A 55,830-nucleotide genomic window follows, 5' to 3' on the forward strand; every position below is an offset into this window, starting at 1 on the left:
CCGCGACGACGGGCAGCTCCACCGCCAACTTCGCCGCCGGCCAGACCGTCGCCAACCTCCTCGTCGGCCGCCTCACCACCTCCGGCACGCTGACGATCGTCAACCACTCCGCCGGCACCGTGCAGGTCATCGCCGACGTCACCGGCTACGTCACGACCGCGAGCACCGCGAACCAGTGGGCCACGACCGCTCCGACGCGCGTACTCGACACCCGCGTCGGCACGACATCCAACCCCGTGCGCACCGCGATCGCCGCCGGCACCTCGCTCACCATCAAGGTCGCCGGCGTCACCGGGTCACCCGTCCCAGCCGGGGCCACCGCCGCCGCGATCAACCTCACCGCCACCTCACCCCGGGCGGCCGGCTTCCTCAGCGCCGACTCSACCGCSACSACSGGCAGCTCCACSGCCAACTTCGCCGCCGGCCAGACCGTCGCCAACCTCCTCGTCGGCCGCCTCACCACCTCCGGCACGCTGACSATCGTCAACCACTCCGCCGGCGCCGTGCAGGTCATCGCCGACGTCAACGGCTACCTGCGCTGACGCTGCGAGTCCGGCCGAGCGGGCCGAGCCGAGCGAGCTGAGCCGAGCGGGCTGAGCGAGCCGGGCAGGCCGATCGGGTACGTCACGGGTCGGCTCGAGCAGCCAGGTCTACGCTCGGGCTGCCCCCTCGCGACCCGACTGGAGCCCGCATGTCCGAGCACGACGCCCACCGCCCCGGACTCGGGTCGATGCCCCACGAGGGCGGGACCGCCTTCCGTGTCTGGGCCCCGAACGCCGACGCCGTCGCGGTGACGGGCAGCTTCACCGACTGGTCGGGTGACGGCCACGCGATGGCCTCCGAGGACAACGGTCACTGGTACGCCGACGTCGAGGGCGCCGGGCCCGGCGACGAGTACCAGTTCGTCATCACGAACGGCGACCAGCGCCTCATGCGGATCGACCCGCGCGCTCGCGTCGTCACGAACTCGTCCGGCAACGCCGTCGTCTACGACCGCGACGCCTTCGACTGGGGCGGTGACACGTTCGGCTGCCCGCCGCACGACGAGCTCGTCATCTACGAGACCCACATCGGCTCCTTCGAAGCCACCGAGGGTGACGTCGGTGACCTCGGTGGCCTGGCGGGCAAGCTCGGCTACCTCGCCGAGCTCGGCATCAACGCCATCGAGCTGATGCCGGTCGCCGAGTTCGCCGGTGACTACTCCTGGGGCTACAACCCCTCCAACCCCTTCGCCGTCGAGAGCGGCTACGGCGGCGCCGACGCGCTCAAGGCCTTCGTCAAGGAGTCCCACCGGCACGGCATCGCCGTCATCCTCGACGTCGTCATCAACCACTACGGCCCGAGCGACCTGTCCCTCTGGCAGTTCGACGGCTGGAGCGAGGACGGCAAGGGCGGCATCTACTTCTACAACGACGAGCGCTCGTCGACCCCGTGGGGTGACACCCGACCCGACTACGGCCGCGAGGAGGTGCGCGCCTACCTCCTCGACAACGCCCTCATGTGGCTCGAGGAGTTCCACCTCGACGGGCTCCGGTTCGACGCGACCCTCTACGTGCGCACCATCGACGGTCTCGGCAGCGGCGACCTCCCCGAGGGCTGGGACCTCATGCGCTCGATCACGACGGCGATCCGTGAGCGGCACCCCGACAAGATCCTCATCGCCGAGGACCTCCAGTCCGACCCGGCGATCACCTCTTCCGACGAAGGCGGCGCGGGCTTCCACGCCCAGTGGGACACGAGCTTCGTCCACCCGGTGAGGGGGCTGCTGACCGCCGTCGACGACGCGGAGCGCTCGATGACCGAGCTCGCGGACGCCCTGCGTGGCAACGACGAGCCGTTCCGGCGGATCGTCTACACCGAGAGCCACGACGAGGTGGCCAACGGCAAGCTCCGGGTCCCCCACGAGGTCGACGGGGGTGACCCGAGCGGCTGGGCGGCGCAGAAGCGCGCGACCCTCGGCTTCGCCATCGCGCTGACGACGCCCGGCATCCCGATGCTCTTCCAGGGCCAGGAGTTCCTCGAGGACGAGTGGTTCCGCGACGACGTGCCGCTCGACTGGGAGCGGGCCGAGCAGTTCCGCGACATCGTGCGGCTCGGCCGTGACCTCATCCACCTGCGCCGCGACGTCGACGGCGTCTCACGTGGCCTGCGCGGGGAGGGCTTCGAGGTGCTCCACCTCGACGACGAGGCCAAGGCCCTCGCCTGGGCACGGCGCTCCGGCGACGACGTCGCCGTGGTCGTCGTCAACGCGAGCGCCGAGGCGCGCGACATCACGACGGGTATGCCGTCCGCCGGGCCGTGGGTGGTCCGCTTCAACTCCGACGCGGCGACCTACAGCGCCCTCTTCGCGGGCCACGAGACCCACGACGTGGACGCGGTGGACGAGCCCCTCGACGACCAGCCCGCCAGCGGCACCGTCTCGGTGGGCGCGTACACCCTCGTCGTGCTCACCCCCGCCTGACGCACGCGTCGCGGGGCGTGGCCCGTGGGGACGTCAGCACCTCGTAAGGCTCTCGTCATGGTCGGGACATCCCGGACCCGGTGGACTGGAGCCATGACACGACGTCCCTGGATCGCCGCCACCGTCGTGCTCGGGCTCGTCGCGCTGGCCGTCGGTCTCGTGCTCTTCCAGCCCTGGCGCCTGCTCACCCGCAGCGTCGTCGACGAGCCGATCCCGGTCGCCACCGCGGTCGCCGACACGGGCCCCGCCCCGACCGGCACCGGCACGGGAAGCGCAGCCTCGACCACCCGGCATACGCCCCCGGTCGCGCCAGCGGCTCCGCGCGTCGTCGGGCAGGGGCGCTTCGTCGACGGGGAGCACGCCACCTCCGGCACGGCCCGGGTGCTCGAGCTGGCCGACGGCACGACGGTCCTGCGGCTCGAGGGCTTCTCGACGAGCGACGGGCCGGACGTCGTCGTGTGGCTGACCGACCAGCCTGCTGGAGGGGACGACTGGCATCGCTACGACGACGGCCGGTTCGTCCTGCTCGGCGACCTCAAGGCCACGGACGGCAACCAGAACTACGCCGTCCCGGTGGGTACGGACCTCTCGGGTCTGACCTCGGTCGTCATCTGGTGCGACCGGTTCGACGTCGCCTTCGGATCGGCACCAATCCGGTCCGCATGACGGCTCCGAACCACGGTTGACGGCTGCCGCCGCACTGAGGGGTCCGGCGGCAGCCGCCTCCGGCGCGCGCTGACGCGCCGCCGATGCGCGGGGGGACGCGCACGGAGGCCCACCTGACGAGTGTCGTCAGGTGGGCCTTGTCCGTGTCTCCCGGCGCTGCCGGGGGCGCTCAGCGGAGCGGGTTGAAGGGCGCGAGCTGCTCGGGCGCGCGGCCCGTGACCATCTGCTCGGCGAGCAGGCGGCCGGTGACCGGGCCGAGGGTGATGCCCCACATGCCGTGGCCGCCGGCGACGAAGACCTTGGAGTTCTTCGAGGCGCCGATGAGCGGGAGCCCGTCGATGGTGCAGGGACGCGAACCCACCCACTCGTCCTGGCGGTGGTCGAGGTCGGCTCCCTGGAGCAGCGGGCGCGCCGACTCGACGATGGCCTTGATGCGGCGCGGGTCGAGCGCGGCCTCCGGCTGGCGGAACTCCATCATGCCGGCGACGCGGAGGCGGTCACCGACGGGCGTGCAGGCGACGCGCGCAGCCGGGAAGTAGACGGGGCCGTTGGGCAGGTCGTCGACGGCGACGCTGAAGGAGTAGCCGCGGCCGGCCTGGACCACACGCTTGACGCCGAACTCCCGCGCGAGCTTGCCGAGCCACGCGCCGGTCGCGACGACGACCGCGTCGTAGTGCTCGGCCTGGCCGAAGTCGTTCGTCACGAGCACGCCGGTCGGGGTGTCCGTGATGCGCGAGACGGCACTGCCGGTGACGATCTTGCCGCCGCGGGCGGTGACCGAGTCGGCGAGCGCGGCGACGTAGGCGCCCGGGTTGATGAAGCGCTGACCGTGCAGCACGATCGCGGCGCCGATCTCGTCGGACAGGGCCGGCTCGATGGCGCGGGCCTCGTCGCCGCTCAGGACGTCGAAGGTGATGTCGCCGCCGGAGGCGTGGATGTGCTCGATCTCCTCGAGGAGGGTCTGGCGCTCCTCGGCCGTGCGGTAGGCGGCGGTGAAGGACTTCGCCTCGTAGGTGTCGGCGTCGACCCCGCCGGCCTTGAGGAGGTCGAAGCTCTGGAGCGACAGGTCGTTGACGGGCACGAGGGCCCCCATGGCCTTCTTCCACGCCGTCATGGTGCTGTGGCGCGTGAAGCCGGTGACGAAGCGGAGGAAGTCCGGGCGCGCGCTCGGCGGCACGTAGACGGGCGAGCTCGGGCTGAGGACGGCGCGCAGGCCGTACTTGAGCACGGCGGGCTCGGGCAGCGGCGTCGCGATGCCGGGCGTCAGCCAGCCCGCGTTGCCCCAGGACGCGCCGGCGGCCACGCCGTCGCGGTCGATGACGGTGACCTCGACGCCACGCTCCTGGAGGAACCAGGCGGTGGCGAGACCGACCATGCCGGCGCCGACGACGGCGACGCGCTCGGGGACGGGGGTACCGGCGGGGGTCACAGCGGCCATGCGATCGACTCCTGGGTCTGGTGCTCGGGTGGTGCCTTGCCTCCATGGTGGGGCCGCGCGTGAAGGGGCCCATGGTGCTGCGCTGCCAGTGTTTGCGAACCTTGTTGTGCTGGGAGCACCACACCGGGCCACAATGGTCGTATGCCGTCCGCCCCGTCCCGCGCGACCCGACGGTCCGCGACCCGCACCTCGTCGACGACCCCGGTCGGCCTGCCCATCGCTCAGCTCGTCGGCACCCTCGGCGGCGGCCTGCTCACGGTGGTCGTCGACGTCGGAGGTCCGACGGTCGACGACGTCACGCTCGCCGAGCCCGGCTCGGGCGTCTTCGGCCAGGCCGGCGACCTGCTCCTCGGCGTCGGGGTCGAGCGGCCGGCCGAGGCGGCCGCCCTGCTCGAGGGCGCGGCGGCCGTCGACTGCGGCGCCGTCGTGCTGCGGCGGGCCGCGGCCCGCAACCAGCAGGTGCGCGCCGCGGCGGCCCGCTTCCGCGTCAGCCTCGTGGAGCTCGCCGACCACGCGTCGTGGGCGCACGTCGTGTGGCTGCTGCGCGGCGTCCTCGACCGCGCAGCGAGCGGACCAGCGGTGCGCGCGGAGGGCCCGGTGCTCGACGAGCTCTTCGCCCTTGCCGACGCGTGCGCGGCCCTCGTCGCAGCTCCCATCACCATCGAGGACACCCAGTCGCGGGTGCTCGCCTACTCCTCGACCCAGGACGTCGCCGACCCGGCGCGCGTCTCGACCATCGTCGGCCGGCGGGTGCCCGACGAGGTCATCGCCAACCTCCGCGGGCGCGGGGTGTTCCGCCGGCTCGCGCGCTCCGACGAGCCCTTCTTCGTCCCGGCCGGGCGCGGCCTGCGGGCCCGCGTCGTCGTGCCGGTGCGGGCCGGCACCGAGTGGCTGGGCTCGATCTGGGCCGTCGTCGACGAGGAGCCACCCGAGCAGGTCATGGGCTCGCTCGCCCAGACGGCGTCGGTCGTGGCCCTGCACCTGCTGCGCCTGCGGTCGCAGGCCGACCTCGCCCGACGGGTCTCGGCCGACCGGCTCCGGGCCGTGCTGAGCGGCGACACGCTCGAGGCCGAGGGCTGGCTGCCGGCGGCACCGTGGCGGGTCGTCGTGCTCGCCGGTGCGCACCGGCCGCGCACCGACCCGACCGGTGAGGGCGCGCCCCGTGACACCGAGCATGAGCTCGACGTGTGGGAGTCCGCTGCTCGGCGCCGCTCGTGGCGCCAGCCGCTCCTCGCGATCTTCGACGGCGTCGCCCTGACCCTCGTGCGAGACGTGCCCGGCGACGCGTCCCCCGGCACGTGGGAGTGGCTGCTCGGCGTCGTCGAGGAGGTCGCGGGTGTCACGCCGACGGCCACGGCGAGCGCCGGCGGCCGGGTCTCGCGCACCGTCGACCTCGACCGCTCGCGACGCGAGGCCACCGAGGTGCAGCGCCTGCGCGACGTCGGCCGCGTCTCGGGCACGACGACGACGGTCGAGGACGCCTGGGCGGCCGTCACCAACGCCCGCGCCCTCGGAGGCATCTGGACCGAGGAGCTGCTCGGTCCGGTCGCCGCCCTGCGCGAGCACGACGAGGCCCACCACACGGCCTACCTCGAGACGGTCGCGGCGTGGCTCGACCACCCGGGCGACCCGCGGGCGGCCGCGGCGCGGGTCCACGTGCACCCCAACACGCTCCGCTACCGGATGCAGCGCCTGTCCGGCGTCGTCGAGCTCGACCTGCACGACCCCGAGACGCGTCTCGCCCTGCGCCTCCAGTTGCGCGCACTCGGCCACTGAGGCGAGCCGCCGGCGCTAGCGTGGCGTCGTGGGCGAGCAGGAGGCGGACGAGCAGGACGAGGTGACGACCGGCGGGCAGCAGTGGCTCGCACCGGACGAGTTCCAGCGGATCTACGGTCCGCAGCACCCGTGGACCCCCGCCGAGGTCCGGGACCTCCTCGCCGGGCTCGACGTGCCCTGGTGGGTGGCCGGCGGCTGGGCCCTCGAGGCCTTCACCGGCGTGGCCCGCGACCACGAGGACATCGACGTCTCGGTGCTCCGTCGCGACGTCGGCGCGATCCGAGCCCACCTCGAGCCGCACTGGCACCTGTGGTCCGCCGGCGACTCGGGCCTGCTGCACCTGCGGCCCGGACGGGAGGTGCCCGAGGACTCCGGCCAGATCTGGGTCCGCGAGCACGCGCTCGCCCCGTGGCGCGGGGAGATCCTGCTCAACCCGGACGTCGACGGACGGTGGCAGTTCAAGCGCGACCCCTCGCTCGTGGTGTCACTGGACGATGCCACGTGGGAGCGCGACGGTGTGCGCTACCTGCGCCCCGAGCTCGTCCTCGCCCACAAGGCCGCCTCGCCACGCCCCAAGGACGACGCCGACCTCGAGGCCGCGCTCCCCCTGCTCGGTGCCGCCCAGGTGGCGGTGCTCCGGCGAGTCGTCGACGCCCAGCCGGCCGGCCATCCGTGGCGGGCTCGCCTGGACGGGGTTCGAGGCGGCGCCTAGGCAGGCGCCTCGCCCAGGTGGACCGTGCCGTCGGCGTCGACCCGGAAGTTCGGGTTGTGCACGAGATCCCAGCGGAAGCCGTCCGGGTCGGCCACGCACGCACTGACCCCACCCCACTCGCGCTCGGTCGGGGCGGAGACGGAGGTCGCGCCGGCAGCCAGCGCGGCGGCATACAACGCCTCGACCTCGCCGACCTCGGTGACGTTGTGGCCCAGCGACACGKGTGGCGCCGAGGAGCCGTGCGCGACGTCGCCGTACTCGCTCGGCATCTGCGCGACGTCCCACAGGGCGAGGAGCACGCCGGGGGCACCCTGGACGAAGGTGATCTCCGGCAGGTGGAGGACGGAGCGGAAGCCGAGCCCGTCGACGTAGAACGCGCGGGAGCGCTCGACGTCGCGGACGCCGAGGGTGATGGCGGTGATCTCGGGTGGGTTCGTCATCCCGCCACGATAGGACCGGCCACCGACGTCGCCGAGCCGTAAGGACCGGATAACCACCTCGTCATGGAGTGCACGACCGGGACGGGATTGACTCGGTGGTGAGCCGGTCAGGGTGACCGGACGAAAGGTGGAAAGCCATGTCTCACAAGCTGACTCGTAGGACCATCCGGTCTCTCTGTGTCGCCGCGGTCGCCCTCCCCGCCCTCGCCGCGGGCACCTCCGCCCAGGCGGGCGGCGTGTCGGGGCCGGCGTTCTACGTCGACCACGAGCTCTACCGGACGGTCGCGACGCCGACCGATCTCAGCGGCACCGGTGCACCCGCGCAGTCGTGGGACACGATCTACAGCTTCGGCGCCGTGCAGCGCAGCGTCGCCACCGCGGCCCCCGGCGACCCCGGCTACAACGGCGGACGCTGGCAGGTGCACGCCGTCTCGCTGACGAGCACGTATGCCGCGGCGCTGGCGGCCGGCGACCGCGACGGCAACGGCGTGCTCGACGCCGCGGACGAGGTGCAGGCGGCCATCGGCGCCGGAGCCCTCGTCGACGGCGGCGTCGTGAAGTACTTCGTGTGCACGGTCAACCCCGTCCCCCACGGCCGGGCCTGACCAACACGTCCAACCACCGGTAGCAGTCGGGGGAGGAACACCGCGTGGTGCGCCTCCCCCGACGATCTGACCGGTTTACCCCCAACTTTCCGCCGAGATCAGTGCCCGCCACCCAGAAGGTCGCGCACCTCTGACTCGCGATACCTCCGGTGCCCACCAAGGGTCCGGATCGAAGTCAGCTTTCCTGCCTTGGCCCACCGCGTGACCGTCTTCGGGTCCACACGGAACAGGGCCGCAACCTCGGCAGGAGTCAGTAGCTTCTCGGTCTCGTGTCGATCCTGAGTCGTCATTGTCATATCCCCACCACCCTGTCGCTAGGTGCAGCGACACGCATGCGCCCCAATCGGGGCTCAGTAAAGCAAGGGTAAAGTCTCGGCCAGTCTAATGGCGGTTAAACACTGAAAAGAGTCAAATCGTCCCGCTTCCGAGACACAAGGTGTATACGCCCACCCGGCCGCCCGGAAGCGTGTTCCCGACCCCTGACGGTCCCTGGCGGACTCCCGGGCAACGCCCGACCGACCTCCGGCCGGTCGGCCCGGTTCGAGCAGCTGCGACGCGCCGCCGATCAGGGGGTGGGGCGGGCGCAGGATTTGCCTCACTCATGTAGCGTTAGCACCACGAGAACACACACATTCCCGGGGCCGCTACGCGGACATCGAAGAACCACCCGGTTCTCCGAGGAGCGATGCCGTCCCGGCACGACGCACGAGGGGGTCACGCCATGGGGCGCGGCCGAGCCAAAGCCAAGCAGACCAAGGTCGCACGGCAGCTCAAGTACTACACACCTGACACGGACTTGAGCGCGCTGGAGCGTGAGCTGCACGGGCCGTCGCAACGCGACGTGTCCAACCAGCCACGATCCGTCGACGACGACGAGTACGACGAATACGGGAAGTGGGCCTCGGGCGGGCGCTGAGCCTGCCTTCCTCTTCCGTCTGCACCTCGTGCGTCGGGTGTTCACACCCGGCGCGCGATCGGTGCTGCCCTCGAGGCGCCTGAGGCTCCCGCCCACGTGGCGAGAGCGTCGGGGTAACGCATCGATGCCCGCACACCCTCCGGGGTGCTGCGGGCTTCGTCATGCCCGCGTCCGGTCGGATCAGGGGGTCGGGTGCTGCCCGACGACCTGCACGGCGCCGCCGTCGACGCCCTTGGCGCCGCGCACGATCTCGGCGTCACCGGCGACGAGGCCGTCGGCGTGCGCCCGCTCCTCGGTGGCGACCTCACCGAGACGCCACGCCCGGATACCGCGGGCCTCGCTCAGCTCGATGGCGCGCTCCGCCTGCGCCTCGGGAAGCACGGCGACGAAGCCGATGCCCTGGTTGAGGGTGCGCTCGATGTCGGCCTGCGGCACGCGGCCGAGGTCCTGGACGGTGCGGAAGACGGCAGGGGGGGTCCACGTCGAGCGGTCGACCCGGGCGAAGGTGCCGGTCGGGAGCACACGGGCGAGGTTCGCGGCCAGGCCGCCGCCGGTGACGTGGCTCAGGGCGTGCACGTCGACACCCTCGGCGGCGATGAGCTCGAGCAGCGGCTTGGTGTAGATGCGGGTCGGCTCGAGCAGCTCCTCGCCGAGGGTGCGGCCGAAGTCGTCGACGTGACGGTCGAGCTGCCAGCCGGCGCTCGCGATGACGCGGCGCACGAGGCTGTAGCCGTTGCTGTGCAGGCCACTGCTCGCGAGGGCGACCACGACGTCTCCGTCGGCGACGCGCTGGGGACCCAGCACGGCGGCATACTCCACGACGCCGGTGGCGGCGCCGGCGACGTCGTACTCGTCGGGTTCGAGCAGGCCCGGGTGCTCGGCGGTCTCGCCGCCGACGAGGGCGACCCCCGCCTCCTCGCACGCGCGGGCGATGCCGCCGACGATGGCGGCGATGCGCTCCGGGACGACCTTGCCCGTCGCGATGTAGTCGGTCATGAAGAGCGGCTCGGCGCCGCACACGACGATGTCGTCGACGACCATGCCGACGAGGTCGAAGCCGATGGTGTCGTGCACGTCGAGGGCCTGGGCGATGGCGACCTTGGTGCCGACGCCGTCGGTGCTCGTGGCGAGGATCGGGCGGGTCATCCGGGCGATCGCGCTCGCGTCGAACATGCCGGCGAACCCGCCGAGGCCACCGACGACCTCTGGTCTGGTGGCGCGCCGCACCGATGCCTTCATCAGCTCGACGGCCTGGTCACCTGCCTCGACGTCGACTCCGGCCGAGGCATACGTGATGGGGGCATCGCTCACGGGCCCAGCCTACCGGCGCCCCGTCCTCCCCCTCCCCCTCCCCTCCCCGGTTCGATGTATTCCACGGTCGCCCGTGACCGCGCCATACATCGAACGAGGGGCCGTCCACAGGTGTCGGCCGGTCATGGCCCTCATCCACAGGGGCAGGACGCCCTGATGACGGCGCGTCCGATGGCGGCAAGCCTCGGGACATGGACCGCGAACGGCTTCTCCTCGCTCGCCGCATCGCCGAGGTGCAGGGCGGCGTGGCGTCCCGCCGACAGCTGTACGGCGCGGGCATGACCGAGATCCACGTGCGCCGAGCCGTCGAGTCGGGCCGCTGGCAGATGCACGGCAGGCAGACCGTGGCGGTCCACACTGCACCGCTCGACGTCGTCGCTCGTCGCTGGCGCGGCGTGTGGGAGGTCGGGGAGACGATCGCGGCCATCGACGGCGCGACCGCTCTGCAGGCGGCAGGCCTCAAGGGCTTCGAGGACGACCGCATCCACGTTTCCGCCCGCCACCACCACAACACCTCGGTCGTCGACGGCGTGACGGTGCACAAGGTGATCCGACGCGTCCCCGATGAGGTCGTGGGCGTGGGCGTGCCTCGCGTGCGCCCTGCCGTCGCTGCCATCCGGGCCGCACACTGGGCTGTGTCCGACCGACAGGCGGCGCTCGTGCTGCTCATGGCCGTCCAGCAGAACCTCACGACGCCCCGTCTGCTGGCCCAGGCACACCGTGAGGTCCGCGGCAGGACGCGTCGCGCGTTCGTCCGCGGAGTCGTGCGGGACATCGCCTTCGGCGTCGAGTCCTTGGGCGAGCTCGACTTCGCCCGGCTGTGCCGCCTCAAGGGCCTCCCCGAACCCAGCCGCCAGGTGGTCCGGCGCGGCCCTCGCGGACGCATCTACCTCGATGTTCGGTGGAGCTGCTGCGACCTCGTGGTGGAGATCGACGGCGCGCAGCACAGAGCCGGACTCAACGTCATGCTCGACAACCTTCGCCAGAACGCTCTCGTCCTGGCTGGTGATCGGGTGCTCCGCATCGACGTCGTCGGACTGCGTCTCGAAGCCGAGCTGTTCCTGCAGCAGGTCGCGGCGGGGCACCACCCCTCACGCTGCCGGTTCGATGTATCTCACGGTCACCCGTGACCGTCGAAATACATCGAACCGCGGGGTCAGGGGTGCTGGAGGGCGTTCTCGCCGCCGAGGCCGACCCCGAGGGTGACCCCGTCGACGTCGACCGAGCGGTCGTGGCCGGTGCGCACCGTCAGCGGCAGCGTCTCGAGGACGTGCTTGCCGATGCGACCGTCCTCGGGCAGCTCGATGGGGTACTTCCCGGTGAAGCACGCGGAGCACAGCTCGTCGGCGGGCTGGTTCGTCGCGCCGATCATGCCCTCCTCGGAGATGTAGCCGAGGGAGTCGGCGCCGATCGAGGCCCTGATCTCCTCGACCTTGAGGCCGGTCGCGATGAGCTCGGCCCGCGTCGCGAAGTCGATGCCGTAGAAGCACGGCCACTGCACGGGCGGCGAGCTGATGCGCACGTGCACCTCCGCCGCGCCGGCCTCGCGGAGCATGCGGATCTGCGCTCGCTGGGTGTTGCCGCGCACGATCGAGTCGTCGACGACGACGAGGCGCTTGCCGCGGATCGTGTGCTCGAGCGGGTTGAGCTTGAGCCGGATGCCGAGCTGGCGCAGGGTCTGCGACGGCTGGATGAAGGTGCGTCCGACGTAGGCGTTCTTAACGAAGCCCTGGCCGAACGGGATCCCCGACTCCTGCGAGTAGCCCACGGCCGCAGGCACGCCCGACTCCGGCACACCGATGACGAGGTCGGCGTCGACGGGGTGCTCGCGCGCGAGGACGCGTCCCATCTCGACGCGGGCCTCGTGCACGACCCGGCCGCGGATGACGGCGTCGGGGCGGGCGAGGTAGACGTACTCGAACACGCAGCCCTTGGGCTGGGGCTCGGCGAACGTGTGCGAGCGCAGGCCGTCCTCGTCGATGACGATGAGCTCACCGGGCTCGACCTCGCGGATGACGGCGGCGCCGATCGTCTGCAGGGCCGCCGTCTCGGAGGCGACGACCCAGCCCCGCTCGAGGCGGCCGAGCGCGAGGGGACGCACGCCCCACGGGTCGCGGGCGGCATACAACGTCGTCTCGTCCATGAAGACGAACGAGAACGCGCCCTTGAGCTTGGGCAGCAGCTCGAGGGCGGCCTGCTCGGGCGTGCGGTCCTCGTCGGCCGCGAGCAGCGTCGTGACGAGCGCGGTGTCGGAGGTGTTGCCGCGGGCGAGCTCGCCGGTGATGCGGGTGCCGCCGAAGTGCTCGTCGACGAGGGCCTTGAGCTCGACCGTGTTGATGAGGTTGCCGTTGTGGGCCAGGGCCAGCGTGCTGTGGCCGGTGCCGCCAAGGGTCGGCTGGGCGTTCTCCCACGTCGAGCCGCCGGTCGTGGAGTAGCGCGTGTGGCCGATCGCGATGTGGCCGCGGAGCGAGCTGAGCGCGGTCTCGTCGAAGACCTGCGACACGAGGCCCATGTCCTTGTAGACGAGGATCTTCTTGCCGTCACCGGTCGCGATGCCGGCCGACTCCTGCCCGCGGTGCTGCAACGCATAGAGCCCGAAGTACGTCAGCTTCGCGACGTCCTCTCCGGGAGCCCAGACGCCGAAGACCCCGCAGGCGTCCTGCGGGCCTTTCTCGCCGGGGATGAGGTCATGGTTCAAACGACCGTCGCCACGTGCCACAGCGCCAGTGTCGCACACGCCGGTGGGCGACTCGTCCGCGGTTCACGACCGCAGCGGCAGCTCGGCGAGCACCTCGTAGCGCGGCCGCCGCCCCCGCCCCTCACCGAGGTGGGACTCGACGAGCGCGAGGTGGTCGACCCGCCAGGCCGGCCCCTCCCAGGCGTCGAGCGCGCGGATCCAACGGGTCGCCTCGGTGGGGTGGTGGAAGCGGCCGAGCGTCAGGTGCGGGTGGAAGCGCGTCCCGTCGGGCGTCGCCCCCGCCGCCGTCGACGCACGGCGTATGCCGCCCGCCACCGCTCCGAGGTCGCCGCGGACCTGCTCCACCCCCGCCCAGAGCACGCGGGCGGCGTACGGGTTCGGGAAGGCGCCGGCCCCGGCGAGCTGCAGGACGAGGGGATCGCGCCGTGCTGCGGAGCGCCCGAGCGCGTCGGTCAGGTCGTCGAGGCGGGCCTCCGGGACGGCGCCGAGGAAGGCGAGGGTGACGTGCCACTGGTGGCGGTCGGTCCAGCGGATCTCCGGGCCTGCCTCGCGCCGCGGCTCGACGTGAGCCTCGAGGTCGTCGAGCACGTCGTCGGGAGGGACGACGGCGACGAACAGCCTCATGGCATGGAGGCAGCGCCCGAGGCGATGAGGGCGTCGACGTCGTCGATGCCCCACGCGGCGAGGGCGGCGCGGGTGTCGGCGCCGGGTGTGGACGGTGGGGTGCCGAGTGCGGCCGGGGTGCGCGAGAAGCGGGGCGCCGGGGCCGGCTGGACGAGGCCGTGGTGCTCGACGTAGGTGCCGCGCGCGGCGAGGTGCGGGTGGCCGGGTGCCTCGGCGTAGCTGAGGACCGGCTCGACGCACGCGTCGGTGCCCTCGAAGACAGCCGTCCACTCGTCGCGGGTGCGGCTGCGGAACGTGTCGGCGAGCAGGGCGCGCAGGGCGGGCCACGTGCGCGGGTCGAGGCGGTCGGGCGCGGTGTCGGTGAGGCCGGTCAGGCGCAGCAGCTCGGCATAGAACGCGGGCTCGAGCGGACCGACCGCGAGCCAGCCACCGTCGCTCGTCTCGTAGACGTCGTAGAAGGGGGCGCCGGTGTCGAGGAGGTTGGTGCCGCGGCGGTCGGACCACAGCCCGGCGCCCACGAGGCTCATGACGAGCGAGGAGAGGTGGGCGGTGCCGTCGACGATCGCGGCGTCGACGACCTGTCCGCGGCCGCTCGTGCGCGCCTCGAGGAGGGCGGCGAGGACGCCGACGACGAGGTAGAGGGCTCCTCCCCCGAAGTCGCCGACGAGGTTGACGGGGACCTGCGGAGGTCCGCCGGCGCGGCCGATGGCGTGCAGCGCTCCGGTGATGGCGACGTAGCCGATGTCGTGCCCGGCGGCGTGGGCGAGCGGGCCGTCCTGCCCCCACCCGGTCATCCGGCCGTAGACGAGGCGTGGGTTGCGACCGAGGCAGTGGGTGGGCCCGAGCCCGAGCCGCTCGGCGACACCGGGCCGGTAGCCCTCGAGGATCACGTCGGCCTGCTCGACGAGCGCGAGGGTCGTCTCGAGACCGTCGGAATGCTTGAGGTCGAGGGCGACGGAGGGGCGGCCGCGGCGCAGCAGGTCGGCCTCGGGCGACAGCGGGACGGGCAGCGAGCCCTCACCGGGCCTGTCGATTCGGATGACGTCGGCGCCGAGGTCGGCGAGCAGCATCGCCGCGAAGGGCGCGGGGCCGATGCCGGCGAGCTCGACGACGCGGATGCCGGCAAGGGGTCCCGTGCGCGCGGCAGGTGCGCCCTGGGCGTCCGGCACGCCCTCAGCGTGGCCGACCGGCGGGGTCACGACTGGTCGCGACCCGACCGGTCGAGGAGGATGCCGAGGACGCCGGCCAGGCCGGTGCCGATGAAGGCGCCGAGGGCGCCGATGTAGAGGGCGCCGGTGGTCGTCGTGTAGCCCTGCACCTCGTCACCCACGATCGAGATGGCGGCACCCACGATGAAACCCAGCACGGCGCCCGTGATGAGGAAGCGCTTGAAGTTGGGGATGCGGGGACGCTCGGGGCGGGTGGTCGGCGAGGGCTGGGTCACGAGTCCAGCCTAAGTGAGGTGAGCGGAAGCAGGCCGTCGAGGTGGGCGCGCTGACCGCTGGCCCGGACCCGGGCCCCGTCGAGGGCCGCCTCCCAGGCCAGGTCGCCGACGGCGAGGCGCAGCCACGTCCCCGCGTCGGTCTCGATGACGTTGGGCGGCGTGCCGCGGGTGTGGACCGGGCCCTCGATGCACTGCACCGCACCGTGCGGGGGGACGCGCACCTCGACGGTGCGGCCGGGGGCGATGGTCGCGAGCTCCTCGAGCGTGTAGCGGACCGCCGTCGCCGTGGTGCGGCGGTCGGCCTCCCAGCCCGCCTCACGGCAGGCGACGAGGGCGGCATGTCCCTCGGCGACGGGCGTACGGCGGCGTGGCGGCATACCTCGCAGGCTATCTGCGTGCGCCGACGGCCGACCGACGCCCTCAGCGCAGGCGGGGGATGACGTCGGCGACGACCTCGTCGAGGACCTCGCGGGTGGTGTGGAAGGGCTCCGTCGTGCGCGGCCAGTGGGTGATGACGTCGGTGAAGCCGAGGGCCGCGGCGCGGCCCACCGCGTCCTCGAACGCGGCAGCGCTCGACAGCGAGAAGGTCGGAGCCGAGTCGAGGTTGAGGTAGCGGCCGAAGCCCGCGGCGTCGCGGCCGGCGACCTCGAGGGCGGTGTCGACCCTCCGGCTGTGACCGGCCACGAGCTCCCACCACTCGTCGTCGGTGTCGGCGGTGCCGCCGTAGGTCATCCAGCCGTCGCCGCGCTCGACCGCCAGGCCGATCGACTTGGGGCCGTTGGCCGCGATGACGAGCGGCACCCGGTTGCCGGTGTCGCCGCCGCGGACCGGGCCGGGGAGGGTGCGCACGTCGCGGGCGGCATAGAAGCGGCCGTCGACGGTGACGTGGTCGTCACGCAGGAGGCGGTCGAGCAGGTCGGTGAACTCGGTGAAGCGGGCGACGCGGTCACGCAGCGCGAGGTCCTCGCCCATGATCCGTGAGTCGAGGTCGCCGCCCGTCCCGATGCCGAGGAGGAACCGTCCGCGCGAGATGTCGTCGAGGGCCAGCACCTCTCGCATGAACTGCACCGGGTGGTGGTTGTTGGGCGACGACACGAACGTGCCGAGACCGATGCGCTCGGTGACGGCGGCGGCCGCGGCGAGGGTCGGCACCGCGGCGAACCACGGCGACTCGGGCAGGCCGCCCCACGTCACGTGGTCGAAGGTCCAGGCGTGGTCGAAGCCCATCTGCTCGGCCGCGCGCCACATCGGCTCGGCCTCGGACCACGGGTGCTCGGGCAGGATCGCCAGACCGAATCGCATCCCCTGACGGTAGTCCAGAACCGTTGTCGCCGACCGTGCCGGGCCGTAGCGTCGGAGGGGACAACCCACGCCCGCCGAAGGAGCAGCCATGTCCAATCTCGTCGTCCACTTCGAGATCCACGGCTCGGACCCCGCGCGCCTCGCCGACTTCTACGAGCGGCTGCTCGGCTGGTCCTTCCAGCAGTTCGGCGACATGCCCTACTGGGCCATCGACACCGGCGACGAGGCGGCGAGTCAGGGAGGCGTCGGCCACGGCATCAACGGCGGCCTGACGCAGCGCCAGGGCCCCGCACCCGAGATCGGCGGGGCCGTCAACGGGGCCAACCTCGTCATCGCGGTCGACGACGTCGACGGCCTCTTCGCCCAGGGCCTCGAGCTGGGCGGGTCCGAGGCCCTCGCGCCGGCCGACATGCCAGGCGTCGGGCGCTTGGCCTACCTCCACGACCCCGACGGCAACGTCTTCGGCCTCATGTCCCCGGTCCTGTCCGACGGCACCACCGCGATGGCTGGTGCCTGAGGGCGTGGCCGCCGCGAGCGGCCGGAGCTGGGACGCGGCCGCCGTGCTCGCGGCCTCCAACGAGTGGAGCTGGGTCCCCCAGGGCGCGCCCCACGTCGCCACGGACGAGTACCTCGTCGTTGCCTACCCCGACTACTTCCTGACACCTACCTCGGCCCGCGTCTTCGGCTCCGACCGCGACGTCGCCGAGCTCGCCGACGAGATCTGCGCCGTCGCGCGCAGCTGGGGCCGCGACCGCCTGTGGTGGCGCCTGTCCGAGTTCACCCGTCCGGCCGGTCTCGAGCCCGAGCTGGTGGCCAGGGGTGCTTCCGTCGTCGACCGCATGGACGTGCTCGCGCTGACGATGCGGGACGGGTTGCCCGACCTCGCCGTGCCCGACGACGTCGAGGTCCGTCGGGTCACCGATGCGGAGACGGTGCGCGACGCGATCGTCGTCGGCAACGACGCCTTCGGCGGAGAGGACCCGACGGACGAGCAGGTCGCCTCGTCGCTGGCCGAGGTCGAGCACGGTCTCGCCGACGACTCGGGCGGACGGTGGGTGGCCTACGTCGACGGGCGTCCCGCCGGGACGGGCGGCTACACGCTGGCCGACGACGTATGCCGTCTCTGGGGCGGTGGGACGCACAGCTCGTGGCGCGGTCGCGGGGCCTACCGCGCCGTCCTCGACGCGCGCCTGCGCACGGCTCGCGCCGCCGGGGCGACCCTCGGCCTCACCCATGGCGTCGTCGGCACATCGTCGCCGATCCTGCGCCGCATCGGCTTCACCCGCCACGGCGAGGAGCGCGTGCTCGTCCTGGACCTCACGTGAGCGCGGGATCGACTGCGGCACAGCACGTCTCGCTCGAGTGGGACGAGCGCGGCGGCGTCACGGTCCACATGGACGGATCGCCGCAGTCGCACGTCCAGCCCGACGACCCGACCCTGCTCGTCTTCGAGTACGTCCAGCACCTGGCGCTCGCCATCGACGCGATGCCGCCGGGCCCGCTCGGCGTCACGCACGTCGGCGGCGCCGGACTGACGTTGCCGCGCTGGGTGGAGGCGACCCGTCCGGGCTCCCCCCAGATCGTCCTCGAGCCGGACGAGGCGCTGACCGAGCTCGTCCGTCGCGAGGTCCCCCTCCCCCGGCGGCACCGCATCCGCGTCCGCCCGGTCGACGGCTTGACGGGCGTGCGCGCCCTCAGGGACGGCTCCGCCGACGTCGTCGTGACGGACGCCTACGCGGGAGGGCGTGTGCCGGCGGAGCTCGTCGGGACGGCATACGCCCACGAGGTGGCGCGCGTCCTCAAGCCGACGGGCATCGCCCTCTGGAACCTCGCCGACGAGCCCGGGATGCGCTGGGTCGCAAGGGTGGTCGCGACGGTGGCCACGTCGCTGCCGCACGTCGCGGTGATCGCGACGCACGAGGTGCTCAAGGGCCGACGGTTCGGCAACTCGGTGCTCGTCGCCTGCGCCTCGCCGTTGCCGGCGGAGGCGCTGAGGCGTGACGTCGCCAGGGCCAACCTGCCGACCGGGCTGCGTGAAGGCGCAGCACTGACGCGTCTGCTTGCGGGCGCAAAACCCTTTGACGACAGGGGAATCCAGAGCCCGCCACCTCCCGAGGCCGGGAAGTGGCGGGCACGTTGACGAGCTGAGGCCGGGGGTTCAGGAGCCGAAGACCGCCGGGAGCGTGAACTCGTGCGCCGACGTGAGCTCGGCGACGGAGACGGCGAAGTGGCCGACGACCTCGAGGTCGCGCCCACCGGTCACGCCGATGCGCGCGTGCGGCACGTCACCGAGCATCGCCTCGAACTCGGCCGCGTGACCGGCCGGCACCGCGACGAGCGCGCGGGCGCTCGACTCGGAGAAGAGCGCCGTGAAGGCGTCGAGGGGGTTGCCCTCGGCATCGGCACCGATCGCATCGAGTCCGTCGACGGTGACACCGACGCCGTGACGCATGCACGCCTCGGCGAGGGCGATGGCGAGACCACCCTCGGAGAGGTCGTGCGCGGCCTCGACGATGCCGGTGCGCGCCGCCTCGACGAGGACCCGACCGAGGGCCTGCTCGGCCGCGAGGTCGACCTTCGGCGGGAGCCCGCCGAGGTGCTTGTGGACGACGTGCGCCCACTCGGACCCGTCGAGCTCGTCACGCGTCGTGCCCAGGAGGTAGACGTGCGCGTCGTCGCTGCGGAAGCCCGAGCCGGAGCGCTTGGAGACGTCGTCCATGACCCCGAGCACGCCGATGACGGGCGTCGGGTGGATCGCGACGTCGCCGGTCTGGTTGTAGAACGACACGTTGCCGCCCGTGACGGGGATGCCGAGGAAGCGGCACCCCTCGGCGATGCCGCGGATGGCCTCACGGAACTGCCACATGACGCCGGGGTCCTCCGGCGAGCCGAAGTTGAGGCAGTCGGTGACGGCGAGCGGGGCGGCGCCGGCGGTGGCCACGTTGCGGTAGGCCTCGGCGAGCGCGAGCTGCGCACCGGTGTACGGGTCGAGCTTGGCGAAGCGGCCGTTGCAGTCGGTCGACACGGCGACGCCGCGGCCCGTCTCCTCGTCGACGCGCACGACGCCCGAGTCATCGGGCTGCGCGAGAGCGGTGTTGCCGAGCACGTAGCGGTCGTACTGGTCGGTGATCCACGACTTGTCGCAGAGGTTGGGCGAGCCGAGCAGGGTCAGCAGCTGCGCCCGGATCTCCTCGCCCGTCTGCGGCTTGGCCAGCTCGGCCGTGCCCGCAGCGTTGAGACCGTCGAGGTATGCCGGCCGCGCCAGCGGGCGGTTGTACGTCGGGCCCTCGTGGGCGACCGAGCGCGGCGGCACGTCGACGATGACCTCGCCGTGCCAGGTGATGACGAGGTGGTCGCCGTCGGTGACCTCGCCGATGACGGTGGCCTCGACGTCCCACTTCTCGGTGATGGCCATGAACTCGTCGAGGTGCTTCGGCTCGACGACGGCCATCATGCGCTCCTGCGACTCCGACATGAGGATCTCCTGCGGCTGCAGGCTCGCGTCGCGCAGCGGGACGAGGGAGAGCTCGACCTGCATGCCGCCGTCACCGTTGGAGGCGAGCTCGCTGGTGGCACAGGAGAGCCCGGCACCGCCGAGGTCCTGGATGCCGTCGACGACGCCGGCCGCGTAGAGATCGAGACAGCACTCGATGAGCACCTTCTCGGCGAACGGGTCGCCGACCTGGACGGCGGGGCGCTTGGTCGGGCCGCCCTCGTCGAAGGTCTCGGACGCGAGCACCGAGACGCCGCCGATGCCGTCGCCGCCGGTCTTGGCGCCGAAGAGGATGACCTTGTTGCCGGGACCCGACGCCTTGGCGAGGTGGATGTCCTCGATGCGCATCGCGCCGACGCAGAGGGCGTTGACGAGCGGGTTGCCCTGGTAGCAGTCGTCGAAGACGACCTCGCCGCCGATGTTGGGCAGGCCGATGCAGTTGCCGTAGCCGCCGACGCCCGCGACGACGCCCGGCAGGACGCGCTGGGTGTCGGGGTGGTGCAGGTTGCCGAAGCGGAGCGGGTCCATGACGGCGATGGGGCGCGCACCCATCGACATGATGTCGCGGATGATGCCGCCGACGCCCGTCGCGGCGCCCTGGTAGGGCTCGACGTAGGACGGGTGGTTGTGCGACTCGACCTTGAAGGTCACGGCCCAGCCGTCCCCGATGTCGACGACGCCGGCGTTCTCACCGATGCCGACGAGGAGCTTCTCGCGCATCTCGTCGGTGGTGTTCTCGCCCCAGAGGGAGAAGTGGATCTTGCTCGACTTGTAGGAGCAGTGCTCGCTCCACATGACGGAGTACATCGCGAGCTCGGCGATGGTCGGACGGCGCCCGATGATCTCGCGGATGTTGGCGTACTCGTCGACCTTGAGGCCGAGCTCGGCCCACGGCTGCTCGACGTCGGGCGTGGCCGCGGCGTGCTCGACGGTGTCGAGGAGGGGCGCGGTCTGGGTGTCGCTCATGCGGTGGCTGCGCTCTCGAGGGTCTGCTTGATGATCGAGGTGAAGAAGCCGCGACCGTCGAGGCTCGGGCCGTAGCCCTCCTCGACGGCGTGCTCCGGGTGCGGCATCAGGCCGACGACGTTGCCGCGCTCGTTCGTGATGCCGGCGATGTGGCGGTAGGAGCCGTTGGGGTTGCGCCCCTCGGCGTCGGGGACGTAGCGGAAGACGACCCGCCCCTCGCCCTCGAGCGTGTCGAGCGTCTTCTCGTCGGCGACGAACCCGCCCTCGCCGTTCTTGAGGACGATCGTGATCTCCTGGCCGGCCTCGAAGTCGGACGTCCAGTCGGTGGAGGCGTTCTCGACGACGAGCCGCTGGTCGACGCAGTTGAACTTGCGGTGGTCGTTGCGGATCAGCGCGCCGGGGAGCAGGTGGCTCTCGGTGAGCACCTGGAAGCCGTTGCAGATGCCGAGGACGGGCAGGCCGCCCCGGGCCGCGGGCACGAGGGCGTCCATGACCGGCGCGAAGCGTGCGATGGCGCCGCACCGGAGGTAGTCGCCGTAGGAGAAGCCACCGGGCAGGATGACCGCGTCGACGCCCTTGAGGTCTGCGTCGCCGTGCCAGAGCATGACGGCCTCGCCGCCGCACTCACGGACGGCGCGCGCCGCGTCACGGTCGTCGAGCGAGCCGGGGAACGTGACGACGCCGATCCTCACTGCTCGCCGTCCTCCGCCTCGTCGGGCTCGCCGTCGGCGTCCTCTGCGGGAGCGTCGGCCTCGTCGGCAGCGCTCTGGTCGGCAGCGCCCTCGTCCGCCGCGCTCTCGTCGAGCACGTGCACGGAGACGACGTCCTCGATGACCGGGTTGGACAGCAGGGTCTCGGCGGCCTCACGGGCCGCGGCGAGGTGCTCGTCCGTGACGTCACCGTCGACGGTGAGCACGAAGCGCTTGCCCTGACGGACGTCGGTGAATCCGTTGAACCCGAGCCGCGGCAGTGCGCCACCGACGGCCTGCCCCTGGGGGTCGAGGATCTCGGGCTTGAGCATGACGTCGACGACGATGCTTCCCATCAGTGGTGCTTCTCCCTGCGCTGGATGGGGGATGGAGGCGTCCCAAGGGACGGCCAGAGTCTATCGGGCGCCGTGCAGGCCCCCGGACAGCGTCTCAGCGCGACTGCAGCGCGTCGAGCGCGACGGCCATGGCCATGCCGACGCGCCAGTCGATGGGCTTGCCGTCGGCGAGCGCCGGGAGGGTCACGTGGTAGACGTCCTTGACGCCGGCCTTCTTCGTCGAGCTGAGCGCGACCGACCCGTCCGGGGCTGCGAAGTCGAAGTGGAAGAGGAAGGGCACGGGGATGTCGCCGACGACGGGGACGATGTCCCAGAGGCGGCGCACGACGGCGAGCTTGGCGTTGCGCTCCCTGCCGATGAACTCGCGCCCGTCGGGGAGTCCGAGCGTCCACGTCGAGTTCACGAGCGAGGCCTTGAACTGCTTCTTGAACCAGCCGATCGGCTGGCCCTGGCTGTCGGTGACGTCGTAGCCGGAGCTCAGGTCGATGCGCTTGCGGGCCTTGAACCCGAAGAGCGGGTGGGTCTTGGCCGAGTCGGTGTAGAAGGTCACCTGTTCCTTGGCGGCCATCCGCTTCTGCTCGGCGAAGCACAGCAGCCCGAGCTCCTTGCCGAACTCGTCCTGACGGACGATCTCGTAGCGGTTGACCATCATGGTCAGCTTCTGGCGGAGCAGGTAGCGCTCCGCAGGGGCGTCGGAGGTGGCGTCGGCGACGGGCTCGGTCATGCGCCCAGCGTCCCACAGCGGCACCGCGCGACAGCGTGCGTATGCCGCCGGGCTCGGGGGGTGGTGATGCTCGCCGGGTGCCGGAAACGCATACGACAGCGGCCCCTCCCGTCTGGGTGGGACGGACGGCTCAGGTCGGTGCGAGCCGGGCGTGGAGGTGCATGCCAGCCGTCGGGGTGGAGCAGGGCCGACCTCCGGGTGCCCTCGAGATCGAAGCCGTTCTTGACCGCCACACGACACGACGGCTCGTTGAGCACCGAGTGCATGAGCTCGACGCGATGGAGCCCGAGGGCCGACAGAGCCACCGAGGCGGGAAAAGCATTGGCGGACATGCTGATTCGGTGTGGATAAGCATTGCAGGTCGCACGATCTCGATCTAGAATGGAACACATGTTCGAACGTGCGGGTGTCGAGGTGAGGAGAGCCGACCAGCTCGGCGACTCCGCCGCCACGTCCGCTTTGCTTCGAGAGGTGGCTTGCCTCGACGGTCGTGACCTCGACGATGCCGACCTCATCTCGGCTGTCGACGCGCTCGAGCGGGTCAAGGCAGCGTGCGCCGCGGCCCAGGCACGGCTGACGGCCCGTTTCGTCGAGTCGCAGGCCCACACCGCGACTCGGCTCCGGGCGGAGGCGGAGGCGTGCTCCGATGCCGGCGACTTCGATGGCTGGGTGGCTGCACGCGACCGGGCGCGCACCCTGGAGCTCGAGCCGGTGCCGTCCGAGACGCCGGGCCGTCGCCGTCGTCCGTCGAGGTCCGATCGCCGGACGACGCTGTCGCGCATGGGGGTGTCGGCGCAGGTCGGCCTCGCGCGTCGGGAGTCACCGTCCCGGGGCGCTCGACTCGCGAACGCCTCGGTCGCCCTCGTGCAGCACCTGCACCACACGCTGGAGGCGCTCGGCGCCGGCGTCCTCAACGAGCGTCGCGCCGAGATCGTCGTGCGCTGCACGAGCCACCTCGACCCCGAGCTCAGGACGAAGGTCGACAGCGAGGTCATCGGGGCACACCTCGACCTGTCCGACCCCACTGCGCCGGGCGGGGTCGGCTCCTGGGGTGACCGCGAGCTCGAGCGTCGCCTCCGCGCATGCGCCGACCGCCTCGACGCGACGGCCGCGGTCGAGCGGTGCCGCATCGCCGAGGGTGAGCGGCGGGTCACGATCCGACCGGTCCCCGATGCCATGGCTCTGGTCACTGCCCTGCTCCCCGTGGCCCAGGCCGTTGCGGTGCACGCCGCACTGACGCGGGCCGCCCTGTCCGGCAAGGCAGCAGGCGACGAGCGCGGCAAGGGCCAGCTGATGGCCGACACGCTCGTCGAGCTCGTCACCGGACAGTCCGTGGCCGACGACGTCCCGGTCGAGGTGCAGGTCGTCATCACCGCCCGGGCGATGCTCGCCGGAGACGAGACCCCCGCCCACGTGCCCGGCCACGGCCCGGTCCCGGCCGGCTGGGTCCGCGAGCTCCTCACCCGGCATCCCGAGCCGGAGACGGAGACGGAGACGGACGACCGTGCGCACCCCGCCACGACCGCGCGTCGCGCCGGACAGCCGCGCACCTGGCCGGCCGACGCCCCGTCGGGGATCCCGCCTGACTGCCGCGGCTCCGACGGCTCGGAACCGCGCCATTCCCCGAACGAGCGCACCGCGCAGGTCTGGGTGCGTCGACTCTTCACCCACCCGTCCACCGGGACCCTCGTGGCGATGGACAGCGGCCGCAGACTGTTCCCGGCAGCCCTGCGCCGCTTCGTCGTCGCGCGTGACGGAACCTGCCGCACGCCATGGTGCGACGCACCCATCGCGCACGCCGACCACGTCGAGCCGCACGCCGACGGCGGTCCGACGAGCGCGGCCAACGGTCAGGGCCTCTGTGTGCGCTGCAACCTCGTCAAGGAGGAGCCGGGCTGGCTCTCGGAGGTGCTGCACGACGGACTCGGTCTCACCGACGCTCGCCCGCACACCGTGCGCACCACGACGCCGACCGGGTACCGCTACGGCTCGACCGCTCCCCCGCTGCTCCCGATGCCGCCACCTGCCGCTGCACGGCCCCGAGCGGACCGGCGGGCGCGCGACGGGCAGGCCGAGGTCATCCGGCTCGAGCTCTACCGGCGCGCCGACCTCGCGGTCGAGCTCACCGGTTGACCGTCAGAGCACGAGCTTCATCCTCGGTGCACGCGTCAGGACAAAGCCGAGCCGTTGGTAGAGCCGTCGCCCGTCGGGAGTCGCGCTGAGATCCACGCGGTCCGCATCGATCGATCGGGCCCACTCGACCACGTCGCCGACGAGGAGGGTGCCGATCCCGTGCCCGCGATGCTCCGGCACGGTGATGACGTTGGCGAGCCGCACCGTGCGACCGCGCGCGCAGTACGGGTTGGGAACACCGAGCTCGAGCGTGCCGATCGCCGTCGCGACGATGACGCCGTCCACCTCTACGACCGGGAACCGAGCCGTCGCACCCTCATCGACGACGCGAACGAACCAGTCCCGCGCGGAGAGCGCCCAGCCCTGACCCAGACCGCCCTCGTCGCCGTCGCCGTCGCCGTCGCCGTCGCCGTCGCCGTCGTACACGAGCGCCCACAGCCAGAGCAGGCGCGCGAGATCGGACTCGGTGGCCGGACGGAGACGTCCCACCGACGCGCCGGCCCGGCCGCCGGTCAGAAGGTCTCTCCGGTCAGGCGCTCGTAGGCCTCGACGTACTTCGCCCGCGTCTGGTCGACGACGTGCTGGGGCAGCTCGGGCGGAGGGCCACCCGCCTTGCGGTCCCAGCCCGACTCGGGCGAGGTCAGCCAGTCGCGGACGAACTGCTTGTCGTAGGACGGCTGCGGGTGTCCGGGCTCCCACCGCTCAGCCGGCCAGAAGCGCGACGAGTCCGGGGTCAGCACCTCGTCGGCGAGCACGAGCCCGCCCGTGCCGTCGGACGACAGGCCGAACTCGACCTTCGTGTCGGCGATGAGGATGCCGCGCTCGGCGGCGATCTCGTTGCCCCGCGCCAGGATCGCGCGCGTCAGGCGCGACACCTCGGCCGCGACCTCGGCACCGAGCTCCGCCTCGACCTCGTCGGGCGCCATCGGCAGGTCGTGCTCTCCCACGGGCGCCTTGGTCGTGGGCGTGAAGACCGGGTCGGGCAGCCGCGAGCCGTCGACGAGCCCGTCGGGCAGCACGACGCCGGAGACGGATCCCTTCTCGCGGTACTCCTCGAGACCCCCGCCGGTCAGGTAGGCCCGCGCGATGGCCTCCACCTTGAGCATGTCGAGCCGGCGCACGAGCACCCCACGTCCTGCGACGGCGTCGGGCACCTCGGTCGAGATGACGTGGTTGGGCACGAGGTCGGCGAGCTGGTCGAACCACCACAGCGACAGCCGGGTCAGCACGGCGCCCTTGTCGGGGATCTCCGGGGACATCATCCAGTCGTAGGCCGAGAGCCGGTTCGAGGCGACGAGCAGCAGCCGGTCCTCGACCACCTGGCCGTCGTCACCGACCGGCGCGTAGAGGTCACGCACCTTGCCGGAGTAGATGTGCTCGTAGCCGGGCAGGTCGATCGGTAGGTCGGTCACGCGCACAGCCTGCCACCTGCCCACCTGATCAGGCAGGGTGCGCTCGGGGGGAACGGGCAGGTTCACGACAGTGCCTCCTTGAGGGAGTCGATCTCGATCACGGTGGACAGGCTCTGACGGGCCCGGTGGAGACGGGACTTCACGGTCCCCTCCGAGACACCGAGCGCGCCGGCCGCCTCGGCGATGGAGCAGTGCGACCAGACGACCAGCTCGATCGCCTCGCGCTGGACCCGCGGGATGAGCCTCAGGGCTCGGCGCACCTCGCTCATCTGCAGCTCGTCATCGACCCGCTCCGCCGTCGATCCGGCGTGGTCGGGCGAGACGGCACCCCCGGAGTCGGCCTCGATGCGCCCGTGCAGCAACCGCTGCCGCCGCGCCGTACGTGCGGCGTTGGCGCACTCCTGCCCCGCCATGACGAGCAGCACGGCCCGCGCCGTCTCGGACCGCAGCGCGTCCACAGTGCCGGCACGAGCCCGTCGCCAGACGGCGGTGAAGGTCGCCTGCACCACGTCCTCGGCGGCCGCCCAGGACGCCGTGCGCCGGAACGCGAAGTTGTAGACGGCGTCGCAGTGTCGCCGGTACAGCTCGGTCAGCGCCGCATCGTCGGCTCCCGCCAGCCGCGACCACAGCACGCGGTCGTCCGCCGCCATGGCGGCAGCGGACCTCGGCTCTCCTCGGCTCGTGGTCGTGGTGCTCATGCCAAGGAGAGTCCGGCTCGGCCGGAACGGTTCGCCTCAGCCGACCGTGATCTCGCCGCGCTCGGCGCGGAGCGCGATGTCGGAGCGGTGGTGCGACCCCTCGAGCTCGATGACCGCGACGGCGTCGTATGCCGCCTGGCGCGCCTTCGCCAGGGACGGCGCCACCGCGACGACGTCGAGCACACGCCCGCCCGCCGAGACGAGCGCACCCGACCCGTCGAGCGCCGTGCCGGCGTGGAGGACGACGGTGCCGGGCACCTCGGCCGCGGCGTCGAGCCCGGTGATGAGGTCGCCGGTGCGGGGTGACGCGGGGTAGTCCGAGGCGGCGATGACGACGACGACCGCGTGGTCCGACGACCAGCGCAGCCGGCCGAACTGGCCGAGCCCGCCCGTGGCCGCGGCGAGGAGCAGCTGCGCGAAGGGCGTGTCGAGGCGGGCGAGCGAGGCCTGCCCGTCGGGGTCGCCGAAGCGCGCGTTGAACTCGATGACCCGCGGCCCCCGTGACGTCAGGGCCAGGCCGACGTAGAGCACCCCGACGAAGGGCGTGCCACGGCGGCGCATCTCGTCGATGGTGGGCTGGGCCACGCGCCGCACGATGTCGTCGGCGAGACCGTCGGGTGCCCAGTCGAGGGGCGAGTAGGCGCCCATGCCACCGGTGTTGGGCCCGGCGTCGTCGTCGCCGACGCGCTTGAAGTCCTGGGCTGGCGCGAGCGCGACGACGGTCTCGCCGTCGCTGATGCAGAAGACCGACACCTCGGGCCCGTCGAGGAACTCCTCGACGACGAGTCGACCGTCGGGCTTGGCGAGGCAGGCTCGCGCGTGCTCGACGGCCACCTCACGCGAGTCGGTGACGACGACGCCCTTGCCGGCGGCGAGACCGTCGTCCTTGACGACGTGCGGTGCGCCGAGCGCATCCAGGGCGGCCTCGACCTCGTCCATCGTCGTGCAGACGTGGGCCAGGGCGGTCGGCACGTCGGCCGCGGCCATGACCTCCTTGGCGAAGGACTTGCTGCCCTCGAGACGGGCGGCCTCCGCAGAGGGCCCGAAGACGGCGAACCCGGCCGCACGGCATACGTCGGCGACACCCGCGACGAGCGGGGCCTCGGGTCCCACGACGACGAGGTCGACGTCGTGCTCACGGGCCAGCGCGGCGACGGCAGCGCCGTCGAGGATGTCGACGGGGACGCACAGCGCGGTCGCGTCGATGCCCGGGTTGCCCGGCGCGGCGATGACCGCGTCGACCTCGGGGTCGGCAGCGACAGCCTTGACGAGAGCGTGTTCACGGGCGCCGGAGCCGAGGACGAGAACCTTCACGGCGCCCACCCTATTGGCTCACCGTGCCGGCCCTGCCACGCTGTCTCGACGCCCGACACCCATCCGGCACCGGACCACGATGCGTGGCTGGTGCAGACGCTGCAGTCCCATCGCGAGGCGGTGCTGTGGAAGCTCGACGGCCTGTCGGACCACGACGTCCGCCGACCGCTCACCCCGACGGGCACCAACCTCCTCGGACTCGTCAAGCACCTCGCCTACGTCGAGTTCGGACACCGACCTCTACCGCGCGGCCTGGCGGCACGGCGAGGACACCACCGCCCTCGGTCTCGACACCATGGGTCGCGTGCCGCACTGGCCCGAGGAGCGCGCCCATGTCGACGTCCGCTTCGTGCTCGGTCACCTCGTCGCCGAGACCGCACGGCACGCGGGGCACGCCGACATCCTGCGTGAGCAGCTCGACGGGGCGGTCGGACGCTTCCGCGACCGCGACAACATGCCCGGGGTGGACGCCGCCTGGTGGGCCGCCTACCTCACGCGCGTCCAGGCCGCCGCAGACGCGCACCGCTGAGGTCGCCCCTCAGCCGAGCCGCTCGAGCAGTCCGGCCCGCACCCGGGGCCACTCGTCGACGAGGATCGAGTGGACCGCCGAGTCGCGCCACGAGCCGTCGGCCCGCCTCACGTCGCGCCGCGTGATCCCCTCGAACGTCGCGCCGAGCTTGAGAATGGCGGCCCGCGAGCGCGCGTTGACGACGTCGGTCTGGATCTTGACCCGCCCGAAGCCGCACGTCTCGAACGCGTGCGCGAGCAGGAGGAACTTCGCTTCCGGGTTGACCAGCGTGCCCCACCAGCGCGAGCCGTACATCGTCCAGCCGAGGTGCACGTGCTCGCGGTCGGTGTCGACGTCGCCGAGCGAGCTCGACCCGACGACGGTGCCCGCCGGGCCGAGGTCGCCGTCGGCGACGAGCCTGATCGTGTATGCCGTCCGGCCCGTCCCGTGGGCACCGCGCGCCGCGACGGCGGCCGCCACGAGGGCCCCGGTCTCGGCCACCGACGTGTGCGGTCGCATCATCACGAAGCCCTGCTCGTAGCACCGCGGGTCGGAGTAGACGGCGAACAGTCCGGGGGCGTCGTCGGGGGTCGTGACGTCGAGGCGGACGAAGCGGCCGACGAGCGGCGCGCCGGTGGGCGGGACACAGACCTCGATGGGCATGAACTGACAGTAGACTTGATGGTTCCCGCGCCACCCGGCGCGTCCCTCAGAGTCCTTGGATGTCAGTGAGCACTTCGAACGCATCGTCCCAGCGGACCAGCGCGCCCGGATCGCGGGGCGCCTCGCCGGTGTCGACCAAGAGCATCCCCGACGAGCTCGCGCGCGAGATCGCGGTCGAGCAGGCCCACGTCGACCGCGTCCACGAGGAGCTGGAGAAGGCCGGCGTACGCGCCGACAGCGTCCAGGCCGAGGGCCTGGCTCGCAGCCACTTCGGCCGTCAGGTCGAGGTCGGCGACGCCGAGGGCGCGGCCCTCTTCGAGCGCGACGCGCTGATGTTCCACGCGGCCAAGCGACGCACCGCCCTCGACACGCAGTACGAAGGCCTCGTCTTCGGGCGCCTCGACATCGACCACGCGATGCTTCGTGCCGCGGCGGTCGAGTCCAACGGCAACGGCCACCGCCCCGCCGACGGCAGCTCGGGCGGGGACCGCGAGATCCGCTACATCGGCCGCCTCGGCGTCCGCGACGACGACTACGAGCCGCTCGTCATCGACTGGCGCGCCCCGGCCGCCTCTGCCTTCTACCGCGCGACCCCGACGCAGCCGATGGGCGTCCTGCGCCGCCGCGTCCTGCGCAGCCGCGGCACCGTCGTCATCGGCATCGAGGACGACCTCATGGTCCCCGAGGCTCCCGACGACCTCGTCGTCGTCGGTGACGGTGCACTTATGGCCGCCCTGACCCGCAGCCGCGGCGAGCGGATGCGCGACATCGTCGCCACGATCCAGGCCCACCAGGACGAGGCGATCCGGGCCAGCGCCCGCGGCATCACCGAGATCACGGGTGGCCCGGGCACCGGCAAGACCGTCGTCGCACTGCACCGCGCGGCCTACCTGCTCTACTCCGACCGCCGCCGCTTCGAGTCCGGCGGCATCCTCGTCGTCGGCCCGTCCGGCGCCTACACCGCCTACATCGAGCGTGTGCTCCCCTCGCTCGGCGAGGACAGCGTCATCCTGCGCGCCCTCGGCGACGTCCTCGACGTCGTGCACACCGAGCGGTTCGACCCGCCGGCCGTCGCGCGCACCAAGGGCTCGACCCGCATCCGGCCCCTGCTCGGCGCCGCCGCCCGTGGCCGCGTGCCGGGCACGCCGACCGAGTTCCGCGCCATGGTCGCGGGCCGCCCGGTCCGCCTCGAGATGCGCGAGCTCGACCGCGTGCGCGCCCAGGTGCTGCGCCAGCACCAGCGCAACACGGGCACGGCCGCCGCCCAGGACGCCCTCGGCGAGGCCGCCTGGACCTCCCTCGGCATCACGGGCGACCGGGAGGCCAAGGAGGAGTTCCTCGACAAGTGGGAGGACCACCTCGACGTCGAGGCGTTCATGCAGGTCTGGTGGCCGCAGGTCGACCCCCGCGAGGTTCTCCTGTGGCTCGGCGACCCCGAGCTCGTGCGCCGGCACGCCCGCGGCACCCTGCGCGACGACGAGATCGAGCCCCTGGCCGCCTCGTTCCGGCTCGCGCTCGAGACCGGCACGTGGTCGGTGGCCGACGTCGCGCTCGTCGACGACATCGCCGCCCGCGTCGGCCCGGTCCAGGAGGCCCCCAAGGAGGAGCGCGGCTTCTACGAGATCGAGGAGCTCGAGGACCTCAGCCAGTACGGCGTCACCGAGGTGCAGCCCGTCGTCAGCGCGGCGCGCGACGCCGGTGCCCCGCGTGTGCTCACCGACCCGCGCGACAAGCTCCTCGCCGGCCGCATCGGCAAGCCCGACGAGTACGCCCACGTCCTCGTCGACGAGGCCCAGGACCTCTCGCCCATGCAGTGGCGGATGATCGGCCGTCGCGGTCGGTATGCGTCGTGGACCGTCGTCGGCGACGCCGCCCAGGCGTCGTGGCCCGACGCCGCCGAGGCCGCCGCCGCGCGCGAGGAGGCCTTCGGGTCGCAGGCGCGCCAGCAGTTCCACATGGACACCAACTACCGCAACGCGCGCGAGATCTTCGACTACGCCGCCGAGGTCGTGCGCCGCGAGGTGCCCGACGCAGACATCCCCCAGGCCGTCCGCGAGACGGGCATCGACCCCGTGGAGGGCGTCCTCGGACCGGACGCCCTGGCCTCGGTCCGTGCCGCCGTCGAGTCGCTGCTCGAGCAGGTCGAGGGGGCCATCGCGGTCATCACCCCGGCCGTGCACGCCACCCTTCTCGAGCCGGTGGCCCAGCTCGGTGAGGGACGCGTCCAGGTCATCGACCCGATGTCGACGAAGGGCCTCGAGTACGACGCCACCGTCGTCGTCGACCCCGACGAGATCACCCGCGAGTCGCCCGGCGGGATCCGGGTGCTCTACGTCGCCCTGACCCGTGCGGCGCACCGGATGACGATCCTGGCCTGACCCGCGCGGAGCGGTGGCGGTCCTCGCCCTCCGGCCACCCGGACGAACCGACGTGATCGGTTCGTCCTGATGGCGGGGCCGTTCGGCGCAGACTTCGCCGTCTCGACGTTGCCCTGTCGCCCAATGTGGACCGGCAGCCTCGCCCGGGCGCAGGAAGGCTCGTTCCGGCCAGTTTTCTTTAGGTAAAGACTTGTTCAAGGATTCCGCGAACCGTCGACTGTGCCTCCACCCGGGGGGATGATTGCTTCAACGTCAAGGCGCGCGAACCTACCCTCCCCGCCGCCTCCTCCCCCCTGAGGCCCTTGGCGTTCGGCGAAGTCCCGCCCCCAATGTGGACGACGCACCGGGCGAGGGACGAGATGCAACCCCCCTGCATCTCGCCCCTCGCCCGCTTCCATGCCCGGGACCGTCCCATCCGCTTCCTGAGAGAAGTCTGGGAACAGCCATCGGTCCGGTTCATTTCCTGTTCAAGCACCGGCAAACATTGACCCTGCTCTCTGGCGTCGCGCCTTCAAACCGACACATGTGGCGGAACGGTCATCCGACCGCCCTCGGGGGCACCTCGGTAGCCAGGAGTACGCCTTGAAGAAGAGCTTCATCACGACGTCGGTCGCCACCGCAGCGATCGCCGCCACCGCCCTTGCGACGATCGCCACGAGCGGCGCGCAGGCAGCCACCCGGTCCGCCTCGGGAGCCGGCCTCGACCGGGCCGTCGCCGCGGCGCGGGCCCACGGTTCGGCCTTCGGCCTCGACCAGGACCAAGGCCTCACGTCCCGCAGCGTGGCCACCGACAAGGACGGCACCACGCACGTCCGCTTCGACCGCACGTTCAAGGGCCTGCCCGTCGTCGGTGGCGACCTCGTCGTCCACACCGACAAGGCGGGCGCCTGGAAGGGGGTCAACGCCGCGTCCACGTCGGTCCGGGTCGCGTCCACGACCCCCACCGTCGCCCCGGCCACGGCGGCCGCCACGGCTGCTCGCACCGTCGACCACACCGTCAGCGCATCGAAGCCGATCCTGGCCGTCTACGCGATGGGCGGCCCCGCCCGCCTCGTGTGGAAGACCCAGGTCGACGGTGTCGGCGCCCACGGTGAGCCGGCCGGCACCGTCGTCTTCGTCGACGCGCGCTCCGGCGCCGTCGTCGACCACTGGGCGACGGAGGTCAACGACGTCGGCACGGGCAACAGCCTCTACCTCGGCACCGTGACGCTCCAGACCACCGCGTCGGGCGGCCAGTGGCAGATGATCGACGCGACCCGCGGCGGGGCCCGCACCGAGGACGGCAACAACGGGTCGACGACCTCGACCACGGGCACCCTCTTCACCGACGCCGACAACGTCTGGGGCACCGCGGGCTCCACCACGAACCGGCAGACCGCCGCCGTCGACGCAGACTTCGGCGTCGGCGCCACGTGGGACTTCTACAAGAACACGTTCGGCCGCAACGGCATCAAGAACGACGGCAAGGGCGCCCGCAGCCTCGTCCACGTCGGCACCAGCTGGGTCAACGCCTCGTGGAGCGACACGTGCTTCTGCATGCGCTACGGCGACGGTGACGGCGCCAGCTACGGCCCGCTCGTCTCGCTCGACGTGGCCGGCCACGAGATGACGCACGGCGTCACCTCGGCGACGGCGGGGCTGACCTACGCCCGCGAGTCCGGCGGCCTCAACGAGTCGACCTCGGACGTCATGGGCACCATGGTCGAGTTCACCGCGAACACGAGCGGCGACCCGGGCGACTACCTCATCGGTGAGCGCTTCGCGAAGAACGGCGCGGGCCCGCTGCGCTACATGGACAAGCCGAGCAAGGACGGCGCGTCCGCGGACTGCTGGAGCAAGCGGGTCGGCACTCTCGACGTGCACTACTCGTCGGGCGTCGGCAACCACCTGTTCTACCTGCTCTCCGAGGGCAGCGGCGCCAAGACGATCAACGGCGTCAGCTACACCAGCCCGACCTGCAACGGTGGCGCGGTGACCGGCATCGGTCACGACGCAGCGGCTGCGATCTGGTATCGCGCCCTGACGACGTACTGGACCTCGTCGACGAACTACGCCGGTGCCCGCGCCGGCATGCTCTCGGCCGCCACCGACCTCTACGGCGCCGGCAGCGCCCAGTACGCCGCCACCGCCACCGCCTGGTCGGCCGTCGGCGTCAACTGACGCGCACGCCTCTCCGAGTCGAAGGAGCAGCTCGCCCAGCTCGGGCGAGCTGCTCTTTCACTGCCTCAGTGGCCGACGAGGCTGCGGACCCGGTCGGCGCCCACGGCCAGCAGCAGCGTCGGCAGGCGGGGGCCGGTGTCCTTCGACACCAGCAGCCGGTAGACGAGGACGAAGAAGGCGCGCTGGGCGGCCGACAGCTCGGGGTCCTTGACCTTGGCCTCCGGGTCGATGCCGCGCTGGATCTTCGGCACGCCGTAGACGAGGTGGGTCAGGCCGTCGAGCGACCAGTGCCCGTCCAGGCCCTCGGCGAGCAGCCGGAGCGACTCCTGCTGCTGATCGTCGAGGCTGCCGAGCAGCTCCGCGTCGGGCTCGGTGCGCACGACGGTGCGGTCCTCGGCGGGCACGTAGCCGAGCATCCAGCGCTCCGCGCAGTCGAGCCGGGGCCGCAGGTCGTCGGTGGAGGCCACGGGGTTGTCGGGCTCGAGCTCGCTGAGGATGCGGACGGCCTGCTCCTCGTCACCCTGCGTCACGTCGATGACCGACGCGATGGTGCGGAAGGACATCGGTCGCGGCGTCGAGGGCAGCGGACCCGCGGCCGTCGACGTGGCGCGCAGGTGCGCGGCGAGGTCGCCTGCTTGGGCCGAGCCGTCGGCGACCTTGCGGCCCAAGGCATCCCACTCGTCGTAGAGGCGCTGGAGCTCCGGACCGAAGGCGACGTCAAAGCTCTGGTTGGGCCGGCGCCGAGCGTAGAGCCAGCGCAGCACCGGGGCCTCCATGACCTCGAGCGCGTCGGTGGGGATCGGCACGCCGCCCTTGCTCGAGCTCATCTTGGCCATCCCGGCGATGCCGACGAAGGCGTACATCGGCCCGACGGGCCGCTCCCAGCCGAAGATCGGCGCGAGGTCCTTGCCGACGACGAAGCTGCTGCCCGGGCTCTGGTGGTCGACCCCCGACGGCTCGAACATCACGTGCTCGTGCCCCCAGCGCATCGGCCAGTCGACCTTCCACACGAGCTTGCCGTTCGTGAAGGTGTCAAGGTCGACAGTCTCGGTGTGCCCGCACTTCGTGCAGTCGTAGGTCAGCTCGTGGCTGTCGTCGTCGTAGGCCGTGACGGTCGTGAAGTCGGTGCCGCACGAGGAGCAGAAGGGCTTGAACGGGTAGTAGCCGGCCTTGCCCTCGCTGCCGTCGTCCTCGGACGCCGCGCCGGAGCCGCGCTCGGCCTCGGTCGCCGCGGCGGCCTGCTCCTCGGTGAGCTTCGTCGCCTTGCCTCCGACGCCACCGCCGCCCTTGCCCTTGCCCTTACCACTGGACTTCTGGCGGGCCGCCTCGACGGCCTCGAGCGTGCGGTACTGGTCGAGCACCTTGTCGATGGCGAAGCGCTCACGCATCGCGAGCAGCACCTGGTCGCGGTAGACACCGGCGCGGTACTGCTCGGTCTGGCTGATCTGGCGCACCTCGATGCCCGTGGCCACCATGGCCTCGAGGAGCGGCGCCTTGAAGTGGTCGGCCCAGCTCGCGTGCGCAGAACCCGCGGGCGCCGGGACCGAGGTCAGCGGCATACCGATGTACTGCTCCCACGAGTCGTCCACTCCCGCAAGGTTCTTCGGCACGCGGCGGAAGCGGTCGAAGTCGTCCCAGCTGAGGATGTGCTCGCAGTCGATCCCGCGCCGCTTGATCTCGTCGGCGACGAGGTGCGGCGTGATGAGCTCGCGGAAGTTGCCGAGGTGGATCGGTCCGGACGGGCTGATGCCCGACGCGCAGACGATCGTCTCGCCGGGGTGACGCTCCTGCGCCTCGGCGATCACGTCGTCGGCCAGCCGCGTGACCCAGTCGAGCGGGGTGACCTCTTCAGTCATGGGTTTCCTTCAGTTGCAGAGGCTTTCGTATGCCGTGTGCGTGCGACCGCGCGACCGCGTCAGCTCGCGACGGCCGGCTTGAGCGGGAAGCGCTCGATGATCTCGTCGCGGCCCGGGCCGACACCGATGGCCGAGACCCGGGCGCCGATGAGCTCCTCGACGCGCAGCACGTAGGCCTGGGCGTTGGCCGGCAGGTCCTCGAAGGAGCGGCAGCCGGTGATGTCCTCCCACCAGCCGTCGAGCTCCTCGTAGATCGGCGTCGCGTGGTGGAAGTCGGTCTGGTTGACCGGCATCTCGTCGTGGCGCACGCCGCCGACGTCGTAGGCGACGCAGACCGGGACCTTCTCGAGGCCGGTGAGGACGTCGAGCTTGGTGATGACGAAGTCGGTGACGCCGTTGATCCGGGTCGCGTAGCGGCCGACCACGGTGTCCATCCAGCCGCAGCGGCGCGGGCGTCCGGTCGTCGTGCCGTACTCGGCGCCGGTCTTGCGGAGGAACTCGCCGCTGTCGTCGTGCAGCTCGGTCGGAAAGGGGCCCTCGCCGACGCGGGTCGTGTAGGCCTTGAGGATCGCGATGACCGAGTCGATGCGGGTCGGCGGCACCCCGGAGCCGGTGCACGCGCCGGCCGACACGGCGTTGCTCGAGGTGACGTAGGGGTAGGTGCCGTGGTCGACGTCGAGCAGGGTCGCCTGCCCCGCCTCGAAGAGCACCGTGTCGCCGCGGTCGAGCGCCTGGGTCAGCACGAGGCTCGTGTCGGCGACCATGGGTGCGAGGCGGACGGCATACGACAGCAGCTCCTCGACGACGTCGTCGACGGCGGAGGCGCGGGTGTTGTAGATCTTCGCGAGCACCTGGTTCTTCAGCTCGAGCGCGGCCTCGACCTTCTGGCGCAGGATGCCCTCGTCGTAGAGGTCCTGGATGCGGATGCCGACGCGGTTCATCTTGTCGGCGTAGGTGGGACCGATGCCGCGGCCGGTCGTGCCGATGCGGCGCTTGCCGAGGAAGCGCTCGGTCACCTTGTCGATGGTGCGGTTGTAGCTCGGGATGACGTGCGCGTTGGCGCTGACGAGCAGCTTGCTCGTGTCGACGCCGCGCGCCTCGAGACCGTCGAGCTCCTCGAAGAGGACGCCGAGGTCGATGACGACGCCGTTGCCGATGACCGGCACGCAGTTGGGGCTGAGGATGCCGGAGGGCAGCAGGTGCAGCGCGTACTTCTCGCGCTTGCCGTCCTTCTCGATGACGACGGTGTGGCCGGCGTTGTTGCCGCCGTTGAACTTGACGACGTAGTCGACGCTGCTGCCCAGCAGGTCGGTCGCCTTGCCCTTGCCCTCGTCACCCCACTGCGCTCCGACGAGCACGATTGCCGGCATCGGTCTGCCTTCCGGTTGTGGTCCAAGCCAACCGCAAGGTTATCGGTTCGAGACCCGTGCCCCGGACCCGGCTTCTCCGCACCGGCCGAGTTGTGGTGGCGGATCGGGCCACCCGACCCGGATTCCTCCGCCTCGGCGGAGAAGGTGAGGCGGATCGGGCCACCCGACCCCGGATTGCTCCGCCCCAGCGGAGTTGTGGCGGCGACGATCGCCTCGCCACCCAGCGTGCAGCGCGCAAGCGACGGGCCGATCCGGTCCAGCTGCGCACCGGTCAGTGCGAGGCGAGCCAGTCCTCGAGGTAGGCGGCGACGCCGTCCTCGCGGTGGTGGCCCGTGACGACCGTGGCCGCGTCGAGGGCCGGGTCGACGGCGTTGGCGACGGCGACCGCGGTGCCCGCCACGGCGAAGGCCGAGACGTCGTTGTGGTTGTCACCGAAGAAGACGGTGTCGGAGACGTCGACGCCGAGCTCGTCGGCGAGGGCGCGCAGCCCGTCGCCCTTGGAGCAGGCGGCGTTGGCGATCTCGAGGTAGGTCGTCTTGGAGCGGTAGGTCACGAGGCCGGCTCGACCCGTGAGCGCCGCCTCCAGCTCGTCGACGAGCGCCGGGTCGCCCATCGCCATGACCTTGTGCGGCGGCTGCACGTCGACGCGACCGCTCGACACGTAGTCGTGCGCCGACTCCGGGCTCGGGTCCACGGCGGTGATCGTCGCCTCGCGCTCGGTCCACTCGTCGGGACCCCAGGCGTACCAGTCGTCCCCGGCGAAGAAGCTCGCGTGGAGCGCGAGCCGCTCGCACACGGCATACGTGGCCCTCGCGTCGGCGGGCGTGATCGCGACGTCGGTGACGACCGAGCGGTCGGCACGCAGCACGAGCCCGCCGTTGTACGCGATGAGCGGGGTGGGCTCGACGCCGCAGAGACGCTCGAGACCCTCGAGGGACGCGGGCATGCGCGAGCTGCAGAGCACGAACGTGTGGCCGGCCTCCCGCACCGCCCGGATGGCGGCCACGGTGCGGGAGGACAGCGTGCGTCGATGGTCGAGCAGCGTGCCGTCGACGTCGGAGCAGAAGAGCGTCATGCGGTGCAGGGGCCGAGCAGACTGGTCAGAGCCCGAGCTCGCGCGCCGCCTCGGCCGAGCTGTCGCGCAGGAACTGCGTGCAGCGGGCCTCCTCGTCGCTCTCGCCGATGGCGCGCGCCGCCCGGGCGAGGGCCGCGAGGGCACGCAGGAAGCCGCGGTTGGGCTCGTGCGACCACGGCACCGGACCCTGGCCGCGCCAGCCGGACTTGCGCAGCGAGTCGAGCGCCCGGTGGTAGCCGGTGCGGGCGTACGCGTACGCCTCGACGTCGCGGTCACCGTCGGCGAGCGCGTCCTCGGCGAGGACGGCCCACGCGAGCGAGCTCGCGGGGTACGTCGCCGCCACCTGCACCGGGTCGACCCCGGCGTCGAGCTTCTCGGCGGCCGGGTCGACGGCGAGCCGGGTCTCGGGGATGCCGAGCAGGTTGTCGCTCACTGGTGCGTGCCCGCCGAGCGCAGCGCGTCGCAGGCCTCGACGACGCGCTTGGCCATGGCCTCCTCGGCCGACTTGCCCCAGGCGCGAGGGTCGTACTGCTTCTTGTTGCCGACCTCGCCGTCGATCTTGAGCACGCCGGCGTAGTTGCCGATCATCCAGCCGGCGATGTCGCGCGTGAAGGCGTACTGCGTGTCGGTGTCGACGTTCATCTTGATGACGCCGTTGTCGACGGCGGCCGAGATCTCCTCGGGCAGCGAGCCCGAGCCGCCGTGGAAGACGAGGTCGAAGGGGCGCGCATCGCCCGTCAGGCCGAGCTCCGTGGCGGCGGCGTGCTGGGCCTGCAGGAGGATCTCGGGGCGCAGCTTGACGTTGCCCGGCTTGTAGACGCCGTGGACGTTGCCGAAGGTGAGGGCCGTCAGGTAGCGGCCGTTCTCGCCGGAGCCGAGGGCCTTGATCGTCGCGATCGCGTCCTCGGGGGTCGAGTAGAGCTTGTCGTCGATGGCTCCCTCGACCCCGTCCTCCTCGCCGCCGACGACGCCGACCTCGATCTCGAGGATGACGTTGGCGGCCTTGGCGAGGGCGAGCAGCTCCTGGGCGATCGACAGGTTCTCGTCGAGCGGCACGGCCGATCCGTCCCACATGTGCGACTGGAACCACGGTGTGCCGCCGGCCTGGACGCGCTCGGTGCTCGCCGCGAGGAGCGGGCGCACGAAGGTGTCGAGCTTGTCCTTCGGGCAGTGGTCGGTGTGCAGCGCGATGTTGACGGGGTAGTTCTTGGCCACCTCGTGGGCGTAGGCCGCGAAGGCCAGCGAGCCGCTCACCATGTTCTTGATGCTCGGGCCGGAGAGGTAGTCGGCCCCACCCGTGGAGACCTGGATGATGCCGTCGGAGCCGGCGTCGGCGAAGCCCTTGAGCGCGGCGTTCAGCGTCTGCGAGCTCGAGACGTTGATGGCCGGGTACGCGAAGGAGCCGGCCTTCGCGCGGTCGAGCATGTCGGCATACACCTCGGGGGTGGCGATGGGCATTGCTACTCCTGCTGTCTGGTGAGCGGGTTCACGATCCGCCGTGAATCCTGCCACGTATGCCGCCGCGTGCCCACGGGTGCCCACCCACCGGTGAGCGCCCGCTCAGAGAAGGCGCGCGACGAGCACCGCGAGGGCCCTCTGCTGCTCCCCCGGCTGCCACCCGCTGCCGTCGAGCGTGGCCCACACGAGGTGGGCTCCGCGGCGCAGCAGGACCACCTCGGCCGAGCCGGCGCCGTACTCCGAGGGGACGGTCCCGATGCGGGCGCCGACCCCGGCCACCCGGCTCGGCGACGCCTTCGCGCAGGTCGTGAACGCGGCGTCGAGGTAGGCGACGAGGCCTCCCGGGTCGCCCGCGGCGAGGTCGACGAGGCTGAAGGTGACGACCTTCGTGCCGGCCGAGCTCTCGGGCGGGGCCTGGTTGCCGGCCTGCTTGGGCATCGTCAGGAGATAGCCCTCGACGACGCGCCGCGCCCGGCTCGCCGGGATGAACGCATCGTTGAGCAGGCCGGTCCACGGCACGAGGCCGTCGCACTGCGGTCGGGAGGGCAGCTCACCGGGACACTGCGCCCGGTCGGCGGCGTCGGGACCCGGCACCGCCTCCTTGGGGGCRGAGAACGCGCTCGTCTCGGCGCCGGGGAAGACGGCGTCGAGGGGCACACGGCCCTTGCCGGTCAGCGGCCGCGTCGTGGTGCACCGCGGGGCGGCCTCGATGAAGGTCATCCCGGGATCGGGCTGGGCCGTCCCCGTCGTCGACGTGGCGCTGCGGACCGCGGGATCGGCGCTCTCCGTGGTGCACGCGCCGAGGAGCGTGGTGGCCAGCGCCCCGACGGCCAGGGCTGCCAGGGCGGCCCGAGCGGCCGTGGCTGCGCGCCGCCGTGGTGCCCGCGTCACCACCGTCGCCCCGTCAGGCCGTGGGATCGAAGACGTACGGGGTCGTCGTCGCGACGCGGTGCAGGCCGAGGCGACGGAGGATCGGCTCGGAGTCGGGCGAGGCGTCGACGCGGACGTACTCCTTGCCGCGGTCGAGGCCGAGGCGAGCCCGGTGGAGCAGCGTGGCCCGGTAGAGCCCACGGCCGCGCCACTCGGGCAGCGTCGAGCCACCCCAGAGGCCGGTGAACCCGCTCGCGTCGTACTCACCACGGGCCGCGCAGAGGACCGGGCCCTCGCGGGACTCCTCGACGACGACGACGTCCATCGAGTCGGGCCGGGCGACCCACTCGGGATAGAGCGACTCGGTCACCCAGGCGTGGTCGTCGCCCCACACCGTCTCGGACATCGTGCGCATCCGGGCGAAGTCCTCGAAGCCGTCGGCGGCACGCACGACGACGCCCTCGGGCAGCGCGAGGTCCTGCGCCGCGAGTGGGGCGGCCTCGCCGAGGATCAGCGCCTCGTCGTCCTCGCGGACGAAACCCGCAGCCTCGAGGCGCGCGCCGAGGTCGCTCGGCTCGTCGTAGTCGTAGGTCTTCCACTCGACCTTCTGGCCGCGCTCGGCGAAGAAGTCACGCACCCGGAGGACGAGACCGTCGGGGTCGTCACCGAGACCGTCCGGGCTCTCGACCATCGCGAAGTGGCCGGCCGGGTCGAGGTCGTAGTGCTTGCGCACGGGGCCGTCGAGCTCGAGCGGGCGCTCGGCCGTCCCGAGCGGGACGGGGGCGCGCGTCTGGTCGTGGAAGACCCGGAGCAGCTGCTCGGGYGGGGGCGCCGACGCCGGCGCGGCATCGCTCTGGAACGAACGGGGGTTCACAGACACCAGCCAAGCATGGTCTGATCCGTCTCGTCATGCCTGTTTCCCCGCTCTCGCCCCGCGCCGCCACGGCTCTCGCCGACGCGCGCCCCGTCCCCTTCTGGACCGACCGTCCCGAGCGGCCCGACCCGCGGGCGCCCCTGACGGGCGCAGCGCCCCGCACCGACCTGCTCGTCGTGGGCGCAGGGTTCACCGGGCTGTGGGCCGCGATCCAGGCCAAGGAGGCCGACCCGTCGCGGGACGTCGTCGTCGTCGAGGCCGGCCGGCTGGCCGACGGCGCGTCCGGGCGCAACGGCGGCTTCATGGCGCCCTCGCTGACCCACGGGCTCGCCCAGGGCCTCGGCTGCTGGCCCGACGAGATGGAGACCCTCGACCGGCTCGCGGTCGAGAACGTCGCGGGCATCGAGAGGACGCTGACGGCATACGGCATCGACGCCGACCACCACGTGCCCGGAGAGCTGACGCTGGCACTCACCGAGCACCAGGTCCCTGCCGTCCGCGAGTCCTTCGAGCTGCACCGCGCCCACGGCGTCCCGGTCGAGCTGCTCGACGCCGCGCAGGCCCGGGCCCGCGTCGACTCGCCGCGCTACCTCGCCGGGATGTACGACCCCGAGGTCGCGCTCGTCGACCCCACGCGCCTCGTCTGGGGGCTGGCCCGCGCGGCCGAGTCGCTCGGCGTGCGGCTCCACGAGCACACGCGTGCAACGGGATTCGACACCGAGGGCGACGGCGTGAGGGTGACGCTCGACGGCGGCTCGATCCACGCGCGACGCGTCGTCATCGGCACGAACGCGTCGCAGGGCGTGCTCAAGCGCTTCAGCGCGTGGGTGCTCCCGGTCTACGACCACGTCCTCATGACCGAACCCCTGACGCCGACCCAGCTCGACGCCATCGGCTGGAAAGAGCGCGAGGGACTCACCGACGCGGGCAACCAGTTCCACTACTACCGAAGGACGCTCGACGACCGGGTGCTCTTCGGCGGCTATGACGCGAACTACCACTTCCCCGGACGCATCGACCCGGYGCTCGAGCAGTCGGACGCCTCGCACGGGCTGCTCGCCGACCACTTCCTCGACCTCTTCCCGCAGCTCGAGGGCATCCGTTTCACGCACCGCTGGGCCGGTGTCATCGACACGACGTCCCGTTTCACGCCGGTCTTCGGCACGGCGCTCGGCGGCCGGATGGCGTATGCCGTCGGCTACACCGGGCTGGGCGTCGCCTCGACCCGCTTCGGCGCGGCCGTCGCCCTCGATCTCGTCGACGGCAAGGACACCGAGCTCACCCGCCTCGGGATGGTGCGGCGCAAACCGATCCCCTTCCCGCCCGAGCCGATCCGGTATGCCGCCGTGCGCGCCACGCGGTCGTCGCTCGCGGCCGAGGACCGCACCGGCCGGCGCAACCTGTGGCTCCGCGCGCTCGACCGGATCGGCGTGGGCTTCGACTCCTGAGGTCGGCCACCCGGGCCCCGTCGTCACACCCGTTTCAGGTCAGAGGACGACGAGGTCGGTGGGTCTCATGTTGAAGCGCTCGACACCGTCGTCGGTCACGGCGACGATGTCCTCGATGCGCGCGCCCCAGCGGCCCGCGAGGTAGACGCCCGGCTCGATGCTGAAGGTCATGCCGGGCTCGACGGGGAGGTCGTTGCCGGCGACGATGTAGGGCTCCTCGTGGCCGTCGAGCCCGATGCCGTGGCCGGTGCGGTGGATGAAGTGCTCTGCGAGACCGGCCGCCGCGAGCACGTCGCGGGCCGCGCGGTCGATGGCCTCGCACGTCACGCCGGGACGCACGGACTCGACGGATGCCTGCTGCGCCGCCTGCAGCGCGCCATACGCCTCGGCCACGCCGGGCTCGCGGGGCGACCCGACGGCATACGTGCGCGTGCTGTCGGAGCCGTAGCCCGAGGGCAGCGGGCCGCCGATGTCGACGACGACGACGTCCCCGTCCTCGATGACGCGGTCGCTGACGGAGTGGTGCGGGCTCGCGCCATTGGGTCCCGACCCGACGATGACGAATTCGGCTGTGGCGTGCCCCTCCTCGAGGATCGCAGCGGCGATGTCGGCAGCGACCTGCGCCTCGGTGCGACCGACCCGGAGCCACTCGCCGACCCGCGCGTGCACACGGTCGATCGCGGCGCCGGCCGCGCGCAGCTCCGCGAGCTCGGCCGCGTCCTTGCGCATCCGCAGCTCGCGCAGGACCGGGCCGGCGAGCTGCTGGTCCGCCGCCCCGGCGTCACGCAGGCGCAGCAGGTGCAGGGCCGGTGTCATGTCGGACACCGCGACGCGACCGGTCGGCACTCCGCCGAGCGCCAGGGCGTAGGGGTCCTCGCCGTCGACCCACGTGCGCACCTCGACGCCGAGCTCGCCGAGCGGCACGTGACCGAGACCGGCGTACTCGAGCGCAGGAGAGACGAAGACGGGGGCGACCGTCGCGTCGCTCGGCACGACGAGCGCCGTGAGCCGCTCGAACGACGAGCCCGCGATGCCGGTGAGGTAGCGCAGGTCGGAGCCGGGTGACACGACGGTCGCCGCGACGCCTGCATCTGCCGCGTGGTGTCGCAGCCGGTCGAGCCTGGAACGCATCGTCGGGACGTCGAGGACGGAGGAGGAGACACCCATGCGCCCGAACCTACCGCCGCCACGCCCTCCACCTCGAGGGGGAACCGGCACGGGCACCGGTCTGCCTAGGCTGGCCCCATGGACGGCCGGTGGACTGCCCTCGTGGCGCGGGTGAGGGCCTACTTCGGTGTCGACACCGACTGGGAGCGGGTCCCCGACGACTCGCCGCGCCAACGGCGTGCCGACCTCTGGGTCGCCCTCGGCTTCCTCGTCGCGGGGTCGCTCGGCGTCGAGCTGCTGCGCAGCATCGACTCACTCGGCGCGCAGCAGGACTCGTGGGTCTGGCCGCACGTCGCCGTGGCCCTCGGCACGCTCCCCCTCATCTGGCGCCACCGGTGGCCGCTGCTCGTCGCGGCCGGACTGTCGCTGCACCTCTTCGTCTTCGGCCTGCTCATGCCGGCGGTCGCGGTGTCGATGCCGATGCAGGTCGTCTACTTCCTCGCCCTCTTCACCGGCGTCGCCTGGGCACGTGACCGGCAGGCGATGCTCGGGGTCGTCGCCGGTGTCGTGCTGCTGATGTTCGGCTGGCTCGCCTGGCAGCTCGCGGTGGGCAGCGGCGTCGAGGAGGCGATGAGCCGCGGCGACGAGCCCCTCGTCCACCAGGGACTCTTCAGCCCGGCCGGCGCCTACGTCGTCTACACCCTGCTCATCAACGTCTTCTACTTCGGCGGCGCCATCATCGGTGGCCAGGCCGCCTGGCGCGCCGCGCTCCAGCGCGACCGGCTCGCCGCCCAGGCCCGCACCATCGACGCCCAGGCCACGAGCCTCCAGCGGCAGGCCGTCGTCGAGGAGCGGCTGCGGATCGCCCGTGAGCTGCACGACGTCGTCGCCCACCACGTCTCGGTCATCGGGATCCAGGCCGCCGCGGCCCGCCGCGTGCTGCGACGCGACCCCGACGTGGCCGAGGGCGCCCTGCGGTCGGTCGAGACGTCCTCGCGCGACGCCGTGGCCCAGATGCGAGGGCTGCTCGGCACGCTGCGCGCCGACGACCACGAGGGGACGTCGGACKGGTCGGGACCCGGGGGCCGCACCCGGGCGCCCGAGCCCGGGCTCGCGGACGTGACGACCCTGGCCCGTGAGGCCTCGACCCACGGCCTCGAGGTCGAGTGCCACGTCGTCGAGGACGTGCCCGGCGCGGCCGCCTCCGTCCCGGCACCCCTCGGACTCTCGCTCTACCGCACCGCGCGGGAGGCGCTCGCCAACGTGCGGCGGCACTCGACGGCCTCGTGCGCGACGGTCTTCGTCCGCGTCGACCGGCGACCCGAGCACGGCTTCGCGCACGGCTACGCCGAGGTCGAGGTGCTCGACAGCGGGCGGCCGCGGTCGGGCACGTCGGGGACCGGCCTGGGTCTCCTCGGCGTCCGCGAGCGCCTGTCGACGCACGGCGGCGTGAGCGAGATCGGGCCCCGGGTCACCGGCGGATACCGGGTCCGCGTGCGCATGCCGCTGCCCGAGGAGGCCTCGTGAGCGCGCCCGTCCGCGTGCTGCTCGTCGACGACCAGCTGCTCGTCCGGTCCGGCTTCTCGCTCATCCTCTCGGTGGAGGACGACATCGAGGTCATCGGGCAGGCGAGCGACGGTGAGGAGGCCGTGCGGCTCACCCGCGAGCTGCGACCCGACGTCGTGCTCATGGACGTGCAGATGCCGGTCATGGACGGCATCGAGGCGACCCGGCGCATCGTCGCCGACGACCTGGCCAGGGTCGTCATCCTCACCACCTTCGACCGGGACGACTACGTCTTCGCCGGCCTCGCCGCCGGGGCGAGCGGCTTCCTGCTCAAGAACGCCGACGCCGACCACCTCATCGAGGCGGTGCGGGCCGTCTCGGGTGGCCACGCCCTGCTCGCTCCGGAGGTGACGCGGCGCGTCATCGAGCAGATGACGAACGGGTCGGTCGCCGACGCCCAGGACGCCCCACGGCGGGACGACCGCGACCCGCGGCTCGACGACCTGACACCGCGCGAGCTCGAGGTGCTCGGTCTCGTCGGTCGGGGCCTCTCCAACGCCGAGATCGCCGGTCGGCTCTTCGTCGGTGAGGCGACGGTCAAGACGCACCTGTCCAACGTCTTCGCCAAGCTGCACCTGCGCGACCGCGTCCAGGCGGTCGTGCTGGCCTACGAGGCAGGTCTCATCCTCCGGGGGGACCCGGAGGATCAACCCAGCGGCTGATCCTGGGCGCCCCCGCGCGGCCTAGCGTGGAGGCATGAACGACGACGGGGACCGCCTGACCAGACCGCGCGCCACGGCCGACATCGAGCTGCGGCACCTGAGCCGCACCTTCGGCGAGATCCGGGCCGTCGACGACATCAGCTTCACGGTCGGGGCCGGCCGGCTGACCGGCTTCGTCGGCGGCAACGGTGCCGGGAAGACCACGACGATGCGCATGGTCATGGGCGTCCTGTCGCCCAGCGGTGGCGAGGTGCTCTGGGACGGTCGCCCGATCACCGCCCTCGACCGGCGCCAGTTCGGCTACATGCCCGAGGAGCGCGGGCTCTATCCCAAGCAGGCGGTGCTCGACCAGCTCGTCTACCTCGGACGGCTCCGCGGCCTGAGCGCCTCGGCGGCCAAGGCCTCGGTGACGACCCACCTCGAGCGCCTCGGTCTCGCCGAGCGCGCCAAGGACCACGTCGAGAAGCTCTCGCTCGGCAACCAGCAGCGGGTCCAGATCATCGCCGCGCTCATGGGCCGTCCCCGGGCGCTCGTGCTCGACGAGCCGTTCAGCGGCCTCGACCCCGCCGCCGTCGACAACATGGCGGACCTCTTGCGCGAGCACACCGCTCGCGGCGTGCCGGTCCTCTTCTCCTCCCACCAGCTCGACCTCGTCGAGCGGCTCTGCGAGCGCCTCGTCGTGCTCGCCAAGGGCCGGGTCGTCGCGTCGGGCAGCCCGGACGAGCTGCGCGCGACCTCCGTCTCGCGGCACCGGCTCGTCCTGTCGGGCGATGCCGGGTGGGTGCGCGGTGTCGGGGGCGTGCACGCCGTCGACGTCGAGGGACACACGGCGCTGCTCGAGGTCGTCGAGCACGGCGCCGAACGGGCTCTCCTCGAGGAGGCCCTGAGACGCGGCGAGGTGCACGAGTTCTCGCCGCAGCGACCCACCCTGGCCCAGATCTACCGTGAGGTGACGGCATGACCACCCTCCAGCACCGACCGGACCCCGACACCGCCGGCGCCGGCGAGGCCTCCGGGCCCGCCGACGAGCAGACGTCCGGGGGCGGGCGTCCGTGGCTCATCGTGGCCGTGCGCGAGGTCGTCGTCCGCGTCACGAACCGCACGTTCCTCTTCTCCACGCTCTTCACGCTCGTGTTCATCGCCGGCTTCGCGGCCTTCTCGGCGTGGCAGGCGGGAAAGACGACGACCTACACCGTCGCCGTGTCGTCGGCCGAGGGCACGCGCCTCGTCGAGCAGGCCGCATCGACAGCCCGCTCGACGAGTGACACCGTCGTCATCACCCCGACGACCGTCACCGGCGAGGACGCGGCGCACGCCGCCGTCGACCGGGGCGACGTCGACGCGTGGCTGCACGAGACGTCGGCCGGCTGGACGCTGACGTCCGGCGACGACGTGGGGTCGTCGCTGCGGACGCCCCTCGAGGGAGCCGTCCGCGCCGCTGCGCTCGACCGCAACGCGGCTGCGGCCGGCACGACGGTCGAGGCCCTCGAGCGCGGGGCGACCCTGGGCGCCGACCGCTTCGACGGGCAGACGACGAACCGCGGCTTCGTGCAGGCCGCCACCTTCGCCTTCGCGCTGCTCTTCTTCATGGGCGCCCTGATGTTCGGCCAGCAGATCGCCGCGAGCGTCGTCGAGGAGAAGCAGTCGCGCCTCGTCGAGATCATCGCGACGGCGATCCCCCTGCGCGCCCTGCTCGCCGGCAAGGTCGTCGGGAACTCGGTCATCGCGATGGGCCAGGTGGTGCTCTTCGCCGGGGTCGGCCTCGTGGCGGTGTCGTTCACCGAGTGGTCGTCGCTGCTGCCCGCGCTCTCGACCGCGGTCGTGTGGTTCATCCTCTTCTTCGCGGTCGGCTTCTTCGCCCTGGCCTGTCTCTTCGCCGTCGCGGGCGCGCTGGCCTCGCGCACCGAGGACCTCCAGTCGACGACCTCGCCCCTGACGACCCTGCTCATGCTCGTCTACTTCGCGAGCTTCGCCCTGAGCGGCACTGCCCTCAAGGTCGCCTCCTTCGTGCCGATCGTGTCCGTCGTGGCGATGCCGGGGCGGATCATCGCGGGCGACGCCGCCTGGTGGGAGCCCGTCGTGTCCCTCCTGCTCATGGCGGCCTTCTCCGCGGTGACCGTCGTCATCGGCGAGAAGGTCTACCGGCGGTCGCTCATGCAGACCCGTGGCCGGACGTCGTGGAAGCAGGCCCTGCGCACGGCGGACTGACCTCAGGCGCGGCGCTGCACCGGACCCTGCACCGGCCCCTCCACCGGGCGCTCACCCGGCGCCGTCACGTGACGGTACGGGGAGCTCCAGAGCAGCAGGGCCGCGACCGCGAGCCCGACCACCCCGATGGCGATGGCGACCCGGTTGCCCCACGTCGCGGCGACGAGGCCCCCGAGGGGAGCCGCGACGGCGATCGAGCCCCAGTTGAGCGACCGGATCGTCGCGTTCATCCGCCCGCGCAGCCGGTCGGGCGTCACGAGGTTGCGGTAGCTCATGTCGAGCGGGTCGCGCAGCCCCATCGCCAGGCCGAAGAGCGCGTTGGCGACGAGCGGCCACACGATGGCATACGGCCCGGGCTGCGCGAGCAGCAGGAGGGCGTATGCCGCCGGGCTCAGCCACTCCGTCGTCGTGATCACCCGGCCGGTGCCGAAGCGCACGCCGAGTCGCGGGGACAGGCCCGCTCCGAGGACGCCGGTCACGCCGGTCGCCGCAAGGACGAGCCCGACCGCGAGCGGGTCGAGGTGCAGCTCGGTCGTGGCGAAGTAGACGAGGACCGTCGTGACCATGGCGTTGGCGAAGAACCAGAGGTGCAGCGAGATGGCGTACGGGCGCAGCACCCTGTGCCGGTAGACCCAGGCCGCGCCCTCGCGCAGCTCGCGCCACACGTGCCGCTCGGGGGTGCGCTCAGGAGCCCGCTCCTCGACGCGGACCGTCATGAGCACGACGGCCGACACGGCATACGACACGGCGTCGACGAGCACCGCGACGGGCGCGGACAGCAGCCGCACCAGCGCACCGCCGACGAGCGGACCGAGCGACTGCGTCGCGGCGTAGGTCTGGGCGAGCCGGGCGTTCGCCGAGGCGAGGCGCGTCTCCGGCACGACCGTCGGCAGGAACGACAGGTGGGCGGCGCTGAAGAACATCGAGGCGGAGCCGGCACAGAAGACGAGGACGGCGACGAGCGGCACCGTCAGGTGGCCGGTCAGGGCGAGTACCCCGATCGTGCCGACGAGCAGGGCGCACAGCAGGTCGGCCGCGACGAGCAGCGGCCGGCGCCGCACCCGGTCGACGACGACGCCGGCGAGCATGCCGAAGAGGAGGTAGGGCAGCCACGTCGCCGCCCGGACGATCCCGAGCTCGGTCTGGTCGGCGTGGAGGGTCTCGATGAGGAGCAGCTGGAGGGCGAGAGCCGAGACGAAGGTGCCGAGGTTGGAGACGGCGTCGGCGACCCAGAACCGGACAAATGCCGCATTACCGGGCGATTCGACCGACGTTCGTGGCACCCCGAGCCCCTCCTTACGCGATGCCTACCCTTCCTTGACACCACCTTGTCGAGTCCTGACCTGAACGTCGACCCGAGACACCGATTCTGTCCTACGGTGGACATGACGTTCGGAGGGCTCCGGGCGACCACCAGCGACCGGATGCTCCCCCGGTCGCGCCGAGCAGGCCCCGGCAACCGGATGCGTCGGGGTCTGCTCGATGCCCTCCCCCGGTCAGGCCGGTTGCGGGGCGCGCGTGCCGGTGGGCACCGGCTGGGGCGGCGGCGGCCCGACGTAGCGTGCGGCGGGCCGGATGATCTTCGGGTCGCGGCTCTGCTCGAGGACGTTGGACGTCCAGCCGACGACGCGCGCGACGCAGAAGGTCGGCGTGAACATCGACGGGTCGAGCCCCGCGAGCTTCATGACGACGCCGGCGTAGAACTCGACGTTGGCGTGCAGCTCGCGCCCCGGCTTCAGCTCGGCCAGCGCGCGCTCGATGGCGTCCTCGACCCCGACCGCGAGGTCGACGAGCGGGTCGTCCCAGCCGCGGGCGATCTGTTTGAGCATCTCCGAGCGCGGGTCGCGCGTGCGGTAGACGGCGTGGCCGAAACCCATGATCCGGTCGCCGGACCCGATGCGGTCGCGCACCCAGCCGTCGGCCCGGTCCAGGGTGCCGATCTCGTCGAGGGCCTCGAGCGCCCGGCTCGGCGCGCCGCCGTGCTTGGGGCCCGAGAACGAGCCGATGGCCCCGACGAGGCAGGCCGCGAGGTCGGCGCCGGTGCTCGCGATGACCCGCGCGGTGAAGGTCGAGGCGTTGAAGCCGTGGTCCATCGTGGCGACGAGGTACTGCTCGACGGCGCGGGCGTCTCGCGCCGAGGGCAGCCGCCCCGTCACCATCCGCAGGTAGTCCTCGGCGTGGCCGAGGGTCGGGTCGGCCGGCACCGGCTCGAGCCCGTGGTGGAGACGGTGCGCAGCCGCGAGGATCGTCGGCGTGACGGCGACGGCCGCCAGGGAGGCCGCGGACTTCTCGTCCTCGTCGCAGTCGTAGAGCGGACGCAGGCCGGCGATGCCGCCCCACGCCGACAGCGTCGTGCGCAGCACCTGGAGCGAGTCGGTGGTCGTCGCACAGATGGCGGGGAGCAGGTCGGCGAGGCCGGGCGGCAGGACGCGTAGTCGCCCCACCTCTGCGGTGAAGGCCGCCAGCTCTGCGTCGTCGGGCAGGTGGCCTCGCTCGAGCAGGTGCCAGGCCTGCTCGAAGCCGACCTGCTCGGCGAGCTCGACGGCGGAGTACTGCCGGTAGTGGAAGAAGCCCTCGTCGCCGCGGACGTCGCCGAGCTCGGTGTCGGTGACGACGACCTTGGCGAGACCTTTCGGGACGGTGATGAATCCGGTGGGAGTGGTGGACATGGGGTCCTCCTTTCAGGTTCACTTTTCACTCTCAGCGATGTTGATCAACATCGTCAATGTTGATCTCGTCAACAGTTGACCCGATCAACCCCATCGACCAGACCCGCCCGGAGGCGACGTGACGACCGCACGAGGCACGTGGATCACGACGACGGAGGCCGCCCAGCGACTCGGCGTCAAACGGGCGACGCTCTACGCGTACGTCAGCCGCGGGCTGCTGCGGAGCGAGCGCCGGCCCGGCCAGCAGGAGAGCCTCTTCGACCGGGCGCAGATCGACGCCATCGCCTCGGCGACCCGTCCCCCCGGCGGCCCGCAGCCGGTCCTGCGCTTCCGGAGCATCGCCACCGCCGTGAGCCGACAGGCAGAAGGAGAGCTCTTCTACCGCGGCCGCGCCCTGAGCGACGTCGTCGCCCTGCGGTCGCTCGAGGAGGCAGCGGGGGTCGTGCTGGGGACGACGGTGCCGCAAGGCTTCTCGGGGTTGCCGGAGACGGCCGCCATCGACCTGACGAGCCTGCCGCTCGAGCGGCGGATGCCCGTGGCCGTGCAGCTGCTCGCGGCGGCCGACCCCTTCTCCTCGGACACGGACCCCGAGCGGGTCAGGCAGGCAGCGCTGCCCGCGGTCCGGGCCGCGGTCGCCCTGGCGGGGGCCTCGTCGTCCGGTCCGGCGGACCGCGCCCGGTCCGGCGACCTCACGGCCCTGACGCTGACCGCCCTCGGCGGCGACCCGACGGCCGACGGCGACGTCGCCGTGCTCCGGGTGCTGCTCGTGGCCCTCCTCGACCACGGCCTCACCGCCTCGACCGTCGCCGCGCGCGTCGCGGCCTCGACACGCGCCGGCCTCCACGACTGCCTGTCGGCCGCGTACGCCGCGATGGCCGGCCCGCTCCACGGCGCGGCCCCCGTGGCCGCCCACGCGCTGCTCACCGAGGGCGTCGACCCGGCCGTGCTCGTGGCGCGGTCGCTGCGCGAGCGGGGCGTGGTGGCCGGCTTCGGACACTTCCTCTACCCCGAAGGCGACCCGCGGGCCGACGTCGTGCTCGAGGCCCTGTGGCGTCGGCGCGGCACCACCCGGCTGCGGCGGCGCGTCGACGCGCTCGCGGCGCTCGTCGCCGAGCGCACGGGATCGCTGCCCAACATCGACCTCGCGAGCGCCGCCGTGCTCCACGCCCTCGGCCTGCCAGCCGAGTCGGTCGAGGTGGTCTTCCAGGTCGCGAGGTCGGTCGGCGTCGCCGCCCACGTCGTCGAGGAGTATGCCGAGGAGCCCTTGCGCTGGCGCGGTCGCGACCCGCAGGGCTGAGCTACACCCGCTGGTCGAAGACGTGCCGGCGCACCCAGGCGTGCATCGCGATGGCAGCAGCCGCGCCGGCGTTGATCGAGCGGGTCGAGCCGAACTGCTCGATGTGGAGCACGGCCGTGCACTCGGCCCGCATCGGCTCGGACAGCCCGGGGCCTTCCTGGCCGAAGACGAGGACGCACCGGCGCGGCAGGTCGAACGTCTCGATGGGCACCGAGCCGGGCAGGTTGTCGACACCGACGAGGGCGAGCCCCTCGCCCCGGGCCCACGCGGCGAGCGCGGCAGCGTCCGGGTGGTGGTGCTCGTGCTGGTAGCGGTCGGTGACCATGGCCCCGCGTCGGTTCCACCTCCGCTTGCCGACGATGTGGAACGCGCGGGCGCCCATGGCATTCGCCGTGCGGATGACCGACCCGATGTTGAAGTCGTGGCCCCAGTTCTCGACGGCCACGTGGAAGTCGTGGCGTCGGGCGTCGAGGTCGGCGACGATCGCGTCGTGGCGCCAGTACCGGTAGGCGTCGACGACGTTGCGCCGGTCGCCGTGCTCGAGCAGCTCGGGGTCCCAGTGGTCGCCGGACGGGCGCGGGCCCTGCCACGGGCCGACCCCGACCGCGACGGTCGGGCCGTTCGGTGCGTCCGGCCCGTCCGGGGTCTCACCCCCTTCAGGCGATGCCACGGGTCCCCCTTCCGGTTCAGTCTGGTGTCACATCGGATGCCCGGAAGACTAACGACCGGGCGAACGGCCGGACGACCCACCGGGGCGGTCCGGTGGCGACAGGAGACCTGCCATGCGTACCACGACCCCGGCGACCGGCTCGGTCACCACGCTCGCCGCGACCGGCCGGAGCCGGTCATGAGCACCGCCGCCACCGTGATCCTCGTCGTGCTCCTCGTGCCGATCCTCGCGATCTTCGCGTGGATGGTCGTCACGGCCTCGATGATCAAGGTGCCGGCCGGCGCCCTCGGCCTCGTGCTCAAGAACGGCCGGGCGACCGACCACTCCCTGACGCCCGGCCGGCACTGGGTGCCGCTCCTGCGCAAGACGATGGTCGTCGAGTACCCGTCGGTGGAGATGGCCTATCGCGCCGGCGAGGACGCGTCGTCGGCGGTGTCGCAGCTCGACCGCACCGGCCCCAGCCTCAGCTGCGCCCTCGGTGACCGGGCCCTGGCCGGCGTCGCGTACACGGTGCGCTACGCGATCATCCCCGAGCGGCTGCGCACGGTGCACGAGCGGTTCGGGCCCGAGGGCGTCCACGGACTGGTCCGGGACGAGAGCGGCCGGGCGATCAGCCGGGCCCTGAGCGACCCCGCCGTCACGGTCGAGACCCTCTTCGGGCGCGCCCGGTCCGACACCGAGACCCGGCTCGCCGAGGCCGTCACCGCCGCGCTGGAGGAGCACGGCCTCCGTGTCACCGGCTTCGTGCTCGGGCCCGTCGACCTCGGCCGGACGGGGGAGGTCATCCAGGCCACGGTGCGCGCCACGTTCGAGCTCGCTCTCGAGGAGGCCGAGGCCGCCACCCGGATCGCCCAGGCCCAGAACGACGGCAGGCTCGAGCAGGAGATCACGACCGCACGCGAGGACGCCTGGCGCTACCGCGAGACCGACCTGTGGCGCGACCTCGTGCAGCGTTCGGACGGCGTCCAGGTGGGCCGTCGCCGTCCTGGCTACGGTCCCGGCCGGATGGGGCTCACGGTCCGCGAGGACCCTGCCGCTGCCCAGGGCGCCGCCGCGGCCGCCGACCAGCCTCCGGGCACTGAGCAGCAATGAACCGCGAGGGCTCCTTCGTCGACCGTCTCATCGAGATGGTCACGGTGCTCGTCCTCGGGCTCGCCACGGTCGGGACGGCCTGGTGCGGCTACCAGGCGTCCCAGTGGAGCGGGGCGCAGAGCACCGCGACGAGCACGTCGACCGACCAGCGCGTCGAGGCCAGCCGGCTGTTCGGCGTCGCGACCCAGAAGGTCAGCTACGACAGCAGCATGATCGCGCAGTACGCGCAGGCGGTGCAGGCGAAGAACACCCAGCTCGTCGCCTTCTACCGCGCGACCCTGATCCGCGAGGAGCTGCTCCCCGTCATCGACCGCTGGGAGGCCGAGATCAAGGCGGGAGGCACCCCCACGAGGCTCATCGACGACACGAGCTACATGAGCGCCCAGCTCGGGCCCTACGAGGCGGCCACCGCGAAGGCGGACGCCTCGGGCAAGCAGGCGCTCCAGGCCGGGGAAACGGCGCACGACTACGTCATCAACACGATCCTGCTCGCCGTCGCGCTCTTCTTCTCCGGCGTCCTGTCGAGCTTCCGCTACCGGCCGGCGCGCCTGCTGCTCGTCGTGGCCGCCATCGCGACCGTGGCCGTGGCCGCCGTGAACCTCGCGGACCTGCCCATCGCCTGACGGCGCGGCCGCGCGCGCAACGGGATCAGGAGGAGGACGGCACGCGCGCCGTCGTGGGCGCCGCAGCGTCCACGACCCCGAGTGTCCGGCAGGTGCCGTCACTCCTCCTTCGCTCCCGCGTCCATCGTGAACCGGGTCCGCGCGCCGACGGAAGGGACGTCGTCCCATCGATATCCCTTCGAGACCCGCTCGAGACCCCACAGCGCGCTGACAGCGCGGATTCAGGCGCTCCCGGGCACACGGCATACCCTGTCACCCATGCACGCACTCGCCTCCGTCCTGCCGGCCATCGCGCCGGCCCTCGGCCCCAAGTGGATGGACCCCACCTACCTGCTCCAGCAGTACGGCGAGGCCTTCTTCTGGATCGCCGTCGCCATCGTCTTCATCGAGTGCGGCCTCCTCTTCCCGATCCTGCCCGGCGACTCCCTCCTCTTCGCGGTGGGCCTGTTCATCGCCACCGGCCAGGTGCACGTCAACCTCGGCGTGGCGATCGTGATCCTGTGCGCGTCGGCCTTCCTCGGCAACGTCGTCGGCTACGAGATCGGTCGGGCCCTCGGCACACCGCTCTATGCGCGCGACGGCAAGGTGCTCAAGAAGAAGTACTTCGACCAGACGACCGACTTCTTCGACCGGCACGGCAACAAGGCCCTCGTCATCGGGCGGTTCGTCCCGATCGTTCGCACCTACATCACCGTCGTGGCCGGCGTCAGCCGGATGGAGCGCCGCCGCTTCTTCACGTGGAGCGCCGTCGGCGCCGTCCTGTGGGCGGCCGGCCTCACCCTCCTCGGTTACTTCCTCGGGCAGGCCTTCCCGCGGCTCACCGACAACATCGAGGTCGCGATCCTGCTCGTCGTCGCCGTGTCGCTGCTGCCGATGGTCTACGAGTTCGTCAAGCACCGCCGCAGGGCCAAGGCGCTCGCTGCCGAGACCGCCGACGCGGCGGGCGACATCGCGGACCACGCGACGGGCAGCGACCGCGCCTCCTGACCCCGCCTCCTGACCGCGTCTTGACGTGATGTCCTGACGCGCCTCCCGAGCCCGGGGCACACTGGTGCTGCAGGGGCGATAGGAGGACGTCATGGAGGCAACGACCGAGAC

Annotated in this window: 54 protein-coding genes and 2 pseudogenes (1 of these 56 only partly in view); 26 read left to right on the forward strand and 30 right to left on the reverse strand. The window is 72.3% G+C overall.

Features of this window, described 5'->3' with window-relative positions:
• The 3 genes from AB4Y83_RS09735 to AB4Y83_RS09745 all read left to right on the forward strand — a co-directional run.
• On the forward strand, nucleotides 1–542 hold a 542-nt coding region (locus AB4Y83_RS09735; RefSeq protein ID WP_442296723.1), incomplete at its 5' end, for a hypothetical protein.
• 149 nt (nucleotides 543–691) lie between these two features.
• On the forward strand, nucleotides 692–2,461 hold the full coding sequence (locus AB4Y83_RS09740) for an alpha-amylase family glycosyl hydrolase (RefSeq protein ID WP_442296724.1): 1,770 nt from the start codon (nucleotides 692–694) through the stop codon (nucleotides 2,459–2,461).
• A 93-nt stretch (nucleotides 2,462–2,554) separates the two neighbouring features.
• Nucleotides 2,555–3,127, forward strand: coding sequence for a DM13 domain-containing protein (locus tag AB4Y83_RS09745; protein ID WP_442296725.1), 573 nt, complete (start codon nucleotides 2,555–2,557; stop codon nucleotides 3,125–3,127).
• 169 nt (nucleotides 3,128–3,296) lie between these two features.
• On the opposite strand, the gene AB4Y83_RS09750 is transcribed toward AB4Y83_RS09745, so the two are convergent.
• A complete protein-coding gene (locus AB4Y83_RS09750; protein ID WP_442296726.1) occupies nucleotides 3,297–4,565 on the reverse strand; it encodes an NAD(P)/FAD-dependent oxidoreductase in 1,269 nt (422 codons plus the stop codon).
• A 141-nt stretch (nucleotides 4,566–4,706) separates the two neighbouring features.
• On the opposite strand from AB4Y83_RS09750, the gene AB4Y83_RS09755 reads away from it, so the two are divergent.
• A complete protein-coding gene (locus AB4Y83_RS09755; RefSeq protein ID WP_235508509.1) occupies nucleotides 4,707–6,341 on the forward strand; it encodes a PucR family transcriptional regulator in 1,635 nt (544 codons plus the stop codon).
• Nucleotides 6,342–6,369: 28 nt separating this feature from the next.
• Nucleotides 6,370–7,053, forward strand: a complete 684-nt coding sequence (locus AB4Y83_RS09760; RefSeq protein ID WP_056771937.1) for a nucleotidyltransferase domain-containing protein — start codon at nucleotides 6,370–6,372, stop codon at nucleotides 7,051–7,053.
• On the opposite strand, the gene AB4Y83_RS09765 is transcribed toward AB4Y83_RS09760, so the two are convergent.
• Nucleotides 7,050–7,493, reverse strand: a complete 444-nt coding sequence (locus AB4Y83_RS09765) for a VOC family protein (protein ID WP_442296727.1) — start codon at nucleotides 7,491–7,493, stop codon at nucleotides 7,050–7,052. The genes AB4Y83_RS09760 and AB4Y83_RS09765 overlap by 4 nt on opposite strands.
• 137 nt (nucleotides 7,494–7,630) lie before the next feature.
• On the opposite strand from AB4Y83_RS09765, the gene AB4Y83_RS09770 reads away from it, so the two are divergent.
• Entirely contained in the window at nucleotides 7,631–8,098 is a 468-nt protein-coding gene (locus AB4Y83_RS09770) for a hypothetical protein (protein ID WP_056822532.1), read from the forward strand.
• A gap of 98 nt (nucleotides 8,099–8,196) precedes the next feature.
• Here AB4Y83_RS09770 and AB4Y83_RS09775 read toward each other — a convergent pair whose 3' ends face one another.
• Nucleotides 8,197–8,388 (reverse strand): BldC family transcriptional regulator, encoded by a 192-nt coding sequence (locus tag AB4Y83_RS09775; RefSeq protein ID WP_045191048.1) that lies wholly within the window; start codon nucleotides 8,386–8,388, stop codon nucleotides 8,197–8,199.
• Between the two features lie 431 nt (nucleotides 8,389–8,819).
• Here AB4Y83_RS09775 and AB4Y83_RS09780 point away from each other — a divergent pair, with 431 nt between their 5' ends.
• Nucleotides 8,820–9,014 (forward strand): DUF3073 domain-containing protein, encoded by a 195-nt coding sequence (locus AB4Y83_RS09780; RefSeq protein WP_020142456.1) that lies wholly within the window; start codon nucleotides 8,820–8,822, stop codon nucleotides 9,012–9,014.
• Nucleotides 9,015–9,194: 180 nt separating this feature from the next.
• On the opposite strand, the gene purM is transcribed toward AB4Y83_RS09780, so the two are convergent.
• Nucleotides 9,195–10,325, reverse strand: a complete 1,131-nt coding sequence (gene purM, locus AB4Y83_RS09785) for a phosphoribosylformylglycinamidine cyclo-ligase (protein ID WP_442276011.1) — start codon at nucleotides 10,323–10,325, stop codon at nucleotides 9,195–9,197.
• Nucleotides 10,326–10,516: 191 nt separating this feature from the next.
• Here purM and AB4Y83_RS09790 point away from each other — a divergent pair, with 191 nt between their 5' ends.
• Nucleotides 10,517–11,455, forward strand: a complete 939-nt coding sequence (locus AB4Y83_RS09790; protein ID WP_442296728.1) for a hypothetical protein — start codon at nucleotides 10,517–10,519, stop codon at nucleotides 11,453–11,455.
• Between the two features lie 26 nt (nucleotides 11,456–11,481).
• Here the strand turns inward: AB4Y83_RS09790 and purF are convergent, their stop codons facing one another.
• From purF to AB4Y83_RS09820, 6 genes are read right to left on the reverse strand one after another with little or no spacing between them, the layout of a single operon-like run.
• Nucleotides 11,482–13,044 (reverse strand): amidophosphoribosyltransferase, encoded by a 1,563-nt coding sequence (gene purF, locus AB4Y83_RS09795; protein ID WP_442296729.1) that lies wholly within the window; start codon nucleotides 13,042–13,044, stop codon nucleotides 11,482–11,484.
• 42 nt (nucleotides 13,045–13,086) lie between these two features.
• A complete protein-coding gene (gene thpR / locus AB4Y83_RS09800) occupies nucleotides 13,087–13,647 on the reverse strand; it encodes an RNA 2',3'-cyclic phosphodiesterase (RefSeq protein WP_442276014.1) in 561 nt (186 codons plus the stop codon).
• A complete protein-coding gene (locus AB4Y83_RS09805) occupies nucleotides 13,644–14,816 on the reverse strand; it encodes a CaiB/BaiF CoA transferase family protein (protein WP_442296730.1) in 1,173 nt (390 codons plus the stop codon). Before AB4Y83_RS09805 ends, thpR begins: the two co-directional genes overlap by 4 nt.
• A gap of 26 nt (nucleotides 14,817–14,842) precedes the next feature.
• Entirely contained in the window at nucleotides 14,843–15,091 is a 249-nt protein-coding gene (locus tag AB4Y83_RS09810; protein WP_056771955.1) for a hypothetical protein, read from the reverse strand.
• Nucleotides 15,088–15,468 (reverse strand): sterol carrier family protein, encoded by a 381-nt coding sequence (locus AB4Y83_RS09815; RefSeq protein WP_442276016.1) that lies wholly within the window; start codon nucleotides 15,466–15,468, stop codon nucleotides 15,088–15,090. Before AB4Y83_RS09815 ends, AB4Y83_RS09810 begins: the two co-directional genes overlap by 4 nt.
• Nucleotides 15,469–15,511: 43 nt before the next feature.
• Complete coding sequence (locus AB4Y83_RS09820) at nucleotides 15,512–16,393, reverse strand: LLM class flavin-dependent oxidoreductase (RefSeq protein ID WP_442296731.1); 882 nt, start codon at nucleotides 16,391–16,393, stop codon at nucleotides 15,512–15,514.
• Between the two features lie 88 nt (nucleotides 16,394–16,481).
• On the opposite strand from AB4Y83_RS09820, the gene AB4Y83_RS09825 reads away from it, so the two are divergent.
• The 3 genes from AB4Y83_RS09825 to AB4Y83_RS09835 are packed head-to-tail and all read left to right on the forward strand — an operon-like array spanning nucleotide 16,482 to nucleotide 18,533.
• A complete protein-coding gene (locus AB4Y83_RS09825; RefSeq protein ID WP_442296732.1) occupies nucleotides 16,482–16,910 on the forward strand; it encodes a VOC family protein in 429 nt (142 codons plus the stop codon).
• The gene (locus AB4Y83_RS09830) at nucleotides 16,903–17,718 is read left to right on the forward strand and encodes a GNAT family N-acetyltransferase (protein WP_442276019.1); all 816 of its coding nucleotides are present in this window, start codon (nucleotides 16,903–16,905) and stop codon (nucleotides 17,716–17,718) included. Before AB4Y83_RS09825 ends, AB4Y83_RS09830 begins: the two co-directional genes overlap by 8 nt.
• On the forward strand, nucleotides 17,715–18,533 hold the full coding sequence (locus tag AB4Y83_RS09835) for a spermidine synthase (RefSeq protein WP_442276020.1): 819 nt from the start codon (nucleotides 17,715–17,717) through the stop codon (nucleotides 18,531–18,533). Before AB4Y83_RS09830 ends, AB4Y83_RS09835 begins: the two co-directional genes overlap by 4 nt.
• A gap of 18 nt (nucleotides 18,534–18,551) precedes the next feature.
• Here AB4Y83_RS09835 and purL read toward each other — a convergent pair whose 3' ends face one another.
• From purL to AB4Y83_RS09855, 4 genes and pseudogenes are all read right to left on the reverse strand, one after another.
• The gene (gene purL, locus AB4Y83_RS09840) at nucleotides 18,552–20,852 is read right to left on the reverse strand and encodes a phosphoribosylformylglycinamidine synthase subunit PurL (RefSeq protein WP_442276021.1); all 2,301 of its coding nucleotides are present in this window, start codon (nucleotides 20,850–20,852) and stop codon (nucleotides 18,552–18,554) included.
• On the reverse strand, nucleotides 20,849–21,544 hold the full coding sequence (gene purQ, locus AB4Y83_RS09845) for a phosphoribosylformylglycinamidine synthase subunit PurQ (RefSeq protein WP_442276022.1): 696 nt from the start codon (nucleotides 21,542–21,544) through the stop codon (nucleotides 20,849–20,851). The genes purL and purQ overlap by 4 nt, the downstream gene beginning before the upstream one ends.
• 104 nt (nucleotides 21,545–21,648) lie before the next feature.
• Nucleotides 21,649–21,897: pseudogene (gene purS / locus AB4Y83_RS09850) on the reverse strand (phosphoribosylformylglycinamidine synthase subunit PurS); the annotation flags it as partial.
• A 94-nt stretch (nucleotides 21,898–21,991) separates the two neighbouring features.
• On the reverse strand, nucleotides 21,992–22,621 hold the full coding sequence (locus AB4Y83_RS09855; protein WP_442276023.1) for a hypothetical protein: 630 nt from the start codon (nucleotides 22,619–22,621) through the stop codon (nucleotides 21,992–21,994).
• 390 nt (nucleotides 22,622–23,011) lie between these two features.
• Here AB4Y83_RS09855 and AB4Y83_RS09860 point away from each other — a divergent pair, with 390 nt between their 5' ends.
• The gene (locus AB4Y83_RS09860) at nucleotides 23,012–24,754 is read left to right on the forward strand and encodes an HNH endonuclease (protein WP_442296733.1); all 1,743 of its coding nucleotides are present in this window, start codon (nucleotides 23,012–23,014) and stop codon (nucleotides 24,752–24,754) included.
• 3 nt (nucleotides 24,755–24,757) lie between these two features.
• Here the strand turns inward: AB4Y83_RS09860 and AB4Y83_RS09865 are convergent, their stop codons facing one another.
• From AB4Y83_RS09865 to purD, 4 genes are read right to left on the reverse strand one after another with little or no spacing between them, the layout of a single operon-like run.
• Nucleotides 24,758–25,243 (reverse strand): GNAT family N-acetyltransferase, encoded by a 486-nt coding sequence (locus AB4Y83_RS09865; protein WP_442276025.1) that lies wholly within the window; start codon nucleotides 25,241–25,243, stop codon nucleotides 24,758–24,760.
• Between the two features lie 23 nt (nucleotides 25,244–25,266).
• On the reverse strand, nucleotides 25,267–26,172 hold the full coding sequence (locus AB4Y83_RS09870) for a phosphoribosylaminoimidazolesuccinocarboxamide synthase (protein ID WP_442296833.1): 906 nt from the start codon (nucleotides 26,170–26,172) through the stop codon (nucleotides 25,267–25,269).
• A 56-nt stretch (nucleotides 26,173–26,228) separates the two neighbouring features.
• Nucleotides 26,229–26,864, reverse strand: a complete 636-nt coding sequence (locus tag AB4Y83_RS09875) for an RNA polymerase sigma factor (RefSeq protein WP_442296734.1) — start codon at nucleotides 26,862–26,864, stop codon at nucleotides 26,229–26,231.
• A gap of 36 nt (nucleotides 26,865–26,900) precedes the next feature.
• Entirely contained in the window at nucleotides 26,901–28,178 is a 1,278-nt protein-coding gene (gene purD, locus AB4Y83_RS09880; protein WP_442276027.1) for a phosphoribosylamine--glycine ligase, read from the reverse strand.
• Here purD and AB4Y83_RS09885 point away from each other — a divergent pair.
• Nucleotides 28,140–28,349 (forward strand): annotated as a pseudogene (locus AB4Y83_RS09885) (hypothetical protein); the annotation flags it as partial. The gene purD and the pseudogene AB4Y83_RS09885 sit on opposite strands and share 39 nt — an antisense overlap.
• The gene (locus AB4Y83_RS09890; RefSeq protein WP_442296735.1) at nucleotides 28,258–28,707 is read left to right on the forward strand and encodes a mycothiol transferase; all 450 of its coding nucleotides are present in this window, start codon (nucleotides 28,258–28,260) and stop codon (nucleotides 28,705–28,707) included. The pseudogene AB4Y83_RS09885 and the gene AB4Y83_RS09890, both read left to right, overlap by 92 nt.
• A 9-nt stretch (nucleotides 28,708–28,716) precedes the next feature.
• On the opposite strand, the gene AB4Y83_RS09895 is transcribed toward AB4Y83_RS09890, so the two are convergent.
• A complete protein-coding gene (locus AB4Y83_RS09895) occupies nucleotides 28,717–29,349 on the reverse strand; it encodes a GNAT family N-acetyltransferase (protein WP_442296736.1) in 633 nt (210 codons plus the stop codon).
• Nucleotides 29,350–29,408: 59 nt separating this feature from the next.
• Here AB4Y83_RS09895 and AB4Y83_RS09900 point away from each other — a divergent pair, with 59 nt between their 5' ends.
• Both AB4Y83_RS09900 and AB4Y83_RS09905 read left to right on the forward strand, forming a co-directional pair.
• Complete coding sequence (locus tag AB4Y83_RS09900) at nucleotides 29,409–31,727, forward strand: HelD family protein (RefSeq protein ID WP_442296737.1); 2,319 nt, start codon at nucleotides 29,409–29,411, stop codon at nucleotides 31,725–31,727.
• A gap of 582 nt (nucleotides 31,728–32,309) precedes the next feature.
• Nucleotides 32,310–33,887 carry a M4 family metallopeptidase gene (locus AB4Y83_RS09905; protein WP_442296738.1) on the forward strand — a complete coding sequence of 526 codons (1,578 nt, stop codon included), beginning with the start codon at nucleotides 32,310–32,312 and terminating at the stop codon, nucleotides 33,885–33,887.
• 65 nt (nucleotides 33,888–33,952) lie between these two features.
• On the opposite strand, the gene lysS is transcribed toward AB4Y83_RS09905, so the two are convergent.
• The 7 genes from lysS to AB4Y83_RS09940 form a co-directional block, all read right to left on the reverse strand.
• On the reverse strand, nucleotides 33,953–35,743 hold the full coding sequence (gene lysS, locus AB4Y83_RS09910) for a lysine--tRNA ligase (protein ID WP_442296739.1): 1,791 nt from the start codon (nucleotides 35,741–35,743) through the stop codon (nucleotides 33,953–33,955).
• A gap of 59 nt (nucleotides 35,744–35,802) precedes the next feature.
• Entirely contained in the window at nucleotides 35,803–37,113 is a 1,311-nt protein-coding gene (locus tag AB4Y83_RS09915; protein ID WP_442296740.1) for an adenylosuccinate synthase, read from the reverse strand.
• Nucleotides 37,114–37,384: 271 nt separating this feature from the next.
• Nucleotides 37,385–38,188 (reverse strand): Cof-type HAD-IIB family hydrolase, encoded by an 804-nt coding sequence (locus AB4Y83_RS09920; protein WP_442296741.1) that lies wholly within the window; start codon nucleotides 38,186–38,188, stop codon nucleotides 37,385–37,387.
• Between the two features lie 25 nt (nucleotides 38,189–38,213).
• A complete protein-coding gene (locus tag AB4Y83_RS09925) occupies nucleotides 38,214–38,621 on the reverse strand; it encodes a DUF3151 domain-containing protein (RefSeq protein ID WP_056751827.1) in 408 nt (135 codons plus the stop codon).
• On the reverse strand, nucleotides 38,618–39,646 hold the full coding sequence (fbaA, locus tag AB4Y83_RS09930) for a class II fructose-bisphosphate aldolase (RefSeq protein ID WP_442276035.1): 1,029 nt from the start codon (nucleotides 39,644–39,646) through the stop codon (nucleotides 38,618–38,620). The genes AB4Y83_RS09925 and fbaA overlap by 4 nt, the downstream gene beginning before the upstream one ends.
• A gap of 102 nt (nucleotides 39,647–39,748) precedes the next feature.
• On the reverse strand, nucleotides 39,749–40,537 hold the full coding sequence (locus AB4Y83_RS09935) for a hypothetical protein (protein WP_442296742.1): 789 nt from the start codon (nucleotides 40,535–40,537) through the stop codon (nucleotides 39,749–39,751).
• A 13-nt stretch (nucleotides 40,538–40,550) separates the two neighbouring features.
• Complete coding sequence (locus AB4Y83_RS09940; RefSeq protein WP_442296743.1) at nucleotides 40,551–41,396, reverse strand: GNAT family N-acetyltransferase; 846 nt, start codon at nucleotides 41,394–41,396, stop codon at nucleotides 40,551–40,553.
• Nucleotides 41,397–41,425: 29 nt separating this feature from the next.
• On the opposite strand from AB4Y83_RS09940, the gene AB4Y83_RS09945 reads away from it, so the two are divergent.
• Nucleotides 41,426–42,838 carry an NAD(P)/FAD-dependent oxidoreductase gene (locus tag AB4Y83_RS09945; protein WP_442296744.1) on the forward strand — a complete coding sequence of 471 codons (1,413 nt, stop codon included), beginning with the start codon at nucleotides 41,426–41,428 and terminating at the stop codon, nucleotides 42,836–42,838.
• 39 nt (nucleotides 42,839–42,877) lie between these two features.
• On the opposite strand, the gene AB4Y83_RS09950 is transcribed toward AB4Y83_RS09945, so the two are convergent.
• Entirely contained in the window at nucleotides 42,878–44,005 is a 1,128-nt protein-coding gene (locus AB4Y83_RS09950) for a M24 family metallopeptidase (RefSeq protein ID WP_442296745.1), read from the reverse strand.
• Nucleotides 44,006–44,083: 78 nt separating this feature from the next.
• Here AB4Y83_RS09950 and AB4Y83_RS09955 point away from each other — a divergent pair, with 78 nt between their 5' ends.
• The 4 genes from AB4Y83_RS09955 to AB4Y83_RS09970 are packed head-to-tail and all read left to right on the forward strand — an operon-like array spanning nucleotide 44,084 to nucleotide 48,381.
• On the forward strand, nucleotides 44,084–45,472 hold the full coding sequence (locus AB4Y83_RS09955; protein WP_442296746.1) for a sensor histidine kinase: 1,389 nt from the start codon (nucleotides 44,084–44,086) through the stop codon (nucleotides 45,470–45,472).
• Nucleotides 45,469–46,173, forward strand: a complete 705-nt coding sequence (locus tag AB4Y83_RS09960; protein WP_442296747.1) for a response regulator transcription factor — start codon at nucleotides 45,469–45,471, stop codon at nucleotides 46,171–46,173. The genes AB4Y83_RS09955 and AB4Y83_RS09960 overlap by 4 nt, the downstream gene beginning before the upstream one ends.
• Nucleotides 46,174–46,207: 34 nt before the next feature.
• Nucleotides 46,208–47,134: an ABC transporter ATP-binding protein gene (locus tag AB4Y83_RS09965; RefSeq protein ID WP_442296748.1), complete on the forward strand. Its 927-nt coding sequence runs from the start codon at nucleotides 46,208–46,210 to the stop codon at nucleotides 47,132–47,134.
• Complete coding sequence (locus tag AB4Y83_RS09970) at nucleotides 47,131–48,381, forward strand: ABC transporter permease (protein ID WP_442276043.1); 1,251 nt, start codon at nucleotides 47,131–47,133, stop codon at nucleotides 48,379–48,381. Before AB4Y83_RS09965 ends, AB4Y83_RS09970 begins: the two co-directional genes overlap by 4 nt.
• A gap of 2 nt (nucleotides 48,382–48,383) precedes the next feature.
• Here AB4Y83_RS09970 and AB4Y83_RS09975 read toward each other — a convergent pair whose 3' ends face one another.
• A complete protein-coding gene (locus AB4Y83_RS09975) occupies nucleotides 48,384–49,664 on the reverse strand; it encodes an MFS transporter (protein WP_442296749.1) in 1,281 nt (426 codons plus the stop codon).
• Nucleotides 49,665–49,877: 213 nt separating this feature from the next.
• Complete coding sequence (locus AB4Y83_RS09980; protein ID WP_442276045.1) at nucleotides 49,878–51,050, reverse strand: citrate/2-methylcitrate synthase; 1,173 nt, start codon at nucleotides 51,048–51,050, stop codon at nucleotides 49,878–49,880.
• A gap of 118 nt (nucleotides 51,051–51,168) precedes the next feature.
• Here AB4Y83_RS09980 and AB4Y83_RS09985 point away from each other — a divergent pair, with 118 nt between their 5' ends.
• The gene (locus AB4Y83_RS09985) at nucleotides 51,169–52,347 is read left to right on the forward strand and encodes a citrate/2-methylcitrate synthase (RefSeq protein ID WP_442296750.1); all 1,179 of its coding nucleotides are present in this window, start codon (nucleotides 51,169–51,171) and stop codon (nucleotides 52,345–52,347) included.
• A gap of 1 nt (nucleotide 52,348) precedes the next feature.
• Here AB4Y83_RS09985 and AB4Y83_RS09990 read toward each other — a convergent pair whose 3' ends face one another.
• A complete protein-coding gene (locus tag AB4Y83_RS09990; RefSeq protein ID WP_442276047.1) occupies nucleotides 52,349–53,017 on the reverse strand; it encodes a TrmH family RNA methyltransferase in 669 nt (222 codons plus the stop codon).
• A 177-nt stretch (nucleotides 53,018–53,194) separates the two neighbouring features.
• On the opposite strand from AB4Y83_RS09990, the gene AB4Y83_RS09995 reads away from it, so the two are divergent.
• The 4 genes from AB4Y83_RS09995 to AB4Y83_RS10010 form a co-directional block, all read left to right on the forward strand.
• Nucleotides 53,195–54,109: an SPFH domain-containing protein gene (locus AB4Y83_RS09995; protein WP_442276048.1), complete on the forward strand. Its 915-nt coding sequence runs from the start codon at nucleotides 53,195–53,197 to the stop codon at nucleotides 54,107–54,109.
• The gene (locus AB4Y83_RS10000; protein ID WP_442276049.1) at nucleotides 54,106–54,732 is read left to right on the forward strand and encodes a hypothetical protein; all 627 of its coding nucleotides are present in this window, start codon (nucleotides 54,106–54,108) and stop codon (nucleotides 54,730–54,732) included. Before AB4Y83_RS09995 ends, AB4Y83_RS10000 begins: the two co-directional genes overlap by 4 nt.
• Before the next feature lie 258 nt (nucleotides 54,733–54,990).
• On the forward strand, nucleotides 54,991–55,719 hold the full coding sequence (locus tag AB4Y83_RS10005; RefSeq protein ID WP_442296751.1) for a DedA family protein: 729 nt from the start codon (nucleotides 54,991–54,993) through the stop codon (nucleotides 55,717–55,719).
• 91 nt (nucleotides 55,720–55,810) lie between these two features.
• A protein-coding gene (locus tag AB4Y83_RS10010) for a TIGR03086 family metal-binding protein (protein WP_442296752.1) crosses the window boundary here: on the forward strand, nucleotides 55,811–55,830 show its beginning. The gene runs 931 nt beyond the window's last position; the window shows 20 of its 951 coding nt (coding positions 1–20); the start codon lies at nucleotides 55,811–55,813; the stop codon falls past the right edge of the window.

It is taken from the genome of Terrabacter sp. RAF57, from assembly GCF_052113925.1.
Lineage (GTDB): Bacteria > Actinomycetota > Actinomycetes > Actinomycetales > Dermatophilaceae > Terrabacter.

Bases quoted from the DNA above. Each gene is read 5' to 3' on its own strand.
- purL (WP_442276021.1), bottom strand. From the start codon at position 20,852: ATGAGCGACACCCAGACCGCGCCCCTCCTCGACACCGTCGAGCACGCC.
- AB4Y83_RS09970 (WP_442276043.1), top strand. From the start codon at position 47,131: ATGACCACCCTCCAGCACCGACCGGACCCCGACACCGCCGGCGCCGGC.
- AB4Y83_RS09860 (WP_442296733.1), top strand. From the start codon at position 23,012: ATGTTCGAACGTGCGGGTGTCGAGGTGAGGAGAGCCGACCAGCTCGGC.
- AB4Y83_RS09745 (WP_442296725.1), top strand. From the start codon at position 2,555: ATGACACGACGTCCCTGGATCGCCGCCACCGTCGTGCTCGGGCTCGTC.
- AB4Y83_RS09915 (WP_442296740.1), bottom strand. From the start codon at position 37,113: ATGCCGGCAATCGTGCTCGTCGGAGCGCAGTGGGGTGACGAGGGCAAG.
- AB4Y83_RS09950 (WP_442296745.1), bottom strand. From the start codon at position 44,005: ATGGGTGTCTCCTCCTCCGTCCTCGACGTCCCGACGATGCGTTCCAGG.
- AB4Y83_RS10005 (WP_442296751.1), top strand. From the start codon at position 54,991: ATGCACGCACTCGCCTCCGTCCTGCCGGCCATCGCGCCGGCCCTCGGC.
- AB4Y83_RS10000 (WP_442276049.1), top strand. From the start codon at position 54,106: ATGAACCGCGAGGGCTCCTTCGTCGACCGTCTCATCGAGATGGTCACG.
- AB4Y83_RS09900 (WP_442296737.1), top strand. From the start codon at position 29,409: ATGTCAGTGAGCACTTCGAACGCATCGTCCCAGCGGACCAGCGCGCCC.
- AB4Y83_RS09890 (WP_442296735.1), top strand. From the start codon at position 28,258: ATGCGTGGCTGGTGCAGACGCTGCAGTCCCATCGCGAGGCGGTGCTGT.
- fbaA (WP_442276035.1), bottom strand. From the start codon at position 39,646: ATGCCCATCGCCACCCCCGAGGTGTATGCCGACATGCTCGACCGCGCG.
- thpR (WP_442276014.1), bottom strand. From the start codon at position 13,647: ATGAGGCTGTTCGTCGCCGTCGTCCCTCCCGACGACGTGCTCGACGAC.
- AB4Y83_RS09920 (WP_442296741.1), bottom strand. From the start codon at position 38,188: ATGACGCTCTTCTGCTCCGACGTCGACGGCACGCTGCTCGACCATCGA.
- AB4Y83_RS09755 (WP_235508509.1), top strand. From the start codon at position 4,707: ATGCCGTCCGCCCCGTCCCGCGCGACCCGACGGTCCGCGACCCGCACC.
- AB4Y83_RS09775 (WP_045191048.1), bottom strand. From the start codon at position 8,388: ATGACGACTCAGGATCGACACGAGACCGAGAAGCTACTGACTCCTGCC.
- AB4Y83_RS09820 (WP_442296731.1), bottom strand. From the start codon at position 16,393: ATGCGATTCGGTCTGGCGATCCTGCCCGAGCACCCGTGGTCCGAGGCC.
- lysS (WP_442296739.1), bottom strand. From the start codon at position 35,743: ATGACTGAAGAGGTCACCCCGCTCGACTGGGTCACGCGGCTGGCCGAC.
- AB4Y83_RS09790 (WP_442296728.1), top strand. From the start codon at position 10,517: ATGGACCGCGAACGGCTTCTCCTCGCTCGCCGCATCGCCGAGGTGCAG.
- AB4Y83_RS09895 (WP_442296736.1), bottom strand. From the start codon at position 29,349: ATGCCCATCGAGGTCTGTGTCCCGCCCACCGGCGCGCCGCTCGTCGGC.
- AB4Y83_RS09855 (WP_442276023.1), bottom strand. From the start codon at position 22,621: ATGACCGAGCCCGTCGCCGACGCCACCTCCGACGCCCCTGCGGAGCGC.
- AB4Y83_RS09780 (WP_020142456.1), top strand. From the start codon at position 8,820: ATGGGGCGCGGCCGAGCCAAAGCCAAGCAGACCAAGGTCGCACGGCAG.
- AB4Y83_RS09750 (WP_442296726.1), bottom strand. From the start codon at position 4,565: ATGGCCGCTGTGACCCCCGCCGGTACCCCCGTCCCCGAGCGCGTCGCC.
- AB4Y83_RS09740 (WP_442296724.1), top strand. From the start codon at position 692: ATGTCCGAGCACGACGCCCACCGCCCCGGACTCGGGTCGATGCCCCAC.
- AB4Y83_RS09815 (WP_442276016.1), bottom strand. From the start codon at position 15,468: ATGCCGCCACGCCGCCGTACGCCCGTCGCCGAGGGACATGCCGCCCTC.
- AB4Y83_RS09965 (WP_442296748.1), top strand. From the start codon at position 46,208: ATGAACGACGACGGGGACCGCCTGACCAGACCGCGCGCCACGGCCGAC.
- AB4Y83_RS09875 (WP_442296734.1), bottom strand. From the start codon at position 26,864: ATGAGCACCACGACCACGAGCCGAGGAGAGCCGAGGTCCGCTGCCGCC.
- AB4Y83_RS09770 (WP_056822532.1), top strand. From the start codon at position 7,631: ATGTCTCACAAGCTGACTCGTAGGACCATCCGGTCTCTCTGTGTCGCC.
- AB4Y83_RS09995 (WP_442276048.1), top strand. From the start codon at position 53,195: ATGAGCACCGCCGCCACCGTGATCCTCGTCGTGCTCCTCGTGCCGATC.
- AB4Y83_RS09825 (WP_442296732.1), top strand. From the start codon at position 16,482: ATGTCCAATCTCGTCGTCCACTTCGAGATCCACGGCTCGGACCCCGCG.
- AB4Y83_RS09980 (WP_442276045.1), bottom strand. From the start codon at position 51,050: ATGTCCACCACTCCCACCGGATTCATCACCGTCCCGAAAGGTCTCGCC.